Below are 56031 nucleotides of genomic sequence, written 5' to 3'. Positions count from 1 at the left end.
GGCCCATGTAGTGCAAGGCGCGTTGCATGCCCTGACGCAGGATCAGGTCCGGTTGCGCGGCCGGGTCCGGCACATGCCCGCCCACCGGCGCGGCCTGATCGGGGCTGGTGCCCCAGGTGACCATGGGTTCGAGCGCCGCGACATGCAGGGTGACTTCGCGATCGAACACCGCACCTTCGTCGCTGTGCAGGCCGCGCCATGTTGCGACGGCCTGTTCCCAAAGCTGGCCCCGGGGTGCACGGGGCTTGCATTGCAGGTAGGCGAAGACCTTGTCATCCGGGGCCATGAACGCGCCTCGGGCGCCGGCCTCGACGGCCATGTTGCAGATTGTCATGCGCGCTTCGACGCTGAGGTCGCTGATCGCCGGGCCGGCGAACTCGATGGCGTAACCGGTGGCGCCCGAAGCGCCGATTTTCTCGATCAGGGCCATGATGATGTCCTTGGACGTCACGCCAGGCCCGAGCAGGCCATTGACCGTTACGCGCATCGTCTTCAGGCACTTGTAGACCAGGGTTTGCGAGGCCAGCAGGTGTTCGATTTCCGAGGTGCCGATGCCGAAACCGAAGGCACCCAGGGCACCGTAGGTGGTGGTGTGGCTGTCGCCGGCGGCAACGACCATGCCGGGCAGGATAAAGCCCTGCTCGGGGGCCACGACGTGCTCGATGCCCTGGCGCTTGTCCAGCACATCGAACAGTTCGATGCCGAAGTCGCGGCAGTTTTCTTCGAAGTAGGACACCTGGCGGGCACCGCCGGCGTCCGGCATGGCGGCAACGCGTGTCGGCGCCGTGGGATTGACGTGGTCGACCACCGCCAGCGTCGCGCTCGGCCGCCAGGCTTTGCGACCCGCATCGCGCATGCCGCTGAAGGCTTGCGGGCTGGTGTATTCGTTGGCGACCTGGCGGTCGATGTACAGCAGCACGTGGCCCTGATCGTCGAGGGCGCAGACGGTGTGACTGTCGATATGTTTCTGGTAGAGCGTTCTGGGGCTGTGCATGGTGTGGGCTCTTGTTGTCATGCGAGATCACGGAAACGTACCCACAGCATATTCGTCGCCATTCCTGCATCAAGCGCCATTAAGTGAAGGCATTGAACACGTTGTGTGAATGATCGATGGCTGCCCGGCGTAAAGAAATCACCTGGAACACTGGGGAAAATGCCGTAATCGATGGGGTTCTTCTCAATATCCCGCCTGCGGGGGCTGCCTTAGGCTGTGGGCTTTGGCAAATCGATGGGCGGAGTCGCTATGCGTTTTTTTGAATTGATCACTTTCACCGTGCGCGTGCGCACGGTGGCGCAAGCATTGGCGCAGATCGAGGCGGCGCTGGACGACCCGAAAGTCGGCGGCACGTTGGTAGGCTGCTGGGCCTCGGAGATCGGCCCGTTGAACCAGATTGCCGTACTGCGCGGCTATGGAGACGAACACCTCAGGCAAGCGGAGCGCGAGCGTTTCCTGCTGGGGGGCGGGGCGTTTGGAATCAACGAGTTCATCACAGATCTGCGCATCGAAAACTACACGCTGTTTCCCTTCCTCGAACCCTTGAACGCCGGCCCGCACGGTCCGTTCTATGAGTTGCGCGTCTACGACCTGGTCAGCAGCGGGTTGCAGCCGACACTCGACGGCTGGAGCAACGCCATCGAGGCGCGAACCGCCGAGCAGTATTCGCCGGTGTACGCGGCGTTTTACGCCACCGACGGCGCGCTGCCGCGTTACCTGCACATCTGGCCGTGGGCCAGCCTTGAGCAGCGCTTGCAGGTGCGCACCCAGGCGGTCGCCGACGGCGTCTGGCCGCCGGAAAACTCCGGCCCGCAACTGCGCGACATGTGCTCGACGATCTACCTGCCGGCGCCGTTCTCGCCCTTGCAGTGACGGGGGCACGGCTCGACTAGCCAGGGGTGAATTCAAGATGGTTGAATAGCGCTCCCCAAGACGTCGAGACAACATAGTGCTCAGAAACGTGACGGACATGGATTTGCGCCTGCTGCGCATTTTTTCCATCGTCGTGAAATGCGGTGGGTTCACCGCGGCCCAGGCCGAGTTGAACATGAGCCAGTCGAACATCAGCACGCACATTTCCGGGCTGGAAAAGCGCCTGGGCTACCGCATCTGCGAGCGCGGCAAGGGCGGGTTTCGCCTGACCGAAAAGGGCCAGCGCATTCTCAAGGCGTCGTCGGTGATGTTCAGTGCGGTGGACGCCTTTCGCGACGAGGCACAGGACCTGGCGGGGCGGTTGGTCGGCGATCTTCATGTGGGCCTGGCCGACAATATCGCGACCTTGCCGACGGCGCGCATCGATGCCGCCATTGCGCGGTTCTATCAGCGTGAGCATGACATGCACCTGCACATCTTCGTCAACTCGCCGACGGAGTTGGAACTGGCGGTGATTGATGGGCAACTGGACCTGGCCATTTCGTACTTCAGCCGGCCGTTGCCGACCTTGACCTATCAGCCGCTGTACTCGGAAGAAATCGGGGTGTTCTGCGGGCAGGCGCACCCGTTGTTTGACGTGGCGTCGCCGAGCCTGGAACAGCTCCAGGCCAGCGACTGGATTCGCCACGGTTTTCTGCCGGTCGATCAGGTGCTGCCGATTGCACCGGATCGCGCTTCAGCCACCGCCTACCACATGGAGGCGGTGGCCCATGGCGTGCTGGCTGGGACCCATCTGGGGTATCTCCCGGCGCATTACGCCCGGCCGTGGTTACAGAGCGGGCAGATGCGGGCGTTGCACCCTTTGAAGCTGCGTTACGAGGTGCAGCACAGCATGATTACCCATGTCGGCCATCCGCAAAGCGAAGCGGTTCGCGCGTTTATTGCGGACTTGCTGGCCGAGCACGGCGTGTAGCCAATCAGCCCAGGCAGCGGGTGACGTGCTTGACCGACTGATAGGCCGACAAACCCCACGGCCCGAGTTCGCGGCCGATGCCGCTGCCCTTGGTGCCGCCCCACGACGTTTCGACGAACACGGCCTGGATCGAGTTGATCCACACATGACCGACTTCCAGCGTATTGGCGACACGTTCGGCACGTTCCAGGTCGGCGCTGATCACCGTGGCGACCAGGCCAAAACGGCTGTCGTTGGCCAGCGACAAAGCTTGCTCTTCTGAACTGAAGCGATGGCTGCACAGCACCGGGCCAAAGATTTCTTCACTCCACAAACGGCTGTTCAACGGCACGTCGGTGTACAGCGTCGGGCAGACGAACCAGCCCAAATCAGGCAGCACGTCGCCACCGGCCGCACAGTGCAGGCCTTCGGCGCGGGCGATGGCGAAGTACTCGTTGACCTTGTTCCATTGCGCCTGGCTGGTCAGCGGGCCCATGTCAACTTCGCCAGTGAGCGGGTTGCCCACACGCAGTTTTTCCAGGGCTACTTTCAAGCGTTCGGTCAGCGTATCGGCGATGTTGTCCTGCACCAGCAGGCGCGAGGTGGCCGAGCACATCTGGCCGGCGTTCCAGCAGATGCCGGCGACGATCCATTCCACGGCCTGATCGAGGTCGCAATCGTCGAACACCACGATGGCCGACTTGCCGCCCAACTCCAGGGTGACCGGCCGGCAGTGGGCGGCGCTGCTGCGCATCACCTGGCCGCCAACGGCATTGCTACCAGTGAACGAGAGCTTGTTGATGCCGGGGTGATTGCTCAACGCCGCACCGGTTTCAGCCTTGCCACCGACGATGTTGAGTACGCCCGCCGGTAAGCCCAGTGCCTCGGCGATGTGGCCGTAAGTCTGTTCGATCAGCGGGGTGATTTCCGAAGGCTTGAGCACTACGGTGCAACCGGCGGCCAGGGCCGGTGCAAGCTTCCAGGCACTGGTGACCAACGGGAAGTTCCACGGCACGATCAAGCCGACCACACCCACTGGTTCCAGGCGTGTGTGGGAGGTGAAACCGGGCACGGACAGGGCCACTTCACGGCGCTGCTGATCCGCGAGTCCTTCGGCAAGGCCAGCGTAATAGGTGAAGGTAGACACGGCGTCGTCGATGTCGACGACCGCCTCGTGATGCGGTTTGCCGTTGTTCTGCATTTGCAGTGCGATCAGGCTTTCACGGCGCTGTTCGATCTGCTCGGCGAAGCCACGCAGGTAGGCGGCGCGTTCGCTCGCGCTGATGTTGCGCCAGGCAGGCAGCGCCCGGCGCGCGGCGGCGATGGCTTGATCCACTTGTGCCGTGCTGGAGGCCATGAATTCGGCAAAGGGTTGGCCGAGGGACGGGTCGAACACGGTGATCAGCTCGGCACCTTCGCCCGCCACCCAGTGTCCGTCGATGTAATGTGCGTGGGTCATGCGGATACTCCTGGCAGGACGCCCTTGACTGCGTTGCGAAAGATCTGGCTGTAGTCGGCGGCGCTGAGGACGCAGGCGTTGGTGTCGGAAGAAGAAATGTCGGCGAGCGCTTGTTCCCCGACCCAGTCTGCCGCCTTGGCGTCGAGACCGATTTCCTCCAGGCAGTGGGGAATCCCGAGCCGTTGACGCAACTCCAGCACCCAGTCGAGGAAGCCTTGGAAGTCCGCCTGCGGCAGTTCCAGGTAGCGGGCCAGCCGTGCGATGTCCGGGCTGATGGTGTCACGGTTGGCGATTAACACGTAGGGCAACAGGATCGCGTTGAGCAATCCGTGATGCTTGTGATAACGCGCACCCAGCGGATGGGCGAGGGCATGCACGCCGCCCAGGCCTTTCTGGAACGCCACCGCTGCCATGGCCGAGGCCACCAGCATGCCTTCGCGGGCGACCAGGTCCTGGCCATCGGTGTAGGCATTGAGCAGATGCTGCTGGATCAGGCGAACACCTTCGACGGCCACGCCGGAGGACATCGGGTGATACAGCGGCGAGCAGAAGGCTTCGATGTGGTGGGTCAGTGCGTCCATGCCCGTCGCGGCGGTCAGCGCTGCTGGCAGGCCGCGGGTCAGTACGGGATCGAGGATCACCGTGGCCGGGAGCATTTCCGGGTGGCTGATCACACGCTTGATGTTCAGTTCGCTCTGGGTCAGCACGGCTTCGCGACCCAGTTCGGAACCGGTGCCGGCGGTGGTAGGCAGGGCGATCAGGCGTGGCAGGTTCAGGCGTGTGAAATCCGCCAGGCTCGCGTAGTGGGCCATCACTTGCGACCACTCGAAGCGCACCAGGCCTTCAGGGTCGACGGCCGCGAGGCTGATGCCTTTGGCAGCATCCATCGCGCTGCCGCCACCGAGGGTGATCAGCGAATCGTGTTGCCCGGCGTGGTAGGCGGCAACGCCACGGGCCACGTCGTCCATGCTCGGGTTGCTGGCGAGGTCGCTGAACACCGTGAATGGAATCCGTGCCTCGGTCAGTCGGGCCTTCAGCAGCGCCAGTGCTTCCAGTGCGAGCATGCCAGGGTCGGTGACCAGCAGCGGGTTGCGCATGCCCAACAGGTTGCAACGCTCGGCCAGCAGGTCGAGCGCGCCCGGCCCACAGAAAATTTCTGTAGGGTAATTCCAATAATGAACAGACATTTGAAACTCCGGATCGGCGAGGCCCATCAACCGTGGGCCTCACACAACAAGACAGGGGGTGTTATTCGGTGCGCAGTTGTGGGGTGGCGGTGCGCAGATACGGCTTGGCCCAGACCATGTAAAGCAGGCCCAGTACTGCCAGCACCGAGAACACCAGGATTACCGCCCACACCTGGAACCACGGCGCGCCCGGTGGTGCCAGCGATTCCCTGGGCCAGGCAACGTTGATGGCTTCGAACACCAGCCACACGAACGCGACAACGTTCACCAGCAGCCCCCAGCGGCCGAGGCTGAACACGCCAGGCTCGGGTTTCCAGCGACCACTCAGGCGAGCGAGCAGGGCGCAGGACACGACGATCAAAAACACCACGAAGAAGCCGCCGCTGCCGAACGCAATCAGGGTGCCAACGGCGGTCGCGTTCAAGCCCAGCGCCAGGCCGAAACTGGCAAAAAGGGTGCTGAAGACCATGGCTGCGAACGGCACCTTGCGCTTATCGACCTGACGCAACAGCGCCGAGGCCGGCAGGATCGAATCGCGGGCCATGCCGAACACGGCGCGACCGATGTAGGTCTGCACCGACACCACGCAAGCGATGAACGCCACCAGCACGATGCCCACAAATGGACGCTCCGACCACGCACCGAAGGCGTCGACGACGGCTGGGGTGACCGGGTCGATGATCTGCCCCGACACCATGCCGGCAGTGTTGGTGTAGGACAGCGTCACGGCGAACGCGGTTAGCATCACGGTCAGGCCGACCAGGATCATTGAACGCAGAATCGCACGCGGCGTTGAGGTACGGGCGTCGGCGGTTTCTTCCGACACTTGCGAGCAGGCATCAAACCCGAGGAACGCCCAGCCACCGACCGCCATCGCCGTCAGGAAACCGGAGAAATACGAACCGTCAGCGTTGCCGGTGGCCGGCAAGCCTTCAAACAGCAACGACAACGAATGGTTGCGGAAGAACAGCAGCAACAGCACGCCAATGCCAATCGAGGCAATGGCTTCGGCGACGATGCCGGCGTTGACGAAATGCTTGAGCGGGTTGATCCCGAACAGGTTCACGCCCAAACCCACCAACAACAGCACCGCGCCACAGAACACCTGGGCATTGGCCGACGGTGGCTCACCGGTGAAAAACAGCCACAACCAGAAACCGCCGAGGTAGGCCACGGTGGTCAGCGAAGCCAGCGCCGAGGCCAGGTACATGAAGCCGGTGAACCAGGCCCAGCGGTCGCCGGCCAGGCGCTTGACCCACTGGTAGCAACCGCCGGCCAGCGGATATTGCGAGGCCAGTTCGGCATAGACCAGTGCAACGAGCAATTGCAGCGCCAGGCACAACGGCACGATCCACACCCAGGACGGCCCGGCGCTCATGGCGCCCAGGGACATCACCGAATAGATACCCACGACCGGCGACACTGTGGCAAAACCCACCGAAAACGACGACCAGAGGGACAAGCCACGATGCAGTTCCTGGGCATAACCCTGGCTGTGCAGCAGGTTTTCATCGGCATTTTGCCGTGAGGGGGAGGAGGTCATTGATCACCTCCAACACAAGCGCAACGACCGGCACGCAAACGTGCGAACGTAAATGACATGGGAATTCCTTGGGTCGGCAGACACATTGTTTTTAGGATCGCCTTTTAATCAGGCTTACCGACGAAACGGGCTCCTGCGGGGAGGAGTGGGGGCAAGCTTAAATCAGTCAAACATTAGGAGAAATTCATATGTTTGTAGGCTGACTTCTGGATTTTTAAATGTTTGCCGGGGGCAAGCCCCCTCGCCACAGGGCTCGTGTTTAAAGGGCGTCAGGGTTACTTCATGAAAGCTACAAGACCTTGCGCCGTTGCCTGCGGTTACCGATCCGACATCTCCCTAGGAAAGCCCCGATTCAAAAAAAACTCCACGAAGCCGCCGTGGGTCGCGCAATGCCCTGCTTGTGATGAATGACCCCAGGCAAGTCCCCCCTGTTCGCCCACCCTTTACCCTGTCGGCAAGGGGCCCGTGCCGGCTGTCGTTGAACTCAGAATCGATCCAGCCGGTACGGCGCCGTCGCCGGCAGACTGTGGGGCTGGGCGTCGGTCAAGGGTGAGGCCATTTGCGCGATCATCTCCGCCGTGACCGCCGCCTGGGTCAACCCCAGGTGCTGATGGCCGAAGGCGAGCAGGACCTTGCCGTCGCAGACCCGGTCGATGATCGGCAGGGAGTCGGGCAGGGAGGGGCGGAAACCCATCCATGGCGTGGCGGCTTCTGCGCTCAGGTCGCGTTTGAACAGGCCTTTGCTCAGGCGATGCAATTGCCAGGCGCGCTCCATGGTCGGCGGGCACTCCAGGCCGGCGAATTCAACGGTGCCGGCCAGGCGCAGCCCGTCTGCCATCGGCGTCATGATGAACTTGCGTTCCAGTGACGTAACGGCGAACGGCAGGCGCCCGTGTTCGTGGGGCAGCATCAGGTGATAGCCGCGTTCGGTGTCCAGCGGCACCTTCTTGCCGGTCAGCATGGCCGTGAGTTTCGCGGAATGCGCGCCGCAGGCGATCAGCACCTGGTGGCTGGTGAGCCGGCCCTGATCGGTGATCAACGACACGCCGTGTTCACTCAATTGCCCACCCTCGACCCGCAGCTTGAGGAACTGCACGCCGCTGCTTTTGGCCGCGCGGACCAGCTCGCCGACCACCCGGAAGGGATCGAGAAAATGCCCGGTGCGCGGGAAGAACAATCCACCCTGGATCTGCTCGCTCAGTTGCGGCGCCGCATCGCGCACAGCCTTGGCCTGCCAGAAATCCACCGGCACCTGCTGCTGGCGCATGCGCACCTGTAGCGCCTCGATGGCCTGTTGCGAGTCGGCGCGCTCAAACACTAGTAACGAGCCGTCTTCCTTCATCAGTTCGGGACGGTCGATCGCCTGCAGTAAGCGGTGCCAGGCACCCAGGCTGCTTTCATTGAGCGCGCGGATGCCGACCACGGTGCGCTGGAACGGCGCCGGGCGCAGGTTCAGCAGCAGGCGTGCGAACCAGGGCAAGGCCCGAGGCATGTATTTCCAGTCCAGGCGCAGCGGGCCCATCGGGTCCATGAGCATGGCCGGCAGGCGCTTGAGGATGGACAGGTCGGCGATGGGGAACACTTGTTCGGTCGCCAGGTGCCCGGCATTGCCGAACGAGGCGCCACGGCCGGGCTCCTGTTGATCGATGACCACCACCCGCCGGCCCTGGCGCGCCAGGCGCAGGGCGCAAGCGACGCCGATGATGCCGGCGCCGATCACGGCAACGTCCGCCACTGCGTTGGAGCTGTTGAAAAGGGAGTCGTTGGACATGGCCTAGGCTTCTCTCTGGCCGTCGAGCAGGCGACGCAACTGCAACGGGTTGCCGTGCTTGAGGGCGGCCGGCAACAGGGCGTCGGGGAAGTCCTGATAGCAGACCGGGCGCAGGAACCGCAGGATGGCGGCGGTGCCGACCGAGGTGCAGCGCGCATCGGATGTCGCCGGGAACGGGCCGCCATGGACCATGGCGTCGCACACCTCGACCCCGGTCGGCCAGCCATTGACCAACAGGCGCCCGGCCTTGCGTTCCAGGGTCGGCAGCAAGGCGCGGGCGCTCTCCACATCGCCGTCGTCCAGGTGCAGGGTGGCGGTCAGCTGGCCTTCAAGGTGTTCGAGGACCTGGCGGATTTCCTCGACGCTGGCGCATTGCACGATCAACGATGCGGCGCCGAACATTTCTGCCTGCAGCGCCGGGTTGGCGAGAAAGTCACGGGCCTGGGTGACGAACAGGTGGGCCTGGCACTGGTTAGGCGTTTCGCCCCGCAGGCCGGTGGCCACCGATTGCGCCTGGGCATGCTCGAGCAGCGTGCCGACACCGGTCTCGTAGGCGTTGAAAATGCCGGGCGTGAGCATGGTCTGCGCCGGGCTGCGTCGAACCTTATCCGCTGCTGCATGGATGAAGCGCTCAAGTGCCGGGCCTTGGCGGGCAATCACCAGACCTGGGTTGGTGCAGAACTGGCCGGCGCCTTGGGTGAGGGAGGCGACGAAGCCTTGCGCCAGTGTTTCGGCTCGCGATTGCAGGGCCGCCGGGAACAGTAACACCGGGTTGATCGAGCTCATTTCCGCATACACCGGGATCGGCTCTGGACGCGCCTGGGCCGCGCTGCACAAGGCCATGCCACCGCTGCGCGAGCCGGTGAAACCCACGGCCTTGATGCGCGGGTCGGTGACCAGGGCGATGCCCACTTCGCGGCCGGAGCCGAACAGCAGCGAGAACACGCCTTCGTGCAGCCCGCACAGTTTGACGGCGCGGGCCAGCGCCCGGCCCACCAGTTCACTGGTGCCGGGGTGCGCGCCATGGGCCTTGACGATCACCGGGCAACCGGCGGCCAGCGCCGACGCGGTGTCGCCGCCGGCAACCGAGAAGGCCAGGGGAAAGTTGCTGGCGCCGAACACCGCCACCGGGCCGAGCGGCACCTGACGTTGACGCAGGTCCGGGCGGGGCAGGGGCTGGCGCTCCGGCAGCGCGGAGTCGACCCGTACATCCAGCCATTCACCAGCTCGCACGGTGCGGGCAAAGGTGCGCAGCTGCTGGCAGGTGCGGCCGCGTTCACCCTGGATGCGCGGGCGTGGCAGGCCGGTCTCGGCCACGGCGCGGTCGATCAGCTCATCGCCGAGGGCTTCGATTTCGCTGGCGATGGTTTCGAGGAATTCTGCGCGGGCGTCCAGGGGTGTCGCGCGATAGCTGTCCAGGGCACTCCACGCCAGGGCGCAGGCCTGTTCGACGTGTTCGCTGCTGCCACCGTGATAGGCCGGTTCGAGGAGCAGATCAGTGGCCGGATCAATGCCGCGGATCGCTTCGCGGTTGCCGGAGATGGCCTGCTGGCCGATCAGCATGTTGCCTGTCAGAGTCATGGTCGTTCCTGAAAAAAAGAGGGGTGGCGTCTGCGAAGAAAAACGCCGTACCGCCGTGGGCGAAAATAAAAGCGGCGCACCCTGGCACGCCGCTGTACAGGCCGGACGTCAGGCGAAGTCCTGCTCCGCCGACCACTGCTCGTACCACTGGCGGAACAGCGCGTACTGGTTCTCGGCATAACGACGCTGGGCATCGCTGAGCGCATCGGTTTCGTTGAAGTGCAGGCTGTATTCCTTGTCGCCGTTGAGCACCATCAGGTGCTTGTAGTAGAGCACCAGGTCGCAGCCCTCATCGAAGGATGACAGCACGGCGAGTGCGGATTCCAGTTCCCGCGCCTGACGACGGGCCTTGGCATCGCCCTTGGCCGCTTGTTTGCTCAAGGCCACCAGGCGCAACACTTCGCGCGGCAGTGCGTTGCCGATGCCGGTGATGGCGCCGGTGGCGTTGCAGTTGACGAAGCCATGCACCACCTGGGTGTCGACGCCGACCATCAGGGTCACGTCATCGTCCTTGGAGGTGATGTGTTCGGCCGCGTAGCGCAGGTCGGCCGCACCGCCGAATTCCTTGAAACCGATCAGGTTCGGGTACTCGCGGCGCAGTTCGAAGAACAGATCGGCGCGGGTGGCGAAGCCGTAGTAAGGGCTGTTGTAGATCACCGCCGGCAGGCCAGGAGCCGCCTGGAGGATCGCGGCGAAATGGGCTTTTTGCGCGGTGGCCGAAGCACCGCGGGACAGCACGCGAGGAATGACCATCAAGCCATGGGCGCCGACCTTGGCCGCGTGTGCCGCATGGGACACCGCTTCGCGGCTGTTGACGGCACCGGTGCCGACGATGGTCGGCACGCCGGCGGCCACCAGGCGCGCCACGCCTTCCTGACGCTCGGCTTCGGTCAGCAGCGGCCAGTCGCCCATGGAGCCGCAATACACCACGGCGCTCATGCCGATGTCGATCAGCTCGCGACCCTTGGCCACCAGTGCGTCGAAGTCGGGCTTGCGCTCGGCGGTGCACGGGGTCATCAGGGCAGGGATGCAGCCAGTGAAAATGTTATCGCTCATTGTGTTGTCACTCCTTGAAGCGTTCATTCAGATTTAGGGAAGAGATGCGGGGCTCAGATGCCCCACGCAAAGGGATCCTGCTCGTCGATCAGCAAGGTGCTGTCGGCGGTCATGTAGGCGCGGCCGGTGATGAACGGGATGATGCGTTCGCCTTCCCATTCGAAACGGCCGACGAACTGGCTGGCGGTGATGCTGGCCTGGACCCAGCGTTCACCGGCGGCCAGTTTTCCGTCCGCCGCCAGGCACGCCAGTTTTGCGCTGGTGCCGGTGCCGCAGGGCGAGCGGTCGTAGGCCTTGCCGGGGCACATGACGAAGTTGCGGCTGTCGGCGTGGTCGTCCTCGGCGAACAGTTCGATGTGGTCGATCAGCGCGCCGTCTTCACCGTGGATGCCTTGATCCTGGAGGGCCTTGAGCATGGCCCAGGTGTACTCGGTGAGGAACTCGACGTTGTCCATCTGCAACGCCTGACCGTGGTCGGACACCAGGTAAAACCAGTTGCCGCCCCAGGCGATGTCGCCGTAGACGCGGCCATGTCCGGGCACGTCGACCGGCACCTGTTGGCGGTAGCGGTAGGCGGGCACGTTGCGCAGGGTGACGTTGCCATCCTCATGCAGCGTGGCGCTGACCGGGCCGACCGGCGTATCAATCTTGTGCTCGCCGGGCTGGATGTGACCCAGGTGATGCAGCGAGTTGACCAGGCCGATGGTGCCGTGACCGCACATGCCGAGGTAGCCGGCGTTGTTGAAGAAGATCACGCCGCAGGTGGCGTCCGGCGACACCGGTTCGCAATACAGTGCCCCCACCAGCACATCATTGCCACGGGGCTCCAGCAGGCAGGCGCGACGCCATGGGTCATGCTGCTCGCGAAAGGTGTCGCGCTTCTCGGCCATGGTCCGGCCAGCCAGCTGGGGCAAACCCGACATCACCAGGCGAGTCGGCTCGCCGCCGGTGTGTGAGTCAATCACCTGTACTTTTTTCATGAATCTATCCATTCGAAGAAGACGTTGATGGCCTGAATCTCAGCGTGAAGTCTGGTTCGCCACGCCGATCGGGCGTTGGCCGCGGAGCGTGTCGGCGAGTGTGTTGGTATGGCCGGGTTCGGTTTCGCTTTCCGCATCCTCGTCGTCCAGGCGAACCAGATGCGCCGGCACGCCGGTGGCCGCGCCCCAGTAGTAGATGCCCATCGCACAGGCCGCTACAACCAGGGTGTCGAAAGGGTGGGTGAGTACGCCCATGCCGCCGAAGCTGCCGAGCCAGGACAACACGATGGTCACGGCATAGAAGCCGATCAACCATGCCGAAGAGCGCACTTGCTGGGCCAGGCTCAGGTGTTGGGTCGGTACGAAACGACCGCACAGCAGGTACACCACGAACATCAGGATCTGCAGGCCGAGTAGCCAGGAGACGGTGCTCCAGCCGGACCAGTAGACGATCAGCGCGGCGATGATGAATGACAGCGGGCCGAGGACACCCATGCGCTTGACCTTGAACGGCCGCGGCATGTCCGGTGCATTGCGCCGCAGGGCTGCCACCGACACCGGGGCAACGGCGTAGCTCAGGACCAGCGCGGCGGAGACCACGTTGATCAGGGCTTCCCATGAAGGGAAGGGCAGGGTCCAGAACACCGACAGGGCAAAGGTCAGCCACAGCGCCGGACGCGGGATGCCGGACTTTTCGTCAATGCGGGTGAAGACCTTGAAGAAGGTGCCGGTCTGCGCCCAGCCGTAGATCACTCGCGGGGTGGCGTTCATGTAGATGTTGCCGCAGCCGCTGGGGGAGATCACCGCGTCGGCCACCACCAGATAAGCCAGCCAACCCACACCCAGTGCCAGGGCGATGTCGCGGTAGGGCAGGGCCAGTTCCTTGGCGACGCCGGCCCAGCCGTTGGCGAGCATTTCGGTGGGCACGCCGCCGAGGAATGCCACTTGCAACAGCACATAGATCGCGGTGGAGAGCAGCACGGAGAGGATCAGGGCAATCGGGATGGTGCGTTGCGGATTCTTCACTTCGCTGGCCACCGAGATGATCGGTGTCAGCCCCAGGTAGGCGAAGATGATGCCGCCGGCGGACACCGCCATCTCGACACCGGACAGCCCGAACGGCATGAAGCCCTGGGACTGGAAGTTCTGCGGTTTGAAGAAGGTGAACAGCACCCCGATCACCAGCAACGGCACGATGAACTTGAACAGGCTGATCAGGTTGTTGGCCTTGGCGAAGGTTTTCACGCTGTAGTAGTTGAGCATGAAGAACAGGCACAGCAAGCCGAACTGCACCAGCCAGCCAAGCGCCGTTGGATTGCTGGAACCGGCCTGGGTCAATGCGGGAAACCACGCCGCGGCGTACTGGCGCGCGGCGACCACCTCGATGGCCACCAGGCTGGAAAACGCGATCAGCGTGATGAAGCCCATCAGGTAACCCAACAGTGGGCCGTGGGAGTAAACCGGGTAGCGAATCACACCGCCGGCACGGGGCAATGCGGCGCCGAGTTCACAGTAGACGATGCCCAGCAGCAGCACCGCAAAACCGCCCAGCAGCCAGGAAAAAATCCCCGCCGGCCCCGCGATGGCGGACACGTGACTGGCCGCGAACAGCCAACCGGAGCCGAAGATCGCCCCCAGTCCGATAAACGTAAGGTCTATCAACGAAAGTTGTTTTTTGAACTTGCCTTGGCCTGACATGGCATCGCCTTCTTGTGAGTTATTGGATAGGCAGGTGTGCACTTCAAATCGCCCTGATCGGTTTTGCCGGGGAGGGCGGTGGCCATAGAGTGAACTTGGCGGCGTGCTCGCGATTGATGTTTTGCTTGGGTGTCGATGACGAAATCAGCACAATGGCAACTGTCTGATTTTTGCGAGGGGGCGGTTGATGACTCAGGATGCGTTTGCGCTGTTGTGCCAGGGCGACGACTCGAACCGCCCCGAATCCATCGAGCAACTGCTGGCCGGCGTTGCGCTACTGCTGCCCATGCTCGATGTCATTCCGAATGCGGCGATCTTCATCAAGGATGTGCAGGCGCGCTATGTCATGGCCAACCGCACGCTGGTGCAGCGCTGTGGCCTGAAGCAGCTCAAACCCTTGCTGGGGAAAACCAGCGCCGAGGTGTTTCCCGAGCAATTGGGGCCCGGTTACACCGAGCAGGACCGGCGGGTGCTGGAGCAGGGGTTTGTCCTGGAAGACCAGCTGGAACTGCATCTGTACGGCAGCCGCGAGCCGGGCTGGTGCCTGACCCATAAGCGACCCTTGTATAACCGCCGCAATGAAATCATCGGTCTGGCGGGGATCTCGGTCGACCTGCAATCGGCCAGCGACACGCACCCGGCGTACCAACGCCTGGCGGCGGTGGATGAACACATTCGCGCGCATTTCAACCGGCGCGTCACCCTCGGCGAGTTGACGCGCATCGCCGGGATTTCCGTGGCGCAACTGGAGCGCTACTGCAAGCGCGTGTTCCACCTGACGCCACGGCAGATGATCCAGAAGGTTCGCCTGGAGCATGCGCATCGGTTGCTCCACACCGACCTGCCGATCACAGACGTCGCCCTGCAATGCGGCTACACCGACCACAGCGCCTTCACCCGGCAGTTCAAGGCCTTGACCGGCTTCACCCCGCGCCAGTACCGCCAGGCCACCGGTCACGGGCAGGGGAGCGCGGATTAGCGACGCGCCGGGAATGGCCCTGTAAACTGACGGCGCAAAAGGCGCTCGCCTTACCCTTTCAAGCAAGAGAACTTCCAATGGCAAACCACGACCTGACCTTTACGCCTGACCTCGATGCCGATTCGATTTCCTCCGACGTCGTCGGTTTCGGCGGTGTGCTGGTCTCCACCCAGATCCCCACCCGTGCCGACGGCAGCCTGGAACTGGGCGACATCACCCTGCAAAGCGAATGCACCCTGCAAGCGTTGAAGGTCGCGCTGGAACGTGCCGGCAGCTCCATGGACCGCGTGATGCACCTGACCATCTACCTCACCGACATGGCCGACCGCGCCGCGTTCAACGAGGTCTACAAGCGCTACTTCGCCAAGCCGTGGCCGGTGCGCGCTGCTGTTGGGGTTGCCTCGTTGGCGGTTGAAGGCATGCGCGTGGAAGTGACCGCAATGGCGGCCAAGGCCTGACTGCAGCAACACACACACAAAACCCCTTGTGGGAGCGCGCCTGCTCGCGAAAGAGGTGTGTCAGTCGCCATCAATCTTGACTGTCATACCGTCTTCGCGAGCAGGCTCGCTCCCACAGGGGAAGTTGGGCATGGGCTAGATTTTTGGTCAACGCCGATCGAATGTAGGAGCGAGCTTGCTCGCGATGAACATAAGGGCGACGCGTGCATACAGAATGCCCGCGTCATCGTTAACGTCCATCGCGAGCAAGCTTGCTCCTACAGGGATTGAGGCTGGCCAGGCTTGCCCGAAACGCCACCGGGCAGCATACGGGTGCCGGTCGGGCGTTTCACCGCTACAATGCACGCCTCGACCGTGACAAGCCTGACTAAAAAAACTATGTCTTTGCCCAAACATCACCTGGAATTGCTCAGCCCTGCCCGCGATGTCGCCATCGCCCGCGAGGCTATCCTGCATGGTGCCGATGCCGTGTACATCGGCGGCCCGAGCTTCGGCGCCCGCCACAACGCCTGCAACGAGGTGAGCGAGATTGCCGAACTGGTGGAATTCGCCCGTCGTTATCACGCGCGGATCTTCACCACCATCAACACGATCCTGCACGACAACGAACTGGAGCCGGCCCGCCAGCTGATCCACCAGTTGTACGACGCCGGCGTCGATGCGCTGATTGTCCAGGACCTGGGTGTGATGGAGCTGGACATCCCGCCGATCGAACTGCACGCCAGTACCCAGACGGACATCCGCACCCTGGAGCGGGCGAAGTTCCTCGATCAGGCCGGTTTCTCGCAACTGGTGCTGGCCCGCGAGCTGAACCTCAAGGAAATCCGCGCCATCGCCGACGAAACCGACGCGGCCATCGAGTTCTTTATCCATGGCGCGTTGTGCGTGGCGTTTTCCGGCCAGTGCAACATTTCCCACGCGCAGACCGGGCGCAGCGCCAACCGTGGCGACTGCTCCCAGGCTTGCCGCCTGCCGTACACCCTCAAGGACGAAAAGGGTGGCGTGATCGCTTACGAAAAGCACCTGCTGTCGATGAAGGACAACAACCAGAGCGCCAACATCCGCGCGCTGGTCGAGGCGGGCGTGCGCTCGTTCAAGATCGAGGGCCGCTACAAGGACATGGGCTATGTGAAGAACATCACCGCCTACTACCGCCAGCGTCTCGACGACGTCCTCGAAGACCGCCCGGACCTGGCCCGTGCTTCCAGCGGCCGTACCGCGCACTTCTTCCTGCCCGACCCGGAAAAGACCTTCCACCGTGGCAGCACCGATTACTTCGTCACTGACCGCAAGATCGATATCGGCGCCTTTGACTCGCCGACCTTCACCGGTCTGCCGGTGGGTGTGGTCGAGAAGGTCGCCAAGCGTGACATGCAGGTCGTGACGCACGAGCCGCTGTCCAACGGTGACGGCCTCAACGTGCTGGTCAAGCGTGAAGTGGTGGGTTTCCGCGCCAACATCGCCGAACCCAAAGGCGAATTCGAGGAAGACGGCGAGAAGCGTTATCGCTATCGCGTCGAGCCCAACGAGATGCCGGAGGGGATGTACAAGCTGCGCCCCAACCATCCGCTGAATCGCAATCTCGATCACAACTGGCAGCAGGCGCTGCAACGGACCTCTGCCGAGCGTCGCATCGCCCTGAGCTGGGTCGCTCGCCTGCGTGAAGAACAGCTGGAGCTGACCGCGACCAGCGAGGAGGGCATCAGCGCCAGCGTCACGCTGGCCGGCCCGTTCGGCGCGGCCAACAAGCCGGAGCAGGCGCTGGAGCAATTGCAGGATCTGCTCGGCCAGCTGGGTACCACCCAGTACCACGCCATCGACATCAAGCTGGATGCGCCGCAGGCGTTCTTCATCCCGAACTCGCAGCTCAAGGCCTTGCGCCGCGAAGTGATCGAGGCCTTGACCCAGGCGCGGGTCGCCGCCCACCCGCGCGGCAGCCGTAAAGCCGAAACCACGCCGCCGCCGGTGTACCCGGATTCGCACCTGACGTTCCTGGCCAACGTCTACAACCAGAAGGCTCGCGACTTCTATCACCGCCACGGGGTCAAGCTGATCGACGCAGCCTACGAGGCCCACGAGGAAGCCGGCGAAGTGCCGGTGATGATCACCAAGCACTGCCTGCGTTTCTCCTTCAACCTGTGCCCGAAACAGGCCAAGGGCGTGACCGGCGTGCGCACCAAGGTCGCGCCGATGCAGCTGATTCACGGCGATGAAGTGCTGACGCTGAAGTTCGATTGCAAGCCATGCGAAATGCACATCATCGGCAAGATGAAGGGCCACATCCTCAACCTGCCGCAACCGGGCAGCGTGGTCGGTCACATCAGCCCCGAAGACCTGCTCAAGACCATCCCGCGCGCACCGCACTGAGTGACAGGCGAGCGCGCCGCAACGGCGCGCTCGCCGGTTGCTCAATACCCCGTGTAATTGAAGTAAACGACTGCCACGGCAACCGCGAGGCCAAAGGCTGCCAGGGCTTTTGCCTGTGCGCTTGCCTGAAATTCACTCGACGCCTGCTCAAGGGGTTGCGAGTACGCGGTGGGGTCCTGGCGGCGCTGCCGCATGGCCCGATAGCTGTAGCGCAAGCCGATCAGCAGGGACATGGCGATCAGGCCGAGGATCAGCCTGCGTATCGCCGGTCTTCCAGTGGCGGCCAGGCTGCCCTCGTGTTCACAGGCCGGACTTGCGAACTCCACCACGGAAATCGGTTGGTAGACCGCCGGGGACTGCTTTGCATCTTGCATCGCCGCCATCTGCTCCAGATCCAGTGCCTGATACTTCCACAGTGTCGACGATCCTTCCCGGCAGAAAGTGAACGCAACAGGGTTCGAGGCGCCGATGATGCACGCGTCGTTGATGCCGATTTTTTTCAGGGTTTGCGTCGCAGACCGGGTGAAGTCCAGTTCGAGGACAGGAATGACGCCGTTGGCAGACACCGCGACCGACACCAGCAGGCCCGCCATGGCGCAGAGCGTTGATATTTTCAAAGTATGGGCGTCCTCGTTTGTAGTTTTTTTTGTTTTAAACGCGGAGTCTGGTTGCAGCCTGTTCTTGCTGGAGTCTAGACGCTGGCGACAAATCCGGAGCGGCAGTCGACGCTATCCACAGGTCTCGAGGACGGCTTTTTCAGCTCGTTTGAATTCCTGTTTGATGTCGGTGGGGATGCGTTGCTTTTTGAGTTCCTGGCCGAGGAAGGGTTGATCGCTCCGGGAGTGGACCTCGGCGTCTTCGGCCGTTATCTGTGCTTCGATGGCGGCGGCGTGTTTGTCGATGACGGCATTGACCTCGGCTTCGTTCCTGGCCGTATCAAGTGCCAGGACCAACTGGCCGGCCTCGGCTTTTTCGGCCTCGGCATAGGCTTCGACCGTCAACCCGGAGGCCAGGGCCCGCGCCTGGGTTTCCAGACCGTTGAGATGCTCCCGGGCGGCCCGGCAGACCGTTTCCTGTCTCTGGCTCTCAATGTGCTCCCAGGTGTTCAGTCCATAAATCGCGGCCCCGACCACCAGGATGGTTGCAAAGGTGCCCATCAATTTGCCTTTCACATTTTGCGCCCTCTAATGGCAAAGGAGGGGTGTTGAGCAAACGATTTCCGATTCCGTCCCCTAAGGGAAAAGCGTAGCAGACGTGATCGGGCCAAATGTGCGCCGACCACTTCCCCGGGACTTGGCTGAACACTAAGCGTCTGTTTTAAAAAACAAATTGTTTTATTGGGGCTTCCCATACGAGTCAAAAGTTGGTAAATTGCCGCCCACTCTTGCACAGGCCCTCAGGGAGCCTGTCACGCAAGCAGGCAACAGCGCTTGTTGCCACTCAAGAAAGCGAGTGCCTGGCACTCATCGCAACAGATACAGGGGCGTCGCCAAGCGGTAAGGCAGCAGGTTTTGATCCTGCCATGCGTTGGTTCGAATCCAGCCGCCCCTGCCATTTTTTCTTCCTGCTCAATCAGAAAACACTCGGCCGGCGGTTGTTATTCGTCGATTCGCCGGTTTTTTGCGTTCGTTGTTCATGTCCCGGATGCTCCCTTGCGAACCAGCGTGCAGCCAAGGCTCGCGGGCGTTCTTTGTGCGCGTGCCTCTAGCGAAAGCGCTCCGGGATGGCCTCGGCAAACGGATACCAGGCAAACCAAGGCCTTGCCTCGTCGATCACTCGCTTGACCGAGGGCCTTTCGGTCAACCTGTCGAAATAAGCGCTCAAGTGACGATGATCGTCGGCAAAGGGGACGAGGGTGCTTGCGTAGAACAGCGCCGGGGCGGCGGCGCAATCGGCCATGCTGAATGCCGGACTGGCCACCCAGGTCTTTGCCGCCAGTTGCCGTTCAAGCAGGCCGTACGCCGTTGTCAGTGCGGCGCGCTCGCGGGTCAGCTCGCTGTTTGCGGCATTGATTCGGTCAGCGACGATTTTCTGCATCGGCACCTGGACGTGGAGGTCGAAAAAGCGATCCCACAGCCGCACTTCCAGGGCGGCTTCCCAATCGTGGGGAATCAGGTGTGCCGGGCCTGCATGAAGCCGGTCCAGATATTCAATGATCACACTCGACTCCGGCACATCCTTTTGCCGGGTGTGATCGCGAAGCACCGGAAACTTGCCGATCGGCCACAGCGCTTGAAGTTCGGCCCGGTCGGCGTCGTTGCCCAGGTCGATGACCCTTTTTTCAAACTCGATGTCCAGTTCATAGAGGGCGATCAGTGCTTTGTGGCAGAACGACGAGAGCGGGTGGAAATAAAGAGTCAGTGACATCCTTCCATTCCTCGGTGAGATGCAAACCGCTTCATTATCCGTCGCCATCGGCCGATGCGCGAGGCGCTCCATCAAGATGTGCGGTGCTGGCTGTTCGGGTTAGAGTGCAGATCCTGGCCTGAATATCAGGCATGCCACGTTCAGGGACATACCGCCATGCACCAGATCGGACTCATTGTTTATCCCGGTTTTCAGGTTCTGGGCCTGGCCATGTGTGCCGCCTTCGAATTGGCCAACAGTGCCGGTGACGAGCCGTTGTACCGCATTGCCTTATTGTCCGAGCCGGGTGGCTTGGTGCAAACCTCCGCCGGTTTTGCTGTGCAGACCGAAGCGTTCGACCAGCGCGCGTTCGATACGCTGCTGGTCCTGGGCGACAACCTGATCCGCCCGACCACTGCGGGCATGTTGGCGTTTTTGCGCCGCGCCAGTCACGGCACCCGACGCCTGGGCTCGATTTGCACAGGGGCGATTGCTTTGGCGGAGGCCGGTTTGCTTGATGGTCGGCGGGCGACCACCCACTGGGCGCATGTGCCGGCCTTTCGCAAGGCGTACCCGAGCGTGAAGGTCGAGCAAGACCGGATCTTCGTCAATGATGGTCATCTGTGGACGGCGGCGGGCATGAGCGCGTGCGTGGACCTGGCGTTGGCGCTGGTGGAGCAGGATCTGGGCGCCGACCTTGCACGCAAGGTGGCGCGGCAGTTGGTGGTGTACCACCGACGTTCCGGCGGACAGTCGCAGTTTTCAGTGATGCTGGAACTGGCCCCCAAGACCGATCGGATTCAGGCCGCGCTGAACTACGCCCGGCAGAATCTCAAGTCCGCGCTGTCGGTCGAGGAGCTGGCCAGCGCGGCCAATCTCAGCCCCCGGCAATTCAGTCGGGTGTTTCATGCCGAAACCGGCCAGTCTCCGGCCAAGGCCATCGAACGCCTGCGGGTCGAGTCGGCCCGGTTGATGATGGAAACCGGACGTCATTCCATCGATGTGGTGGCGACGGACACGGGGTTTGGTGACCGGGAGCGGATGCGTCGTGCTTTCATTCGTGCCTTCGGGCAGCCGCCGCAGGTGATTCAGCGCGCCAGTCGGGATTGATTTGTTGATGTCCTGAAAAGTGGTGTATACGACATTCAAGACTTTATATTATAGGCGTAATCTTGATCTCGTTGAAACCATTCCCTCAGTGAGATCACCGCCATGACCATTGTCAAAGCCGCCGCCGTACAAATCAGTCCCGTTCTTTACAGCCGTGAAGGCACCGTCGACAAAGTGGTGCAGAAGATTCTCGAACTCGGTGAACAGGGCGTGCAATTTGCCGTGTTCCCGGAAACCGTCGTGCCGTACTACCCGTACTTTTCCTTCGTACAGTCGCCGTTCGAAATGGCCGCCGAACACCTCAAGCTGCTGGACCAGGCTGTCACCGTGCCTTCGCCCGCCACCGATGCCATCGGCGCTGCGGCCAGGCAAGTCGGCATGGTCGTGTCCATCGGCGTCAACGAGCGTGATGGCGGCACGCTGTACAACACGCAGTTGCTGTTCGATGCCGACGGCTCGCTGATCCAGCGTCGCCGCAAGATCTCCCCGACCTACCATGAACGCATGATCTGGGGCATGGGCGACGGCTCCGGCCTGCGGGCCGTCGACAGCGCGGCAGGGCGCATCGGGCAACTGGCCTGCTGGGAGCATTTCAACCCGCTGGCCCGTTATGCCTTGATGGCCGATGGCGAACAGATCCATGCGGCGATGTACCCGGGGTCGTTTGCAGGTCCCCTGTTCGCCTCGCAAATGGAAGTCAGCATCCGCCAGCATGCCCTGGAGGGCGCGTGCTTTGTGGTCAACTCCACGGCATGGCTGTACCCCGAGCAACAGGCGCAGATCATGGCGGATACCGGCTGCGCCATCGGCCCGATCTCCGGCGGCTGCTTTACCGCGATCATCAGCCCGGATGGCACGGTGCTGGGTTCGTTGCAGGAAGGTGAGGGCGAGGTGATCGCCGACCTCGACATGGGCCTGATCGACAAGCGCAAACGCATGATGGATTCCCGCGGTCACTACAGTCGCCCGGAACTGCTGAGCCTGCTGATTGACCGTACACCGCACGCCCATGTGCATGAACGCAGTGCGCATCCGACGCTGGCCGAACAGATGGGGATGGAGGAATTGATTGGGTAGGCTGTTCACGTATTTGCGGGGAACACCGATATCTGTAGGAGCGAGCTTGCTCGCGATGGAGGTCAACGATGATGCGGGGAGCCTGACACCCCGCGGTGCTCTCAGGTTTTTCGCGAGCAGGCTCGCTCCTACAGATATTTCGTAATCTGTGTGTCCCGGTGAAGCCCCCTTTTTTCAGCGACGCCAGAAGTAACGCGCCAGCAGTGCGTCGAGGCTGAGCTTGCCGGCACCGGACAGCAACAGCGGAGTGAGGGCCACAAGGTAGATCAAGGGCAGTTTGAAGTTGCCGTAACCCTTGTTGCTGATGGCGTAACCTTGGGCAAGTTCACTCAGGGTGTGCCAGTCGGCGGGCCAATGCACGGCGGCGGTGGCGACGACGGTCACCACCATCAGGCTCAACGCCGAGAAGCGTGTGCCAAGGCCCACCAGCAAGGTCATGGCGAAGATCAGTTCGGCCCACATCGACAGTTCCCAGTTCAGCGTCGCCGAAAGGTGGTCGAACGGAAACGGGAAGCGCTCCTGGATATCGGCGAACCAGTTCTGGCCGTTGAATTTTTCCAGGCCCGACTCGAGGAATTCCCAGGCAAGGAACACTCGCAGCGCCAGGGGCGCAACCCAGTTGCCGGCGCGGTCTAGGTTCAGGTTCAGGCCTTTGACGGCCGAGGAAAGGGTGGTGTTCATGGACGATGATCTCCTTCAGGTCGGGGAGGCGCGGCAAGGGCATGCCCCGTGAGTTGAGCGCTTTGATCGGCGTGGCCAATCGACAGGCGTATTTCATCAACGGGGTGTATCTGCGGTGTGTCGTTGGGGTGGGGTTTTGCGTGCGGGGTGTGTCCGGGGCGGGGCTGTATACATTGAGATACGTAAGTGCACAACCCGTGTGGGAGCGGGCTTGCTCGCGAAGGCGGTGTGTCAGTCGACATCAATTCTGACTGTCCTGCCGCTATCGCGAGCAAGCTCGCTCCCACAGTGGATGTTGGTCGTGGGCTGGATTTGGTCGACGCCAAACAAATGTGGGAGCGAGCTTGCTCGCGATAGCGGAGTGTCAGGCGCTATTGATGTTGGATGGAATGGCCTCTTCGCGAGCAGGCTCGCTCCCACAGGGAAATTGCTATACATTTTCCGGCCGCCCCCTGCATGGTGAAACCGCTTCATGTCTCTCGCGCTCGAACGTCTAGTCGCTGGTACGCCCATCCCTTTCGCCGGCAATCGTGTCACTGTCGTCAGCCCCGAACTGGCGCAACGCTTCCAGCCCGGTGATCACCTGCTGGTGGAGCAGGTCAGCGGCGAGTTGTTGTTGATCCCCGTGGCGGACCAGCAAGCGGCCAATGTCGCGATCGAGCGCGCCCAGGCGGCGTTTACCGCGCTGTCGGCGGTGTCCGATCAAGCGATCAGCGCCTTCTTCGACCTGTTTGCCCAGCGCCTGGAAACCCCGGAATGCTGGACCTTGATCGAGGCCGCCAACCTGGCCGACATTGAACGGGCCAAGGCGCGCGGTCGCTCGACCACCCGGTTGCTGGCCGATGAGCGCATGCGTCGCGACATGATCGCCGGCCTGCGCGCGTGGCGTGATGCAGCGGCCAGTCGTGGCAAGGTGATCAGCTGCGTCGAACACGATGGCTGGAAAGTCGAGCAAGTGGTCTCGCCGTTGGGCATTGTCGCGTTCGTCTTCGAAGGCCGGCCGAATGTGTTTGCCGATGCGGCCGGTGTGTTGCGCACTGGCAACACCGCCGTACTGCGCATCGGCAGCGATGCGTTGGGCACGGCCCAGGCGATCGTTACCCATGCACTGAACCCTGCACTGAGCGACGCCGGCTTGCCGGCCGGTGCGGTGTCGCTGGTGGAAAGCGTCAACCACGCCGCCGGTTGGGCGATGTTCGCTGACCGGCGCCTGTCATTGGCGGTAGCCCGTGGTTCGGGTCGCGCCGTCAGCCAGTTGGGCAGCATCGCGCAGCAGGCCGGCACGGCGGTCAGCCTGCACGGCACCGGTGGCGCCTGGCTGATCGCCAACGCCGATGCCGACGCCCAGCGCTTTGCCGCCGTGGTGCGCAACTCCCTGGACCGCAAAGTCTGCAACACCCTGAACGTCTGCCTGATCCACCGCGACCGCGCCGCTGAACTGGTGCCGCTGTTCCTCGATGCACTCAAGCAGGCCGGTACTGCGCGGGGGCAGGGCTGCAAGCTGCACATCGTTGAAGGCAGCGAGTCGAACCTGGCGCAAGACTGGTTGACCGCAACGGTGGAGGTGTACCGCGCTGAAGGCTATCAGACCGAAGCCCAGGCCGAGCCGTTGCCGGAAGATCAATTGGGCCGCGAATGGGAGTGGGAAGAAACCCCGGAAGTCAGCCTGAAAATCGTCGACGACCTGGACAGTGCCATTGCCTTGTTCAATCGCTACAGCCCGCAGTTCACCGTGTCCTTGATCAGTGAAAGTGCCGAGGCCCAGGAGCGTTTCTACAACGCGGTCAACGCGCCTTTTGTCGGCAATGGCATCACCCGTTGGGTCGACGGCCAGTACGCGTTGAACAAGCCGGAACTGGGCCTTTCGAACTGGGAGAGCGGGCGCCTGTTTGCGCGCAGCGCGATTCTCTCGGGTGATGGCGTGTTCACCATTCGTAGCCGCATGACCCAGATCGATCTGGGCGTCAAACGCTGAGGCAGCGGAACCAGTGACCGCTGCAAGGGCGGTCACTTTTTTCAACAACCGGTGGTTCCGGTCAAGCGGCTTTGATCGCCTTGGCCGATACCGCACAAGTGCCCGGATGCTCGACCAGCGACACAAAGCTGCGACTGTCGGCATCCAGCGCGTCGATCGAGCCGGTCTCGATGTCGTACACCCAGCCATGCAGGTTCAACAGGCCTTTTTCCTGGGCCAGTCGCACGCTCGGGTGCGTCTGGATGTTGGCCAGTTGGGCGATGACGTTCTCCCGCACCATCGAACTGACCTTGGCCGCTTCACTGGCGTGTGGCCGGGCTTCGTTGATCACTTTCGCCGACTCGGCGTGTTGCAGCCAGCCGCTGACGGCGGGCAGGTGATCCATGCAGGTGCACTTGGCCACCGCGGTCATGGCGCCGCAGTCCGAATGGCCGCAGATCACGATGTCGGTGACGCCGAGCACCGCGACGGCGTATTCGACCGTGGCTGATACGCCACCCGGATGCGGGCTGTAGGACGGCACGATGTTGCCGGCGTTGCGGATCACGAACAGTTCACCGGGCTCTTGCTGGGTCAACAGTTCCGGCACGACACGACTGTCGGAGCAGGTGATGAACAGCGTGCCCGGATGCTGGGTGGTGGCCAGGTGCTTGAACAGGTCGGTGCGTTGCGGAAAGGCTTCTTTCTGGAACTTCAGGAAACCGTCGATGAGCGCTTTCATGATCGAGTCCTCATGGGTGAGCAGGTTTCGGCCCGCACGGGGCGTGCGGGCCGGTAGCAACTTAGAAAGGACGCAGCGGCAGGAACTTGCCGTCGAGGGTGATGACGGCGCGGGAGCCGCCTTCCGGATCTTCGACTTTCTTCATGTCGAGCTTGAAGTTGATCGCGCTGATGATGCCGTCGCCGAACTGCTCATGAACCAGGGCTTTGAGGGTGGTGCCATAGATCTGGATCATTTCGTAGAAGCGGTAGATGGTCGGGTCGGTCGGCACACCCGAGAGGCTGCCGCGCAGCGGGATGATCTGCAACCGGGTCACGGCATCGGCGTCCAGTTCGAGTTTGTCGCCGACCACTTTGGCGGCGCTTTCCGGCAGCGGGTGTTGACCGAGCAGGGCGGCGGTGACGTAGGCCAGGCTCAAGCCGGTGCCATCGGCGAGGTCCTGCCACGACAGGTTCTTGCGCGCCTTGGCATCAAGGACAGAAGTGGTCAGGGCCAGGCTTGGGTCGTTGTGGGCGTGGGACTGTTGCATGGTGATTCTCCTATCGGGAGTGGCGTTGCTTGGGTGTGGGGCCATCTTCTGCCGATCCATCCATAGCGTCCAAGACCGATATACAATGCAAAGCATAAGCGCTGCCTATAGATGGAGAGACCGATGTTGCTTCGCCATTTGCGTTACCTGCTGGCGGTAGCCGACCAGGGTGGTTTCACGCGCGCCGCCGAAGTGCTGCATGTGTCCCAGCCGACCTTGTCGCAGCAGATCCGCCAACTGGAAGAATCACTGGGGGTGAGCCTGTTCGACCGCACCTCGCGCACGGTCAGGCCCACCGATGCCGGCCAGGCTTACATTGAATGCGCGCGGCGGGTACTGGTGGAACTGGAGGCGGGCAAGCGTGCGTTGCATGATGTGAAGGATTTGTCCCGCGGCACCTTGCGCCTGGCCATGACGCCAACTTTCATGGCTTATCTGGTAGGGCCGCTGGTGCGCGACTACGTGGCGCGCTACCCGAACATCCACCTGGAGATTTTCGAGTTGTCGATGGACGGGATCGAAGCCGGGCTGGCGGATGATTCGTTGGATATCGCGATTGCGTTTGATCAGGTGCGCAGCGCCGACATCGAATCGATCCCGGCGTTTACCGAGACCTTGGGGTTGATGGTCGGGCGCGATCATCCGCTTTACGAGCATCAGGACGCGTTGTCCGCGCAAGAGGTGGCTCAACTTGAGTTTGCGCTGCTGACCCCGGATTACATCACTCGCACATGCATCGATGAGTTTTTCGCTGAGGCGCAGATCACGCCCAAAGTGGTGATTGAAGTGAACTCGGTCAACACGCTGCTGGAAGTCATCCGGCACTCCACCATCGCCACCATCCTGCCGGAACCCATCGCCACTCAGGATCGGGCACTGCGCAAGCTTTCCATGCAGGGGGAGGCGCCTGAACGCGGGGCCGCGTTGCTGCGGCGCAAGAACAACTACCACAGTGCGGCGTCGGTGGCGTTTGTGGATCTGGTGTTGGGGTCTGATCTTTTCTGATCACCGCGAACCCTTGTGGGAGCGAGCAGGCTCGCTCCCACAGTTGATCTTCGTTCAGGCATAAAAAAAGGCCTGCTCCTTATTGGGAGCAGGCCCTGTTTTTCAATCAGTCAGTGACGACTCATTCAATTAGTAGAACCGGTCAATCACCCGAACTTCGTTCTGATTCTGCATCGAGGCCCAGGCCTGTTTCAGGGTTTGCAGAACATTACCGATGAAGTCCTTGTCGGCCGCTGCCTTCTTGCCGACATAGCCCTGGCCGCGACGGTACATCTTCAGTCGGGCGAGCAGGTTCTGGTTGTTCTGGTCGAACTCTGCTTCGTGGGCGTGCGGCGACAGGCAGTCGATATGAACCTGGCCACACTTGCTGATCCAGAGAATATGGCTGTCGTGGCTGTCTTTCTTTGCAGCGAACATACGAGCCAGTTCATCGATAGTTGGTTGATTGTTCAGATTCATCATAAAGCCCCTTGACCAATTGGTGATCTTTCAAAGTTGATTCGCTAATACAGGTAGCCCATCGGTTAGTTGATCCCTGGCACCGAAACCAGGACGTCAGCGTTCGACCGCCTTATCGGGCGGGGTCCTGCGTCTGTTGCATGTAGTCGTGTTGAATAACTGCTACGCAAAAGCGTCACAACGAAGAGAAGCGGCGAAAACCTTAAGGCCACTGCCGACATTTTCAGGGTCGGCCACAAGCATCATGAGGATTGCTCGCCAAGACTTCTCGCCCTTGTACTGGACGTTCAGGCCAGGTCAGCTTCTTCAATCTGCCTTGTGGGCAGCGTGTATCCGGGAAAAACAGCTCGGCGGTCAGACGAGCTTGCTCAAACGTGTTGCCTGTACTCCCGATCGGGGAGACGTCTGCATCATGCAAGGGCAAAACGGAGGCGTCAACGGTTTTGTAGTGATTATTTTCAGTCACTACATATTGTCGGACAAAGCTGTTCGGAATTAGCGAGGGGAGACGAGGGCGTGTCGATCAGGACGACAAAGGCGGACACGCAAAGCGGTAAAAAGTGCAGGGATGACCGTCTACCACCTGCTGATGCAAGGTGAACGCGCCAACGCCGAGCCCCGGCATCACGGTGGCCCAGAACAGTCGTGCCGGCTGATTCGCCTCGAGATGGAAAATCTGCCATTGACCGGGTAATTGGCTCAAGAGGGTGGAAACGACAAATCGCGCGACACCCCGGCCACGGAAGCGTCGACTGACAAACAGATAGCCGATGTTGTAGTCGGCGCCGGGGAGATGAATCCGGTTATCGACGGTCACGAACCCGGCCAGTTCCCCGTCGACCTTGATCAGGAAAGGTCGGGTGGCCGGGTGTCGCCAGTACTCCGGCATGGGCAGGATGTTGAAGAATCCGGATTCACCCAGCTTTAGCGGCAGCCATTCGCTGAAGTCGTAGGTGTAGAACTGCATCAGGTTTTCGATGGTTTCCAGTTCGTCGCGTTGGGCGGCGTGCAGTTCTATTGAAGACATACGGGGGGTGGCTCCTGATCGGTCAAGGGACACCATAGATTATGGTCGGCGTCGCACGATCCGTGGCGAGGGAGCTTGCTCCCGCTGGACCGGTCCGCGTTCGGGCGCAGCAGGCCCATTCATTTTGTTAGGGAGTGGGGCCGCTCTGCGGCCCAACGGGAGCAAGCTCCCTCGCCACAAAGGCTCAGTGTCAGGTCTACGTTTTGCTTGCCGGTTTTGCCCTGCGCTTGGTGCCGCTCGCTGGCTTGCGCGGAGCGCTCTTGCGCTTTTTCTTCCAGGGGGCTGCGGCGGATCCGCTGGGCGGCGGACCGCTGATGGTCAGGCTCAGTCCGGCGCAACGGCTGACCTGCTTGCTCATCCACGCCGCCTGTTTGGTGACGAACTCCTCAAGGCTCATTTCCCCGCTTTGCACCATATCCAGGGCCTGTTCCCAGATCGCTGTAGTCCCCGGGTCGGCGATGGCCCGTGGTACGGCGTCGATCAGGCTGAACGCGGCCGGCGTGGCGGCCAGGGCTTTGCCGTTCTTGACCAGATAACCACGGTCGAGCAGGCCCTGGATGATCGACGCACGGGTCGCTTCGGTGCCGATGCCGGTGGTGTCCTTGAGTTTTTGCTTGAGCAGCGGGTCTTCCACCAGTTTGGCGACGTTCTTCATGGCCTTGATCAGATCGCCTTCGGTGAACGGCTTTGGCGGTTGCGTCCAGAGGTCCTTGAGTTGCACGCCGGCCACTGCGCAATCGATGCCTTCGGCCAGGTTGGGCAGTGTCTGTGGCGCTGGAGCTTCGCGTCCCCTGGTCGCAGCCAATGCCTCGGGCAGGGCGCGTTTCCAGCCCGGTTCGATGATCTGCTTGCCGACAGCGCGCAAGGCTTCGCCTGCGCAATCGAAGTCGGCCTGGGTGCGGTCGTATTCGTGATTGGGCAGGAACTGCGCCAGATACCGCGCGCGGATCAGCGTGTAGACCGCGCGCTGCTTGCCTGCCAGCTTGTCGAGGTTCTTCGCCGCAGCGGTGGGGATGATGCCGTGGTGAGCGCTGACCTTGGCATCGTTCCAGGCCCGTGAGCGCCGTTGCGGATCAAGGTGATCGTGCAAGGCGTTCAACGCCGGGTCGGCCTGGCGCAGCGCCGCCAGAATGGCCGGTGCCTCGCTGTGCTGGCTGAGGGGCAAGTAGCCGCAATCACTGCGCGGATAGGTGATGACCTTGTAGGTTTCGTACAGCGCTTGGGCGATGTCCAGGGTTTCCTGGGCGCCGAGGCCGAGTTTCTTTGAGCAGACCTCCTGCAGGGTGCCCAGATCGAACGGCAGCGGGGCCACTTCGCGCATCCGTTCGGTGCGCAACTTGATCACCCGCGCACTGGCCGCGCCGCGCATGGCGTCTGCCGCTTGTCGTGCCAGCGCCTGATTCAGGCAGCGGTCCTGATCGTCGCAAACCTCGGATGCCGCGCGCCATTGCGCGGTGAACGGGGTGCCGTTGTGCAGCAGTTGCACATCGATGGCCCAATAGGGGACGGGCACAAAGTCGGCGATGTTGCGATCGCGATCCACCACCAGGCGCAAGGTCGGCGTTTGCACCCGGCCCACCGGCAGCACGCCTTGATAGCCGGACTGGCGCCCCAGCAAGGTGAACAGCCGGCTCATGTTCATGCCGATCAACCAGTCGGCCCGGGAACGCCCGAGGGCCGAGTGATAGAGGCTGAACGTCTCGTTGCCCGGTTTGAGTGCCGCGAGGGCCTTGCGGATGGACGCATCATCCAGGGCCGACAACCAGAGGCGGCGGATCGGCCCGCGATAGCGGCAATGCTCCACCAGTTCCCGGGCGATCATCTCGCCCTCACGGTCGGCGTCCGTGGCAATGATCAGTTCGGATGCTTCACCGAGCAGGCGCTTGACTGCCTTGTATTGGCTGGCGGTGCGTGGCTTGACGGTCATTTTCCACTTTTCGGGAATGATCGGCAGGTCGGCCAGTACCCAGCGCTTGTAGCGCGCGTCATAGGCATCCGGCGGTGCGGTTTCCAGCAGGTGGCCGATGCACCAGGTCACCGTGACGTCTGTTCCCAACCAACAGCCATCGCCCCGGCGCCGGGCGCCGAGGACGGCCGCAATGTCTTTGGCCTGGGAAGGTTTTTCACAGAGGTACAGCCGCATAACCACCATCGTCGATCTATGTGTCAGGGGTGCACAGAATGGCGCTTGATGGACGATGGAGCAATCTTTATCTGTATGGATGTACAGCTTTGTGTGTCGCTCCCGTTCGGCTGCGAAGCGGTCGCGAGGGTAAAACTTGGGTTATACCTGATAAATCGTGGTTTCAGGTTTTGGGGCGGCTGCGCAGCCCATCGCGGGCAAGCCACGCTCCCACATCATCGAGTTGCAGGTCCATTACCGTCATGAGGAAGGTTTTCCATGAAAAGCTCCGGTCCTAGCCCTGTCATCACCATCGCCGAGCAGCCTGGCTGTCTGCTGGTAAAGTTTCACGGCATACAAGTGGCCGCTTCGGCGCGGGCCCTGGTCTTGCTGGAGGCCAACTACCCACCGGTGTACTACGTGCCGCGAGAGGATATTGACGAGAAATATTTCGCCCGCACCGACCACACCAGCTATTGCCCGTACAAGGGCGATGCGAGTTATTTCAGTTTGCAGGTGCCGGGGCATGAGAGTGCCAATGCCGTGTGGAGTTATGAGAACCCCAAGATATCGGTGCAGCAGATACGCGAATACGTGGCGTTCTACCCGGATCAGGTGAAGTTCGAGTTGCTTGACTCCGAGGTCTGATCGGGGGGGGGATCGCCGCGACGAGGGAGCCAGCTCCCTCGTCGGCAGGCATAACCTCAGTTCTTGTCGAGGTCCACGTTACGCGTCTCACGCAGGCATATCATCCCCACCACCAGGCTCACCCCGGTGATCACCACTGGATACCACAGCCCGTAGAAGATATCCCCGGTGTACACCACCAGCGCGAACGACACCGTCGGCAGGAAACCGCCGAACCAGCCGTTGCCGATGTGGTAGGGCAGGGACATCGAGGTATAGCGGATGCGGGTCGGGAACAGTTCGACCATCAACGCCGCCAACGGGCCGTAGCACATCGCCGAGATGATGATCAGCGCGACAATCAGCGCCACGATCATCGGTTTGTTGATCTGTTGCATGTCCGCCTGTTGCGGGTAACCGGCGAGGGTCACGGCACCGCGCAGGGCGGCTTCGTCGAAACCATCGATCTTCACGTCACCGACGCTCACCTGCACGCCACTGCCGGCCGGGGCCGCTGCGCTCTGGTACGGCAGGCCCTGCTTGACCAGGAAGGTCTTGACCTTGTCGCAGGGGCTGTCGAATTTCGCTTTGCCCACCGGGTCGAACTGGAAGGTGCAGGTGGCCGGGTCGGCCATCACTGTGATCGGTGCCTGGCGGCTGGCCTGGTCAATGGCCGGGTTGGCGTAGTGGGCCAGGGTCTTGAAGATCGGGAAGTACAGCGCGGTGGCCAGCAGCAGGCCGATCATCAGCACCGGTTTGCGCCCGACCTTGTCCGACAGCCAGCCAAAGAAAATGAAGAAGGGGGCGCCAATGGTCACGCTGACGATCAGCAAGCCGTTGGCCACCGCCGGGTCCATTTTCAGGAACTGGGTGAGGAAGAACAGCACATAGAATTGCGCGGCGTAGAAGGTCACCGCTTGCCCGGCATTGATGCTGAACAGCGCGATCAACACCACCTTGAGGTTTTCCCACTTGCCGAAGGAGTCGCGAATCGGCTGTTTGCACAGCTTGCCTTCCTCTTTCATTTTCACGAAGGCCGGCGACTCGTGCAGGCTCAGGCGAATCCAGGTTGAGATGCCCAGCAGCACGATGGAAAACAGGAACGGAATGCGCCAGCCCCAGACCTCGAACTGGTCGCCGGTGAAGTAGCGGCAGCCCAGCACCACCAGCAGCGACAGCAGCAGGCCCAGGGTCGCGGTGGATTGAATCCAGCTGGTGTGGAAGCCGCGCTTGCCCATGGGCGCGTGCTCGGCGACATAGGTCGCGGCGCCGCCGTATTCACCGCCCAGGGCCAGGCCCTGGAGCATGCGCAGCACCACCAGGATGATCGGCGCGGCGATTCCGATGCTGGCGTAGGTCGGCAGCAGCCCGACACAGAACGTCGCCAGGCCCATGAGGATGATGGTGGCGAGGAAGGTGTACTTGCGCCCGATCATGTCCCCCAACCGACCGAACACCAACGCGCCGAACGGCCGGACGATGAAGCCGGCGGCGAAGGCCATCAGCGCAAAGATGAACGCCGTAGTGTCGTTGACCCCGGCGAAAAACTGTTTGCTGATGACCGCCGCGAGGGCGCCATAGAGGAAAAAGTCGTACCACTCGAAGACGGTCCCGAGGGACGACGCGAAGATGACTTTCTGGGTTTCCTGGCTGGTGCCCGCGCTGCGCACGGCTTCCAGGGGCTGAACGTGTTCTGACATACCGGTATCCCTCACAGTGATTGTTTTTGTTGTTCCACTGGTGTTGCGTGTTCCATTTCAGGGGTAATGCTCAGTGTCCGTGAATCTAATGTGATCCTTGTGGGAGCGAGCCTGCTCGCGAAGGCGTCGTGTCATTCAACGTCAATGTGAATGATCCACCGCTTTCGCGAGCAGGCTCGCTCCCACAGAAAGCGGTTCTGGCGTGGCCAGGATCATCTGCGCAGCTTTCTCTGCAATCATCAGCGTCGGCGAGCAGGTGTTGCCCGAGGTGATGCGCGGCATGATCGAGGCATCGGCGATGCGCAGGCCGGGGATGCCATGGACCTTGAGTTGCGCATCGACCACGGCGTCGGCGTCATTGCCCATGCGGCAGGTGCCCACGGGGTGGAAAATCGTGGTGCCGATGCGCGCGGCGGCTTCGTGCAGTTGTTCCTCGCTTTGCAGGCTGGCGCCGGGCAGGTATTCCACCGGATTGAAGGCGTGCAGGGCCGGCGCGGCGACGATGCGCCGGGTCAGGCGAATGGCGTCGGCGGCGACCCGCAGGTCTTCCGGGTGGCTCAGATAATTGGGTTGGATCAGTGGTGCTTGTTGCGGATCAGCCGAGCGGATATCGACCCGGCCACGGCTTTGCGGGCGTAGATCGCAGACCGATGCGGTGAACGCCGGGAAGGTATGCAGCGGTTCGCCAAAGCGCTCCAGCGACAGCGGTTGCACGTGGTATTCAAGGTTGGCTGACGTCTGTTCCGGCCCCGAGCGGGCAAAGGCGCCCAACTGGCTCGGCGCCATGGACAGCGGGCCGCTGCGGTCATACAGGTAGCGCAGGCCCATGCCCAGCTTGCCCCACAGACTGCCGGCAATCTGGTTCAGGGTGCGGGCATTTTCCAGCTTGTAGATCAGCCGCAGTTGCAGGTGATCCTGCAGATTGCCGCCGACACCGGGCAGTTCATGGGCGACGCCAATGCCCAGCCGTTCCAGCAGTGGACGCGGGCCGATGCCGGAGCGTTGCAGGATGCCTGGCGACCCGACCGAGCCGGCACAGAGGACGATTTCCTTGCGCGCCTTGAAGGTCTTCACCGCGCCTTGCCAGCGGGCGCTGACGGCAGAGGCGCGGCCATTGTCCAGCAGCACGCGGTCGACTTCGACACCGGTCAGCACAGTGAGATTGGAGCGTTGGCGAATCGGCTTGAGAAACGCCTTGGCCGCGTTCCAGCGGATGCCGGCTTTCTGATTGACCTGGAAATAGCCGCAACCTTCGTTGTCACCCTGGTTGAAGTCATCGATGCTGGCGATGCCGCTTTGTTCGGCGGCACTGCGGAAGGCGTCGAGAATCGGCCACGACAGGCGCTGGCGTTCGACTCGCCATTCACCCGCGTCGCCGTGAAATTCGGCGGCGCCGGCGAAGTGGTTTTCACTTTGCTTGAACAGCGGCAACACGTCTTGCCAGCTCCAGCCGGGGTTGCCGTCGGCGGCCCAGCGGTCGTAGTCACCGGCCTGGCCGCGCATGTAGATCATGCCGTTGATGGATGAGCAGCCGCCCAGTACCTTGCCGCGCGGATAGGTCAGGGCGCGACCTTGCAGGCCGGGTTGCGCTTCGGTCTTGAAGCACCAGTCGGTGCGCGGGTTGCCGATGCAGTACAGGTAACCCACGGGGATGTGAATCCACGCATAGTTGTCGCGGCCGCCGGCCTCGAGCAGCAACACGCGATGTCGAGGGTTGGCCGACAGTCGATTGGCCAGCAGACACCCGGCCGGCCCGGCTCCGACCACGATGTAATCGTATTCATCAAGGGAAGCCTGCATCCCTGACCTCGTTTTGTTGTTCTTGTTGTCCGTCATCCTAGTTGTTAGCTTTCGTCAAAAGAATGTTAGTTTTTGCGCAGCCGCTGTGCGTTTTTAAACAGCATCCCGAACGGCAACGAACAAGGACGCTTCATGTTCGACTGGAATGACCTGCGGTTTTTTCTCGAATTGCAGCGCAGCGGGCGTTTGCTCACGGCTGCCCGGCGCTTGAACACCACCCATGCCACCGTGGCGCGGCACATCGAGGCCATTGAAAAGAGCCTCGGTACGGCATTGTTCGTCCAGCATGCCCAGGGTTACGAGATGACCCCGGCGGGCGAGGCGTTGCTTAAACACGCCGAGGCGATGGAGAACGTGGCGTTGCTGGCCCAGGAGGAAATCACCCAATCCACCGCGCCGCTGGGCAAGATTCGCGTCGGGGTGACCGAAGGCCTGGGCATCATGTTCCTCGCCAGCCGCATGAACGGCTTGTTCGAACGCTATCCGGGGCTGGAAGTGGAACTGGTGGCGGTGCCACGGTTTGTCAGCATCCTCAACCGCGAGGCAGAAATCAGCATCCACCTCGAACGTCCGGCCGCCGACATGCTGGTCACCCGCAAACTCACCGACTATCGCCTGGCGCTCTACGCCAGCCAGGAGTACCTCGATCGTTCACCGCCGTTGCGCAGTCGCGAGGACCTGGGGCGTCACGCCTGGATCGGCTATGTCGACGACCTGCTGTTCAGCCAGGAATTGATGTTCCTCAACAGCTTCTGCCGCAACCCGCAGGTGGTGTTTCACAGCACCAGCGTGATCGCCCAGCAACAGGCTGCGCGCTCGGGCCTGGGGATCGCGGTGCTGCCGTGTTACATGGCCAGTGCCGATCCGGGGTTGGTGCCGCTATTGCCGGACGAAAGCATCCAGCGCAGTTACTGGATCAGCACTCGCCGGGAGTTGCACAAGTCGGTGCGGTTGCGGGTGCTTTGGGATTATGTGGTGGAGTTGTGTGAGCGGGAGCAGGGGTTGTTGTTAGGCGGTGCCTGAACTGCCGCCTTCGCGAGCAGGCTCGCTCCCACACTGGTTTAGCGTCGTTCGCAAAACATGTGGCAACACTGCCCCCTGTGGGAGCGAGCCTGCTCGCGAAGGTGGCACATACGATATCCATCTTGAGGCTTAAGCAACAATCTCGAACGCCGTGCTGGCCAGCCTTTCGCCATTGACCATGACATGCACCGCATGGCGCCCCGCATAATGCCGGCGGGTGGTGAGTTCCTTGATCTGCTGCCCACGGCTGACGGCTTCGCTGGCGTTGCCGGGCAGCGTCAGCGCCTTGAGCTTGAAGACTTTCGCCGAGGTGCTGCCGTTGGCCTTGACGTAATCGATGGCGTAGTCGATCACCAGGCGCTGGCTGCTTTCAACGGTGGATCTGATGGCAAACGACAGGGTGATCTTTTCTCCCAGGCCAATCACCGGCGGTTCGACTTTCACATCGACGATCTCGACTTCAGGCTTGCCGCCCGCGCCGATGATTGCCAGTGCCCGCTGGTTGCCCTGTTTGATCAGGCTGCGCAGGGCGTGCCTGGCGATCCATGCGGTGTGCCTGTTGTCCAGCGACCAGCCTTCGATCAGGTCCAGCACCCAGCCGGGGTGGTCCTTGGTGATGTCGTTGAGGTGGTTGGCCACGGATTTGCGCACGTACAGGCTGGTGTCGGCCTTGAGGTTGTCGAGGATTTTCGCGGCGAGTGTCGGGTCGGCCTGGACGGGTTCCAGGCGGAATGACCAGGGCAGGCGTGGTCGGCAACCTTCACTGGCCAAGCGTCGTACGTGCTCGTTGTCATCCAGTGACCAGCCGTGCATCAGCTCGAGCGAACGCTCGAGGTCGCTGCGCAGAAAGTGGCGGATCGCGAATTCCGAAGAGCCGAAAGCGGTGAAGTACTTCAGCGCGTCCATCGACTGCTCGAATGCATGGGCGCCGTAGCGGGCGACGTACTGCGGCAGGCACATGCTGACGAAACCGCTGTTCAGGCGCGGGGCGAGGGCGCGCAGCACCTGCAGCGATGCTTCATAGTCAAGCGGCAGTACCGCGTGCAGGCATTCGCTGACCCGGGCCATGCGCTGCATGACGCTGAGGTCTGCCAGGCCGGATTGGGCCAGCTTCAGGAATTTCTGGCCGTCAAAATCGGGATACACCGCCGTCATCTCTGTGGCGATGTGCTTGAGGCGCTCGGCGTTGAAGATTTCCTTGAGGGCGGGGGCAGGTTGGTCAGCCATGGTGGTTCCTTGGTAGTTGTTGATCCGTCACACCGCGTTATCGTTCTTCGCGAGCAGGCTCGCTCCCACAGAAGAGCGTATGAGCGACATAGATCCAATGTGGGAGCGAGCCTGCTCGCGATGAGGCCCGAATAATCACCTCATTTCTTGCCCGCCTGCTCCTGCAATTGATCCGACTCGAACAACCTGGCCAGTTCCACCCGCGCTTCCTGCGCTGTCTGCATCACTTTCACCGCGTCGTCATACACCGCGTGCTGGGCTTCCAGCACCTCTTCGTCGTGCTGCTTGAAACGCTTGATCCGTGCATCGGCCTGGGCCTGGGTCAATCCCAAGCCGATCAAGGTTTGCCGGCTCATTTCCAGGCTCGAAAAAAAGGTCTCGCGCACGGCGTGAGCACCGACGTCCATCAGCCGGTGCACATGCTGACGGTTACGCGCGCGGGCGATGATTTTCATATGCGGATAGAGCTTGCGCACCAGCTCGGCGGTCTTGATGTTGGTGTCCGGGTCGTCTGTGGCGATCACAAAAAACTCGGCTTCGCCGACCTTGGCCGCGCTGAGGATTTCCGGGCGCATCGGGTCGCCGTAGAACACCGGCACGCCACCGAAGCTGCGGGACAGTTCGATGGTTTCCACCGAGGTGTCGAGGGCCACGAACTTGATGTTCTGCGCGCGCAGAATCCGCGCAACGATCTGGCCCATGCGGCCCATGCCGGCGATCACCACCCGCGGCGCGTCGGCGTCGATTTCGCGGAACTTCTCCGGCACTTCCACAGGTTGCACCTTCGGGCTGACCAGGCGTGCGCAAACCAGCAGCAATAGCGGCGTCACGGCCATGGACAGGGTGATGGTCAACACCAGCAAGTCATACAGCCCGGCGGCGAACAGCCCATGGTCGCGACCGATCTTGAACACCACAAAGGCAAATTCACCACCGGCCGCCAACACGATACCCAGGCGGATCGCACTGACGTTCTTCAACCCTCCGGCCAGGCGACCGACAATAAACAGTAGCGGCAGTTTGATCGCGATCAGCAGCAGGGTCAGGCCCAGCACCGCGACCGGCGTGCTCAGCAACAGGCTCAGGTTCGCGCCCATGCCGACGCTGATGAAAAACAGCCCCAGCAACAGGCCCTTGAACGGTTCGATCTGAGCTTCCAGTTCATGGCGATACTCGGAGTCTGCCAGCAGCAGGCCGGCGAGGAAGGCGCCAAGGGCCATGGAAATACCGACCAGCTCCATCAACCAGGCCGTGCCGATCACCACCAGCAACGCCGTGGCGGTGGAGACCTCCGGCAATGCGGTCTTGGCCACCACGCGGAACACCGGCCGCAGCAGGTAACGCCCGCCGATCACCACCACGGCGATGCTGGCCAGCACTTGCAGGCCGTGGTTCAGGTTTTCGCTGGCGCTGGTGCTGTGATCGCCACCGGCCAGCAACGGCACCATGGCAATCAAGGGTATTGCAGCGATGTCCTGGAACAACAGGATTGCGAACGCCAATCGCCCGTGGGGGCTGGTCAGCTCCTTGCGTTCAGCCAGGCTTTGCAGGCCGAACGCCGTGGACGACAGCGCCAGGCCCAGGCCGAGGACGATCGCGGTGTTCAACGGCTGGCCAAACAACCACAAAGCCACCACGCCAATCACCGTGCCGGTCAACAGCACTTGCGCCAGGCCCACGCCGAACACTGATTTGCGCATCACCCACAAGCGTCGCGGCGACAGCTCCAGACCGATGATGAACAGCAGCAACACCACGCCAAGTTCGGAAATGTTCGCGACGCTTTGCGGGTTGTCGATCAGGCCCAGCACCGACGGGCCGATGATCACCCCGGCGAACAGATAACCCAGGACCGCCCCCAGTTGCAGGCGCTTGGCCAATGGAACGATGAGCACGGCCGCCATCAGAAACACGACAGCGGCTTGTAGCAGGTTGCCTTCATGGGGCATTGGAAAACTCCAGGACTCGGTACAGCGGGGGTGACAAGAATAAAGGCTGAGCCCTTCGGCGTCAGCAACGCGCTCGGCCACAGATGTTACAATTTGCATTAGTTAGTTACATTTATAGGATTAGCTGATCAATCAGCGTCGCTTGCGAGTAACCCCATGGCGATCAACTTCGACCTCAATGACCTGCAGGCCTTCCGTGCGGTGGTCGAGCAGGGCAGCTTTCGCAAGGCCGCCGATACGGTGCGCATTTCCCAGCCCGCGTTGAGCCGGCGGATCGAAAAACTCGAAGATGCCCTTGGCGTGCGCCTGTTCGAGCGCACCACGCGCAAGGTCAGCCTGACCCAGGCCGGACGGGGTTTCATGCCCAGCGTCGAGCGCCTGCTGGACGATCTGGACGTCGCATTGCTGGGCATCAGCGAAGTCGCTTCGACCCGGCTCGGCCATGTCACGGTCGCCTGTGTACCCTCGGCGGCTTACTACTTCATGCCGCGGGTGATCGCGCACTATCACCGGCAGTTTCCGCGGATCAAGGTCAAGGTGCTGGACTCCAGCGCCCACGACGTCTTGAGCGCGGTGGTCAATGGCGAAGCGGATTTCGGCCTGAGCTTCATGGGTACGCTGGAGGCCGAAGTGGATTTCGAGCCCCTGGTGCAGGAAGGGTATGTCGTAGCGTGCCGGCGCGATCATCCGCTGGCGGGGCGAAGCAGTGTCACCTGGGACGAGTTCTATCGGCAGGATTACATCTCGCTGGATAAAACCTCGGGCAACCGTTTTCTGCTGGATCAGGCGTTGACCGGCGTGGTGCCGCAGCGGTCGAGTATTTGTGAAACCCGTCATGTGACCACCATGATCGGTCTGGTGGAGGCCGGGTTGGGCGTGGCGGCGGTGCCGTTGATGGCGATGCCGGCGGCGGATCATCCGATCCTGACGCGGGTGCCGCTGACCGATCCGCAAGTGATGCGCAGCGTCGGTCTGATCAAGCGCCGGGGTCGAACCCTGACCCCGGCCGCATTGGAACTGGAACGGCTGGTGGTGGAGATGAAAGTCCTGCAGCCGTCGGTCAGCGACTGACCGAGTCCAGTCCGGTCGCTTTCACATCCGGTTGAGCCTGGGTCGAGGCCAGGTATTCCAGCAAGGCCTTGGCTTCGGCCGGGTGCTGTGCCCCTACCGGGATGCCGGCGGCAAACCGGGTCACCGATTGTACGGACTCCGGAATCTTCGCCACGAAACTGACCCCCGGCACCGGCAACAATTCGCTGACCTGCTGAAAGCCCAATTGATAGTCGCCGGTGGCAACCACGGAGCCCACGGGGATTTTCGGCACCATCGTCGATTTGCGCTTGAGCTGGTCTTCGATCCCCAGGCGCTTGAACAGCTGCTGCTCGATGTACACGCCGCTGGCACTGTCGGAGTAGGCCACCGATTTCGCCTCGAGCAATGTCTTTTTCAGGCCCTCGACATTGCTGATGTCCGGCTTCGGTGCACCTTCGCGCACCACCAGGCCAATGCGCGAATCCGCCAGTTCGACCCGTGAAGCAGGGTCGACCTTGCCTTGTTTGATCAGGTCGTCCAGTGCGTAGCCGACCATGATCACCACGTCGGCTTGCTCACCCCGGGCCAGGCGATTGGGAATCGCTTCCGGGGCCTTGCCCATGGAGGGACCGAGCGCGGTGTCGAGGGTGTTGCCGGTGGCGGCGGCGAACTTCGGGCCGAGGATCTTGTAGGCCGCCGTGAAGCCGCCTGAGGTTATCACACGGATCTCTTCAGCCTGGGCAATGCCGCTCAATCCAAGGCTTGCCACCAACGCGATGGCGGCAAAACCGAACTGTTTTTTCATGATTGTGTTCTCGATCAAGGGCAGGTTCACGACGCCACCGGTTGCAGATGATTCGAGGCGCGGCGATAGAGCATGAGCGTCGCGCACAGCGCGCACAGTGCTGCAAAGCTCATCCAGTAGCCTGGCGCCGCCTTGTCGCCGGTGTACTGGATCAGCAAGGTCGACATCGCTGGAGTGAACCCGCCGAACACGGCCGTGGCCAGGCTATAGGCGAGGGAGAAACCGGCCACCCGGACTTCCACGGGCATGATCTCCGTCAGCGCCGGGATCATCGCGCCGTTGTACAGGCCGTAGATGAACGACAGCCACAACAGCACCAGCAGCATGTGGATGAAGCTGGGCGCGTTCACCAGGTAGGTCAGCACCGGGTAAGTGGTGGCGATGGCCAGCAAGGCCATGGTGATCAACACCGGGCGTCGACCGATACGGTCCGAAAGTGCACCGCCAATCGGTAGCCAGATGAAGTTCGAAACACCCACCAGCAATGTCACCAGCAGCGCATCGGACGTGCTCAGGTGCAGGACGGTTTTACCGAAGGTCGGTGCGTACACCGTGATCAGGTAGAAAGCGGTGGTGGTCAGGGCGACCATCATCATGCCGGCGAACACGATCAGCCAGTTTTGTCCCAGGGTGCGGAACACCTCACCCATGCTCGGGCGGTGTTTACGGGTGGCGAACTCTTCGGTTTCTTCCAGGTTGCGGCGTAGCAGGAAGATGAAGGGCACGATCATGCAGCCGACGAAGAACGGAATCCGCCAGCCCCAGTCGGTAATCACACTCGGCGCCATCCACTGGTTCAAGGCGTAACCCAGTGCGGCGGCGACGATGATCGCCACTTGCTGGCTGCCCGACTGCCAACTGGTGAAAAAGCCCTTGTGGCCGGGTGTGGCGATTTCCGCGAGATACACCGACACGCCACCCAGTTCCGCACCGGCGGAAAAGCCCTGCAACAGCCGCCCGATCAGCACCAGGGCCGGGGCGAACAAACCGATGGTTTCGTAACCGGGCACCAGCACAATCAGCACCGTACCGCTGGCCATGATCGACAGGGTCACGATCAACCCTTTGCGTCGACCCACGTCATCGATATAGGCACCCAGCACCACGGCGCCCAACGGACGCATCAGAAAGCCTGCGCCGAACACGGCAAAGGTCATCATCAGCGAGGCGAATTCGCTGCTGGCCGGAAAGAACACGGCAGCGATCTGCGTGGCATAGAAACCAAAAAGGAAGAAGTCGAACTGTTCGAGGAAGTTGCCCGAGGTAACCCGGAAGATTGCACTGGCCCGGGAGCGACCGGCAGTCGCGGGCCGTTGGATTGATGCTGTCATTGATCTGTACTCCACCGCTTTTATGACGTGCGCCGGCTGGACGCGGCACACGGTTCTTATTAGGGCGGATAGTGGAGCAGGGGCATCGATATGTTAATTGCATTGTTGGCATGCATTGATGTGCAAAGCGGATCAATGCATGCCAGGAGGAAACGCTATTCGCTGTGCGCCCGCACCACGCTCTCGGTGCCCAGCCGATACTGATTGTTCCCGCTGCGCTTGGCCTCGTACATCGCCAGGTCGGCAATGTGCAGCAAGCGGTCGATGCTCGGCGCATGATCGGGGAACATGGCGACGCCCAGGCTGGTGCCGATGTGGCGCTGGTCGTTGCCGATGGTGATGGGCGGGGAGAGTTCGACGAAGATTGTCTGGCAGATGCTGCGCGCTTCGTCTTGCAGGTTTTCGCCTTGGGGCAAGCCCTGGAGGATGACCACGAATTCGTCGCCACCGATCCGCGCGACGGTGTCGGTGCCGCGCAGGATGCGCTTGAGCCGTGTGGCGGTAGTGACCAACACGTGGTCACCGGCCGCATGGCCATAGCGGTCATTGATGGCCTTGAATCCATTGAGATCGACAAACACCAGCGCTACCCGCGTTGCGCTGGCGCGCGCCTGCTCCAGTGCTTCGGACAGGCGCTCTTCGAGCACCAGGCGATTGGGCAGGCCGGTCAGCGGGTCGTAGTGGGCCAGGTGCTTGAGGTAGTTGGCCGAGGCCTTTTCTTCGGTGATGTCGCGTACCACGCCCATCATCTTGATGGTTTCGTCGTGGTCATTCTTGACCACGTTGCCGGTTTCCCGCAGCCAGCGGATCGTGCCGTCGGGCCAGACCACGCGGTATTCCTCATCATGGTTTTCGCCGGTTTCCAGGCAACGCAGTTCACCGGCCCGGACCCTCAGCCGGTCGTCAGGATGCACGCAGGAGCAGAACAGGGCGTAGGAGGGCGTCACTTCGCCGATCTTGAACCCGAACATGCCGAAAATCGCGTCGGACCAGTACAGGCGGTCGGTGTCGACATCCCAATCCCAGGTGCCGATGCGAGCGAAGTACTGGCTGCGCTTGAAGCGCTCGACGTCGCCATCCTGGTGGATGTTCCGGCCTTCGGACAGGCTGTTGATGATCGCGCGGTACTGCGCCAGTTGCTTGTGCAGCGAGTGTTCGCGCCAGACCAGCGCGACGATCAGGGTAAGCGTCATTGAACCAAGGATGACGCTGGTCCAGAGCAGGATCATTCGGGCATGGCCATCAGGGCGTTGAACCGTACGGGTAATAGTTGATTATTTTAGTTCAGCCAACAGCTTTGAACGCCGCGCGCGGAGACGGCAATGGTTGCCAATCGCGGGCAATTCTGGGAAAACGGCGCCCATCAGGCCCTTGAGGGCGAGTGAGCATACGAGTGAATTCAATGAATGACGAGCTTCAGGTAATCGATCTGCAGTTGGGTGACGGAAAAGCCGCGGTAAAAGGCGCGCTGATCACCACCCAGTACCGTGGCTGGCTGGAGGACGGGACCGAATTCGATTCTTCCTACAGCCGGGGCAAACCCTTCCAGTGCGTGATCGGCACCGGGCGGGTCATCAAGGGCTGGGACCAGGGCATCATGGGCATGCAGGTCGGTGGCAAGCGCAAGTTGCTGGTGCCGGCGCACCTGGCCTATGGCGAACGCACCATGGGCAAGATCACGCCGAATTCGAACCTGATCTTCGAAATTGAATTGCTGGAAGTGCTGACGCGGGATGATTGACCGTCAGACCTGAAAGGTTTCCCGGTAGGCATACAGGCCGGGTGTTCCACCGGTCATGACGAACAGTACATTGTCCCCGGGGCCAAAACGCCCCTGCTGCAGGTCGGCCAGTACTCCCGCAAAGGCCTTGCCGGAGTACACCGGGTCGACCAGCAGGCCTTCGGCACGCGCCATCAAGCGTACCGCGTCCTGCATGGCGGCGGTTGGCAGGCCATAGCCCGCACCCAACTGGCTGCCGTCGATCACCATCCCGGCCGTCTGCACCTCGGCGTCACTGCCCAATAGCGCCAATGTCTCGCGGGTCAGTTGCAGGGTTCTCGCTGCTGACGAGTCCTGGTCGGACAACACCGAGAACGATTTGACCACGGATGTACCCCGGCCCAGCAACTGGAAGCCCGCCGCGAGCCCGGCATGCGTCCCGGCGCTGCCATTGGGGACCACCACTTGATTGAACGTGAGTTGCAGTTCGGCCTCTTGCCGGGCGATTTCCGCTGCGCAGCGGGCATAACCCAGGCTACCCAGGGGCGTTGAACCACCGGTCGGCAGCACCATCACCTTGCGTCCGCAATCCCGAAGCTGCGCCGCCCTGGCCTCGGCTTTGGCCAGTGAGTCGGTACCGCCGGCAAACACCTGCATCTGCGCGCCGAACAACTGGTCGAGCAGCACGTTGCCATTGAGTTCGTAATCCACCTCGGCTTTGGCCACGGCCCGGGTCAGGAACAGTTCGCAGGCGATACCCAGCCGAGCGCACACCGCGGCGGTCAAACGAGCATGATTGGACTGGATGCCGCCCACGGTAATGATCGTATCGATCCCGGCTTGCTGCGCCGCGCCGATGTGGAATTCAAGCTTGCGCAGCTTGTTGCCGCCCGCGCCGATCAACATGTGGTCATCGCGTTTGAGAAACAGGCCGATCCCCTGTTTGTCCAGGCCCAGCCGTTGTTCGAGTCGCGCAGCCCGCTGAATGGGCGTGGGACCTTGCAGCAGGTCGGCCCGCGCAAAAACACTCAGTGACTTGTCCAGTGGGGTCTGCATCAATCGAGCCTCGTTGTTCACCATGATCCAGGTGACTTTATGGAGAAAGGCCTGCGGGATAAACGCACTTCCCGTCATGACTGTTTTAACCCGGTGTAACCAATCAACCGGGCAGCAGGACTTTTCAGGCGGCTTTGGATAGGCTGGGCCGGGTTTGAAACCAGGATCTGAAGAGGAGAGGGCGGGTTGCCAATCAACGAATACGCCATGGCGATCGAACTGCTGGACGAGTCTTATCGGCACTGGACCGGCGAACACCTGCCAGCGCCGCAGTCCCTGGCAGGATGGGAGCGCCTGCACTGGCTGCACGCCCACGCGCCCTACAGTTTGCTGGCTCACGGTACTGAAGACGACCCACTTTTCTTCTACGCCAATGAACAGGCGCTGGCGTGCTTCAAGTACCCGCGCCCGGAGTTTCTGGGCATGCCCTCACGCTTCAGCGCCTCGCCGCTGGACCGGGACATGCGCCAGAGGCTTCTGGAGCAAGTCACGGCCCATGGCATTGCTCATGGCTACAGTGGCTATCGGGTGGATCGCCAGGGCAATGCCTTCATGATTCATGAAGGCAAGGTGTGGACGCTGGTTGATCAGCAGGGTGTGCGTTTGGGGCAGGCGGCGTTGTTCTGGCCGGATGCTGCCCGGGTTGGGCAGTTGGACTGAGCGTCGATCAAGCGACCGGCCGATCCCTGAACAACGGAACTCGTCCATTGGCGGACGGGCGGTAATCCCAGGTCAGGCGGTCCAGTCCCGGCTTCATCGCCAGAATGTGCCGGACGGTAGCGCCAGCGATGCTCAACGCCAGTGTCTGCCCCGGACATTGATGGCGTCCCGCACCAAAGGTGAAGCTGCGCCGGTTCGGGCGGTCGAGCAGGAGTGCGTCGGGGTTGTCGTTGAGCTGTGGGTCGCGATTGGCCGAGGCCAGCAGCACCAGGATCACGTCCCCGGCATTCAGCCTTGTGCCGTCAATCTCGCAGGGGGCGGCGACGAAGCGGCGGGTGTTCTGTACCGGCGGGTCCAGGCGCTGCACTTCGGCCAGCAGATCGTCGACATGGGGTGATTCGCTGAGTAACGACGGGTGTTGTTTCAATGCCAGCACAGTGTTGCCGATCAGCCCGGCCGTGGCGTCGAACGTCTGGGAAAACAGGCCGATCAGGTTGGCGATCAGCATTTGCGGTGCGCCGCAGGTGAAGCGTTGGCGGATGCCTTCAAGCAGACGGCTGTGGTTGTCCGGGTCGGCCAACAGCTCGACACAGTAACCGCTCAGTTGTTCAGCGGCGGCATGGGCGGCGGACAGCTGTGCCGAGGTGCTCAAGGGCGACAGGCAAGCCGCGAAGTCCGCCGTCAGTTCGCTGATGATTCGGCCCTGAGCCGGGGTGAATCCCAGCAACGCTGCCACCACGCACACCGGCCCACGGAACATGGCGTTGTACAGGCCGACGGCGTCGGCGCTGATCAACCGGGCGCTGACCAGGCTCTCGACTTCCCGCATATCGATCAACTCCAGCCCCGGCGCAATCGCCGACCGAGGGCATTGCTGGCGCTCACCTTCATTCATGCGCATCAACTGGCCGAACACCCGGCCGGCCAGGCCATCGGCAATCGCCCTGGGGACTGGCTCCTGCGCGGGGCGAACATGGCAATCGGCATGCGCGAGCACGGCGGCCACCGCCCGGGCGCTGCTGGCCACCCACATGTTCAGCTCCGGATGAAAAGCCAGCCCGCCCTCGGCACGCAGTTGTGCGTAGTAGGGATAAGGATCGGCATGGGTCGCAGCGATGATCGGGTCCATGGGTCACAGCCTTTTGTTGTTGGAAAGTGTTGCTACTATCTCCAGTCCGAAAGGGCGTTGATTCGTCCGGGAGCGAAATATGAGTGCAGAACAACACGACATGGGCGTCTCGCAGGTGGCAGCGGCCATCGCCGAGCCGGCGCGGACGAAAATCCTCTGTTCGCTGATGGACGGCCATGCCCGCACCAGCACCGAGCTGGCGGCGGTGGCCGAAGTCAGCGCGTCGACCGCCAGTGCCCACCTGGCCAGGCTCAAGGAGCTGGCGCTGGTGCGGCTGCACGTCCAGGGACGTCACCGCTATTACAGCCTGGCGGACAAACGTGTCGCCCAGGCCCTGGAAGCGTTGATGGTGATCGGCCAGAACCCGGCGCCGCGCTTCCAGCCGCGGACCCCGGATCGCCTGCAGTTCGCCCGCACCTGCTACGACCACATGGCGGGTACCCTCGCGGTACTGTTGCATGACCGGATGCTCGAAGCGGGCTGGCTGGAGGAAACCGACGAACAGGCCTATCGCTTGAGTGACAGTGGTTCGGCAATGTTTCAGGGGCTCGGGATCGAGGTACAGGACTTGAGCACCTTGCGCCGCCGTTTTGCGTGCCCGTGCCTGGACTGGAGCATGCGCCGGCCGCATCTGGGCGGGTCGCTGGGCGCGGCGTTGCTGCAAACGGCGCTCAAGCGCCAGTGGGTGACCCAGGATCTGGACAGTCGGGCGTTGGCGTTGACGGCGTTGGGGCGCAGGGAGATGGGCGTCCGTTTTGGTGTCGAGTTGCCCACGGAAACTGAAGGCAGCCGATCGCAGTCTGCGGCGGCCCGGGGGGCATTGCTCAACCCGAACCAGTAGGAGCCTGCTTGCCAGCGATTGGGCCTTCAAGCATGGCGGTGTATGTGAGGACGCCATCGCCGGCAAGCCGGCTCCTACAGGGGCGGGTGGTAGTTTTTGAATTCGGTGCCATGAAAAAGCCCCCCGTCGGTCACTCGATGGGGGGCTTTTGTGTCTCAGGCGTCAGGTCAGACCTTGACGATCCAGCCCGCTGGCGCTTCGATGTCGCCGGTTTGCACGCCGGTCAGCTCTTTGTAGAGCTTCTGGGTGACCGGGCCGACTTCGGTTTCGCTGTGGAACACGTGCAGGTGGTCGTTGTAGTCGATGCCGCCAATCGGCGTGATCACCGCCGCAGTACCGCAAGCACCGGCTTCCTTGAAGTCGGAGAGCTTGTCGATGAACACGTCGCCTTCAACCACTTCCAGGCCCAGACGGGTCCTGGCCAGCTCGATCAGCGACAGACGGGTGATGCCCGGCAGTACCGATGGCGAGTTCGGGGTCACGAACTTGTTGTCGTGGGTGATCCCGAAGAAGTTGGCCGAACCGACTTCCTCGATCTTGGTGTGGGTCATCGGATCGAGGTAGATGGCGTCGGCAAAGTGGGCTTTCTTGGCCTTGGAGCCCGGCATCAGGCTGGCGGCGTAGTTGCCACCGACCTTGGCCGCACCGGTACCTTGTGGCGCAGCGCGGTCGTAGCTGGAGATCTGGAAGTTGTGCGGGGTCAGGCCACCCTTGAAGTAGGCGCCAACCGGGATGCAGAAAATCGAGAAGATGAACTCGGGGGCGGTACGCACGCCGATGTTGTCACCCACGCCGATCACGAACGGGCGCAGGTACAGCGCGCCGCCGGTGCCGTACGGCGGAATGAAACGCTCGTTGGCGCGGACCACGGCCTTGCAGGCTTCGATGAATTGCTCGGTGTCGACTTGCGGCATCAGCAGACGGGCGCAGCTGCGCTGCATGCGCAGGGCGTTCTGGTCCGGGCGGAACAGGTTGATCGAGCCGTCCTTGCAACGATAGGCCTTCATGCCTTCGAAGCATTGCTGGCCATAGTGAAGGGCTGTGGAGCCTTCGCTGATGTGCAGCACGTTATCTTCGGTCAGGGTGCCCTTGTCCCATTCGCCATTGCGAAAGTACGACAGATAGCGCTTGTCGGTCTTGATGTAGTCAAAACCCAGCTTGTCCCAATTGATGCTTTCGTTACCCATGACACCCTCTATCACTTAACAACCGCCGAAACGGTTCAAGGCTTCTGACGTTTTTTGGATGGGGACAACAATACTTCATTCCGGGCCAATTTCGCAGCCCGCAATGTATTCCTTTGATCGTTCCCGCTTTGCCTCGTAACGATTACATCCCTGTAGGAGCCGGCTTGCCGGCGATGGCGGCGAACCTGATCCACCGCGTTGCATTGATCGCCAGCAAGCCGGCTCCTACAGGATGTGCGTAGAGTGTTTACAGATGCAACGCGTGGCCCAGAGCCCGCAACGCCGCTTCCTGCACCGCCTCGCCGAGTGTCGGATGCGCATGGATGGTGCCGCCGATGTCTTCCAGCCGCGCGCCCATCTCCAGGCTTTGCGCAAACGCCGTGGACAATTCGGACACGCCGACGCCCACCGCCTGCCAACCGACAATCACATGATTGTCCCGACGGGCGACCACGCGCACGAAGCCGCTTTTCGATTCCAGCGTCATCGCCCGGCCATTGGCGGCGAACGGGAAGCTCGACACGATGCAGTCCAGGCCTGCTGTCCTGGCCTCGTCCGGGGTCTTGCCGACCACCACCAGTTCCGGGTCGGTGAAGCACACGGCGGCGATGGCGGTCGGGTTGAACTCGCGGGATTTACCGCTGATCAGCTCGGCGACCATCTCGCCCTGGGCCATGGCCCGGTGCGCAAGCATCGGTTCGCCGCTCAGGTCGCCGATGGCATAGACGTTGCGCATGCTGGTCTGGCAACGGTTGTCGATCTTGATCGACGAACCGTTCATGTCCAGGTTCAGCGCTTCGAGGTTCCAGCCCTGGGTGTTCGGCTTGCGACCGACGGCCACCAGCACCTGGTCGGTTTCCAGGTTCAGGATCGCGCCGTTCGGGGCCAATACCTGCAATGTATTTTCTTTTGAATCAAAGCCTTGCACGCTATGTTTCAAGTAAAGCTTCACGCCGAGTTTTCTCAGTTCGTCGTGCACAGGCTGGGTCAGTTCGGCGTCGTAGGCCGGCAGGATGCGCTCCTGCGCTTCCACCACGCTGACTTCGACACCGAGCTTGCGATAGGCAATGCCCAGTTCCAGACCGATGTAGCCCCCGCCGACCACAATCAAGCGCTTGGGCACGGATGTCGGCGCCAGGGCTTCAGTGGACGAGATGATCGGCCCGCCAATCGGCAACATCGGCAAGTTCACGCTTTTCGAACCGGTGGCCAGCACCAGGTGCTCGCACTGGATGCGTGTGTCGCCGACCTCGACGGTTTTACCGTCAACCACTTTGGCCCAGCCTTGAACGACCTGGACCTTGTTCTTTTTCAGCAGCGCGGCAACGCCGGTGGTCAGGCGATCGACGATGCCGTCTTTCCATTCGACGCTCTTGGTGATGTCCAGGGTCGGCGCCGAAACGCTGATGCCCAGGGCCGACAGCTGGTGGTGCTGCTGCGTCTGGTGAAACTGCTCAGCGACGTGAATCAGTGCCTTGGACGGAATGCAGCCGATGTTCAGGCAGGTGCCGCCCAGGGATTGGCCTTCCACCAGGATTGTCGGGATGCCCAGCTGGCCGGCACGGATCGCCGTCACATAACCGCCGGGACCGCCGCCGATGATCAGCAGCGTGGTGTTCAGTGTCTGCATGACTTTCTCCACAAATGCTTAATCGACAAAGAGCGTGGCGGGTTGTTCGAGCAGGCCACGAATGGCCTGGATGAAGAGCGCCGCGTCCATGCCGTCGACCACGCGGTGATCGAAGGAGCTGGAGAGGTTCATCATCTTGCGGACCACGATCTGGCCTTTGATCACCATCGGCCGTTCGACGATCTTGTTCACGCCGACAATCGCCACTTCCGGCAGGTTCAGCACCGGCGTGCTGACGATGCCGCCCAGGGCGCCGAGGCTGGTCAGGGTGATGCTTGAGCCGGACAGCTCATCGCGGCTGGCCTTGCCGTTGCGAGCGGCAGTGGCCAAACGCGAGATTTCCGCTGCGCTGTCCCACAGGCTGCGGGCTTCGGCGTGACGTACCACTGGTACCATCAGGCCAATATCGGCTTGTGTGGCAATACCGACATGCACGGCGCCGAGGCGGGTGATGACCTGGGCCTCATCGTCATAACGGGCGTTGATCTGCGGGAAGTCGCGCAGGGCGACGACCATGGCGCGGACCAGGAACGGCAGCAAGGTCAGCTTGCCGCGAGTCGCACCGTGTTTTTCGTTGAGGTGCGCGCGCAGCTCTTCCACGGCGGTGACGTCGATTTCCTCGACGTAGCTGAAGTGGGCGGCGCGCTGGGTGGCGTCCTGCATGCGCTGGGCGATCTTGCGGCGCATGCCGATCACCGGGATCTGCTGTTCATCGGTGCGCTGGATGTAAGCGCTGCTGACCGTCGATGCATTCGACTGACCCTGAGCCAGGTAGGCGTCCAGGTCTTCATGCAGCACGCGGCCGGCCGGGCCGCTGCCACGCACCAGGCGCAGCTGAATGCCGAGGTCCAGCGCATGCTTGCGCACGGCCGGGGAGGCCAGCGGACGTTCATCGGCCGCGCGAGCAACCATCGGGCCCTGGCAGACAGCAACTTTCGGCGCTGGGGCAGCGACCGGTTTGCTTTCAACCACGGCTTCGACTTTCGGTACTGCGACTGGCGCTTCTTTCAAAGGAGCCGGTTGCGCCGACTCCTTAACGTTGCCCGCGCCTTCGACTTCAATGCTGATCAGCACACTGCCAACCGCCATGACTTCGCCCGGCTGGCCACCGAGGGCAATCACCTTGCCATGCACCGGCGACGGGATATCGACCATCGCCTTGTCGGTCATGACATCGGCCAGCACCTGATCTTCGACGACCATGTCGCCGACCTTGACGTGCCAGACCGACAATTCAACTTCTGCAATGCCTTCACCAATGTCCGGCATTTTAATGACGTGCGTGCCCATTCAGACCTCCATGACCCGTTTCAACGCCGCGCCCACTCGGGACGGCCCTGGGAAATACGCCCACTCTTGCGCGTGCGGGTAAGGGGTGTCCCAACCGGTGACGCGTTCGATCGGCGCTTCCAGGTGGTGGAAGCAATGCTCTTGCACCAGCGACACCAGTTCGGCACCGAAACCGCAGGTACGGGTCGCTTCGTGCACGACCACGCAACGGCCGGTCTTTTTCACCGATTTGACGATGGTTTCCAGGTCCAGCGGCCACAGGCTGCGCAGGTCGATGACTTCGGCGTCAACGCCGCTTTCTTCAGCAGCGACTTGCGAGACGTACACGGTGGTGCCGTAGGTCAGCACGGTGACGTCCTTGCCCGGACGGGTGATCGCAGCGACGTCCAGCGGCACGGTGTAGTAACCGTCCGGCACTTGCGCGGCAGGGTGTTTCGACCACGGGGTTACCGGGCGGTCGTGGTGACCGTCGAACGGGCCGTTGTACAGGCGTTTGGGCTCGAGGAAGATCACCGGGTCATCGTTTTCGATGGAGGCAATCAACAGGCCCTTGGCGTCGTACGGGTTGGACGGCATCACCGTGCGCAAACCGCAGACCTGGGTGAACATCGCTTCGATGCTCTGGCTGTGGGTCTGGCCGCCGTAGATGCCACCGCCGCACGGCATGCGCAGGGTCATCGGTGCGGTGAACTCGCCTGCCGAGCGATAACGCAGGCGGGCGGCTTCGGAAATGATCTGGTCGGAGGCCGGGTAGACATAGTCGGCGAACTGGATCTCGGCCACCGGGCGCAGACCGTAGGCGCCCATGCCCACGGCGACACCGACGATGCCGCTTTCGGAGATCGGCGCGTCGAACACCCGGGAGGTGCCGTATTTGTTCTGCAGGCCTTCGGTGCAGCGGAACACGCCGCCGAAGTAGCCCACGTCCTGGCCGAAGACCACGACGTTGTCGTCACGTTCAAGCATCACATCCATGGCCGAGCGCAGGGCCTGGATCATGGTCATGGTGGTCGTGGTCATGGCGGTTTCCAGCTCGATATTGTTGTTGTGATCGTTCATGTCAGATCCCCAACTCTTGACGCTGGCGCTTCAGGTGCTCCGGCATCTCTTTGTAGACATCTTCGAACATGGTCGCAGCGCTTGGAATCTGGCCGCCGGCGAGGGTGCCGTACTGTTCGGCTTCTTTCTGTGCGGCGATCACTTGGGCTTCGAGCTCGGCGCTGACCGCGGCGTGTTCCTCTTCGGACCACTGGCCGACCTTGATCAGGTGCTGCTTGAGGCGCGCAATTGGATCGCCGAGCGGGAAGTGGCTCCAGTCATCGGCAGGGCGGTATTTCGACGGATCATCGGAGGTCGAGTGCGGGCCGGCGCGGTAGGTGACCCATTCGATCATGGTCGGGCCGAGGCCGCGGCGCGCACGTTCGGCGGCCCAGGCGGAGGCGGCGTACACGGCGTAGAAATCGTTGCCGTCGACCCGCAGGGAGGCAATGCCGCAACCGACGCCGCGACCGGCGAAGGTGGTGGCTTCACCACCGGCGATCGCCTGGAAGGTGGAGATCGCCCACTGGTTGTTGACCACGTTGAGGATCACCGGCGCGCGGTACACGTGGGCGAAGGTCAGGGCGGTGTGGAAGTCCGACTCGGCGGTGGCGCCGTCGCCGATCCAGGCCGAAGCGATTTTGGTGTCGCCCTTGATCGCCGAGGCCATGCCCCAGCCCACGCCCTGGATGAACTGGGTGGCGAGGTTGCCGGAGATGGTGAAGAAACCGGACTCCTTGACCGAGTACATGATCGGCAATTGCCGGCCCTTGAGCGGATCGCGCTCGTTGGACAGCAGCTGGCAGATCAGGTCGACCAGCGGTACGTCGCGGGCCATCAGGATGCTTTGCTGGCGGTAGGTCGGGAAGCACATGTCGTCGATGTTCAGGGCCAGGGCCTGGGCGCTGCCGATGGCTTCCTCGCCGAGGCTCTGCATGTAGAACGACATCTTTTTCTGACGCTGGGCGACCACCATGCGGTTGTCGTAGATGCGGGTCTTGAGCATGGCGCGCATGCCCTTGCGCAGGATCTCCACCGGCACGTTTTCGGCCCACGGCCCAAGGGCATTGCCCTGGTCGTCGAGCACGCGGATCAGGCCACGGGCCAGGTCAGCCGTGTCAGCCGGTTCAACGTCGATTGGGGGTTTGCGCACCGTGCCGGCATCGGTCAGATGCAGGTAGGAGAAGTCGGTTTTACAGCCGGGACGGCCCGAGGGTTCGGGGACGTGCAGGCGCAGCGGTTCATACGCTTGGGTCATGGCTTCTACGCTCGATCTTGTGAATTTCTTGTAGTGAGCTGACAGATTTCGTTCGGTAGAAGAAATCTTGTCCTACAACAATCATAGGCCCGCCCAAGAAGAATATTTCTCTCTGTTTCATTGCGCTAAAGATCATTTGCAGATAAAAAACCTGCATAAACATAAAAAACAGGTGGTTTTGTCTCATGCGCAAACTGGACCGTACCGACATCGGCATTCTCAACAGCCTTCAGGAGAATGCGCGCATCACCAACGCCGACCTCGCACGCTCGGTGAACCTCTCGCCGACCCCGTGTTTCAACCGGGTCAAGGCCATGGAAGAACTGGGGGTAATCCGCGAGCAAGTGACACTGCTCGATGCCGACCTGCTGGGGTTGCATGTGAACGTGTTCATTCACGTCAGCCTGGAGAAGCAGGTGGAGGAGGCGTTGCAGCATTTCGAAGAGGCGATTTCCGACCGCCCCGAGGTGATGGAGTGCTACCTGATGGCCGGCGACCCGGATTACCTGATCCGGGTGCTGGTGCCGACCATCCAGTCGCTGGAGCGTTTCATGATGGATTTTCTGACCAAGGTGCCCGGGGTGGCGAACATACGTTCGAGCTTTGCGCTCAAGCAGGTGCGGTACAAAACCGCGCTGCCGTTGCCGGCCAATGGCCTGACGTTGGGCAACTGAAATCAAGGATCGCGTTCTGTAGGAGCTGCCGAAGGCTGCGATCTTTTGATCTTCAGGGAGCCATCGGTCGCCAGAATCAAAAGATCGCAGAGGGGTCAGAGCTGATTGACGGGGATTTTCAGGTAGGTCACGCCATTGCCCTCGGCCGGCGGCAAATTCCCTGCCCGCACGTTTACCTGGATCGCCGGCAGCAACAGCGTCGGCATGCCCAGCCCCGCGTCACGCCGTGTACGCATCTCGACGAATGCGGCCTCATCGATCCCGTCATGCACATGAATGTTGTTCTTGCGTTGTTCGCCGACCGTGGTCTGGCAGTGGGCCGACCGGTCGGCCGGCGGGTAGTCGTGACAGACGTAGAGCTTCACGCTGGCAGGGAAGGCCAGCAATTTTCGAATTGAGGCAAACAACTGGTGAGCATTGCCACCGGGGAAATCGCAGCGGGCAGAGCCGACATCGGGCATGAACATCGTATCGCCCACCAGAATCACATCACCGTCGATCAGGTAGGCCATGTCCGCCGGCGTATGGCCGGGCACGTGCAGGGCGGTCGCCTTGAGATTGCCGATCATGAACGACTCGTCGGGGGCGAAGAGGTGATCGAACTGCGAACCGTCGACGCGAAATGATGGCTCCAGATTGAACAGCGCCTTGAACACGTCCTGGACCTTTCTGATCGACTCGCCGATGGCGATTTTGCCGCCCAGTTGTCCGCGCAGATAGGGCGCGGCGGACAGGTGATCGGCGTGGGCGTGGGTTTCCAGCAGCCATTGCACTTGCAGTGTGTGGGCACGGACGAAGGCGATGATTTTGTCAGCCTGGGTAGTCGCGGTACGCCCGGCCGCACCGTCGTAGTCGAGCACGGGGTCGACAATCGCACAGTGCCCGCCATCAGCCTCGTAGACCACGTAGCTGTAGGTCGAGGAGGCGGGGTCGAGGAAAGCTTCAATCAGTGCGGGCATGGACACGAACCTGTGCAGGAGTGGAAAAGTCAGTTGCAACACTTTATGTAAAAACATAATGTTCGCAGCTTAAGTGACGTTGAAGGCATCCTGCAAATGCAATCCAGTCTGACCGAATGTGAAGTCGCCCAACTGCGCGCCTCGG

The 56031-nt window shown here is 62.1% G+C and carries 50 protein-coding genes and 1 tRNA gene (2 of these 51 running past the window's edge); 18 read left to right on the top strand and 33 right to left on the bottom strand.

Annotation, left to right across the window (positions count from 1 at the left end; all coding sequences use genetic code 11):
• A protein-coding gene (gene leuC / locus CD175_RS02080) for a 3-isopropylmalate dehydratase large subunit (protein ID WP_104447460.1) crosses the window boundary here: on the bottom strand, positions 1-994 show its 5' portion. 428 nt of this gene lie to the left of the window's left edge; only the first 994 of its 1422 coding nucleotides appear in the window; its start codon is at positions 992-994; its stop codon lies off the left edge, out of view.
• 249 nt (positions 995-1243) lie between these two features.
• Between leuC and CD175_RS02075 the strand changes: the two genes are divergently transcribed.
• Positions 1244-1867 (top strand): NIPSNAP family protein, encoded by a 624-nt coding sequence (locus CD175_RS02075; protein ID WP_104447459.1) that lies wholly within the window; start codon positions 1244-1246, stop codon positions 1865-1867.
• 76 nt (positions 1868-1943) lie between these two features.
• Entirely contained in the window at positions 1944-2840 is an 897-nt protein-coding gene (locus CD175_RS02070) for a LysR family transcriptional regulator (RefSeq protein WP_007980556.1), read from the top strand.
• A 4-nt stretch (positions 2841-2844) separates the two neighbouring features.
• On the opposite strand, the gene CD175_RS02065 is transcribed toward CD175_RS02070, so the two are convergent.
• The 8 genes from CD175_RS02065 to CD175_RS02030 form a co-directional block, all read right to left on the bottom strand.
• Complete coding sequence (locus CD175_RS02065; protein ID WP_104447458.1) at positions 2845-4278, bottom strand: aldehyde dehydrogenase family protein; 1434 nt, start codon at positions 4276-4278, stop codon at positions 2845-2847.
• Entirely contained in the window at positions 4275-5465 is a 1191-nt protein-coding gene (locus tag CD175_RS02060; protein WP_167399492.1) for an iron-containing alcohol dehydrogenase, read from the bottom strand. The genes CD175_RS02065 and CD175_RS02060 overlap by 4 nt, the downstream gene beginning before the upstream one ends.
• Positions 5466-5526: 61 nt before the next feature.
• The gene (locus CD175_RS02055; RefSeq protein ID WP_104447456.1) at positions 5527-7008 is read right to left on the bottom strand and encodes an APC family permease; all 1482 of its coding nucleotides are present in this window, start codon (positions 7006-7008) and stop codon (positions 5527-5529) included.
• Between the two features lie 484 nt (positions 7009-7492).
• Positions 7493-8779, bottom strand: coding sequence for an FAD-dependent oxidoreductase (locus CD175_RS02050; RefSeq protein WP_104447455.1), 1287 nt, complete (start codon positions 8777-8779; stop codon positions 7493-7495).
• Between the two features lie 3 nt (positions 8780-8782).
• Complete coding sequence (locus tag CD175_RS02045; protein WP_104447454.1) at positions 8783-10360, bottom strand: aldehyde dehydrogenase (NADP(+)); 1578 nt, start codon at positions 10358-10360, stop codon at positions 8783-8785.
• 108 nt (positions 10361-10468) lie between these two features.
• Positions 10469-11416 (bottom strand): dihydrodipicolinate synthase family protein, encoded by a 948-nt coding sequence (locus CD175_RS02040; RefSeq protein WP_104447453.1) that lies wholly within the window; start codon positions 11414-11416, stop codon positions 10469-10471.
• 53 nt (positions 11417-11469) lie between these two features.
• Entirely contained in the window at positions 11470-12396 is a 927-nt protein-coding gene (locus CD175_RS02035; RefSeq protein WP_104447452.1) for a 4-hydroxyproline epimerase, read from the bottom strand.
• Between the two features lie 39 nt (positions 12397-12435).
• Positions 12436-14094, bottom strand: a complete 1659-nt coding sequence (locus CD175_RS02030; RefSeq protein WP_104447451.1) for an APC family permease — start codon at positions 14092-14094, stop codon at positions 12436-12438.
• Positions 14095-14281: 187 nt separating this feature from the next.
• Here CD175_RS02030 and CD175_RS02025 point away from each other — a divergent pair, with 187 nt between their 5' ends.
• The 3 genes from CD175_RS02025 to CD175_RS02015 all read left to right on the top strand — a co-directional run bounded on the left by CD175_RS02025 (position 14282) and on the right by CD175_RS02015 (position 17898).
• Complete coding sequence (locus CD175_RS02025) at positions 14282-15073, top strand: AraC family transcriptional regulator (RefSeq protein ID WP_104447450.1); 792 nt, start codon at positions 14282-14284, stop codon at positions 15071-15073.
• A 77-nt stretch (positions 15074-15150) separates the two neighbouring features.
• Positions 15151-15531 carry a RidA family protein gene (locus CD175_RS02020; RefSeq protein WP_007980523.1) on the top strand — a complete coding sequence of 127 codons (381 nt, stop codon included), beginning with the start codon at positions 15151-15153 and terminating at the stop codon, positions 15529-15531.
• 378 nt (positions 15532-15909) lie between these two features.
• Positions 15910-17898, top strand: a complete 1989-nt coding sequence (locus tag CD175_RS02015) for a peptidase U32 family protein (protein ID WP_095967258.1) — start codon at positions 15910-15912, stop codon at positions 17896-17898.
• Between the two features lie 41 nt (positions 17899-17939).
• Here the strand turns inward: CD175_RS02015 and CD175_RS02010 are convergent, their stop codons facing one another.
• Together CD175_RS02010 and CD175_RS02005 are read right to left on the bottom strand one after the other, a co-directional pair.
• Positions 17940-18491, bottom strand: a complete 552-nt coding sequence (locus CD175_RS02010) for a hypothetical protein (RefSeq protein ID WP_167399491.1) — start codon at positions 18489-18491, stop codon at positions 17940-17942.
• A 135-nt stretch (positions 18492-18626) separates the two neighbouring features.
• Positions 18627-19055 (bottom strand): hypothetical protein, encoded by a 429-nt coding sequence (locus CD175_RS02005; protein WP_104447448.1) that lies wholly within the window; start codon positions 19053-19055, stop codon positions 18627-18629.
• A gap of 322 nt (positions 19056-19377) precedes the next feature.
• On the opposite strand from CD175_RS02005, the gene CD175_RS02000 reads away from it, so the two are divergent.
• A tRNA-Gln gene (locus CD175_RS02000) sits at positions 19378-19452 on the top strand.
• A gap of 150 nt (positions 19453-19602) precedes the next feature.
• Here CD175_RS02000 and CD175_RS01995 read toward each other — a convergent pair.
• Entirely contained in the window at positions 19603-20265 is a 663-nt protein-coding gene (locus tag CD175_RS01995) for a glutathione S-transferase family protein (RefSeq protein WP_104447447.1), read from the bottom strand.
• A gap of 156 nt (positions 20266-20421) precedes the next feature.
• Here CD175_RS01995 and CD175_RS01990 point away from each other — a divergent pair, with 156 nt between their 5' ends.
• Positions 20422-21354, top strand: a complete 933-nt coding sequence (locus CD175_RS01990; RefSeq protein WP_104447446.1) for a GlxA family transcriptional regulator — start codon at positions 20422-20424, stop codon at positions 21352-21354.
• 102 nt (positions 21355-21456) lie between these two features.
• Positions 21457-22431, top strand: a complete 975-nt coding sequence (locus CD175_RS01985) for a nitrilase-related carbon-nitrogen hydrolase (protein ID WP_104447445.1) — start codon at positions 21457-21459, stop codon at positions 22429-22431.
• 174 nt (positions 22432-22605) lie between these two features.
• Here the strand turns inward: CD175_RS01985 and CD175_RS01980 are convergent, their stop codons facing one another.
• Positions 22606-23112: an HvfX family Cu-binding RiPP maturation protein gene (locus CD175_RS01980; protein ID WP_104447444.1), complete on the bottom strand. Its 507-nt coding sequence runs from the start codon at positions 23110-23112 to the stop codon at positions 22606-22608.
• Between the two features lie 472 nt (positions 23113-23584).
• On the opposite strand from CD175_RS01980, the gene CD175_RS01965 reads away from it, so the two are divergent.
• Positions 23585-25087 (top strand): aldehyde dehydrogenase family protein, encoded by a 1503-nt coding sequence (locus tag CD175_RS01965; RefSeq protein WP_104447443.1) that lies wholly within the window; start codon positions 23585-23587, stop codon positions 25085-25087.
• Positions 25088-25148: 61 nt separating this feature from the next.
• Here CD175_RS01965 and CD175_RS01960 read toward each other — a convergent pair whose 3' ends face one another.
• Both CD175_RS01960 and cynS read right to left on the bottom strand, forming a co-directional pair.
• Positions 25149-25808 carry a carbonic anhydrase gene (locus tag CD175_RS01960; protein ID WP_095967594.1) on the bottom strand — a complete coding sequence of 220 codons (660 nt, stop codon included), beginning with the start codon at positions 25806-25808 and terminating at the stop codon, positions 25149-25151.
• A gap of 61 nt (positions 25809-25869) precedes the next feature.
• Positions 25870-26337: a cyanase gene (gene cynS / locus CD175_RS01955; RefSeq protein ID WP_104447442.1), complete on the bottom strand. Its 468-nt coding sequence runs from the start codon at positions 26335-26337 to the stop codon at positions 25870-25872.
• A gap of 123 nt (positions 26338-26460) precedes the next feature.
• On the opposite strand from cynS, the gene cynR reads away from it, so the two are divergent.
• The gene (gene cynR / locus CD175_RS01950; RefSeq protein ID WP_104447441.1) at positions 26461-27342 is read left to right on the top strand and encodes a transcriptional regulator CynR; all 882 of its coding nucleotides are present in this window, start codon (positions 26461-26463) and stop codon (positions 27340-27342) included.
• A 129-nt stretch (positions 27343-27471) separates the two neighbouring features.
• On the opposite strand, the gene CD175_RS01945 is transcribed toward cynR, so the two are convergent.
• The 3 genes from CD175_RS01945 to CD175_RS01930 form a co-directional block, all read right to left on the bottom strand.
• A complete protein-coding gene (locus CD175_RS01945; RefSeq protein ID WP_043302583.1) occupies positions 27472-27801 on the bottom strand; it encodes a hypothetical protein in 330 nt (109 codons plus the stop codon).
• Between the two features lie 523 nt (positions 27802-28324).
• Entirely contained in the window at positions 28325-28828 is a 504-nt protein-coding gene (locus CD175_RS01935) for a GNAT family N-acetyltransferase (protein ID WP_104447440.1), read from the bottom strand.
• Positions 28829-29024: 196 nt separating this feature from the next.
• Positions 29025-30971: a DNA topoisomerase III gene (locus tag CD175_RS01930; RefSeq protein WP_240628878.1), complete on the bottom strand. Its 1947-nt coding sequence runs from the start codon at positions 30969-30971 to the stop codon at positions 29025-29027.
• 258 nt (positions 30972-31229) lie between these two features.
• Between CD175_RS01930 and CD175_RS01925 the strand changes: the two genes are divergently transcribed.
• On the top strand, positions 31230-31598 hold the full coding sequence (locus CD175_RS01925; RefSeq protein WP_104447438.1) for a DUF427 domain-containing protein: 369 nt from the start codon (positions 31230-31232) through the stop codon (positions 31596-31598).
• 56 nt (positions 31599-31654) lie between these two features.
• Here CD175_RS01925 and CD175_RS01920 read toward each other — a convergent pair whose 3' ends face one another.
• Positions 31655-33277 (bottom strand): MFS transporter, encoded by a 1623-nt coding sequence (locus CD175_RS01920; protein WP_104447437.1) that lies wholly within the window; start codon positions 33275-33277, stop codon positions 31655-31657.
• 141 nt (positions 33278-33418) lie between these two features.
• Entirely contained in the window at positions 33419-35077 is a 1659-nt protein-coding gene (locus CD175_RS01915; protein ID WP_104447436.1) for a GMC family oxidoreductase, read from the bottom strand.
• Positions 35078-35209: 132 nt separating this feature from the next.
• Here CD175_RS01915 and CD175_RS01910 point away from each other — a divergent pair, with 132 nt between their 5' ends.
• Positions 35210-36100 (top strand): LysR family transcriptional regulator, encoded by an 891-nt coding sequence (locus CD175_RS01910; protein WP_104448062.1) that lies wholly within the window; start codon positions 35210-35212, stop codon positions 36098-36100.
• A 129-nt stretch (positions 36101-36229) separates the two neighbouring features.
• On the opposite strand, the gene CD175_RS01905 is transcribed toward CD175_RS01910, so the two are convergent.
• Positions 36230-37327: a DNA alkylation repair protein gene (locus tag CD175_RS01905; RefSeq protein ID WP_104447435.1), complete on the bottom strand. Its 1098-nt coding sequence runs from the start codon at positions 37325-37327 to the stop codon at positions 36230-36232.
• A gap of 140 nt (positions 37328-37467) precedes the next feature.
• The gene (locus tag CD175_RS01900) at positions 37468-39276 is read right to left on the bottom strand and encodes a monovalent cation:proton antiporter-2 (CPA2) family protein (protein WP_104447434.1); all 1809 of its coding nucleotides are present in this window, start codon (positions 39274-39276) and stop codon (positions 37468-37470) included.
• Between the two features lie 156 nt (positions 39277-39432).
• On the opposite strand from CD175_RS01900, the gene CD175_RS01895 reads away from it, so the two are divergent.
• Complete coding sequence (locus tag CD175_RS01895) at positions 39433-40347, top strand: LysR family transcriptional regulator (protein WP_102701806.1); 915 nt, start codon at positions 39433-39435, stop codon at positions 40345-40347.
• On the opposite strand, the gene CD175_RS01890 is transcribed toward CD175_RS01895, so the two are convergent.
• From CD175_RS01890 to CD175_RS01880, 3 genes are all read right to left on the bottom strand, one after another.
• On the bottom strand, positions 40337-41113 hold the full coding sequence (locus tag CD175_RS01890) for a substrate-binding domain-containing protein (RefSeq protein ID WP_104448061.1): 777 nt from the start codon (positions 41111-41113) through the stop codon (positions 40337-40339). The genes CD175_RS01895 and CD175_RS01890 overlap by 11 nt on opposite strands.
• A gap of 26 nt (positions 41114-41139) precedes the next feature.
• Entirely contained in the window at positions 41140-42444 is a 1305-nt protein-coding gene (gene tcuC, locus CD175_RS01885; protein ID WP_104447433.1) for an MFS transporter, read from the bottom strand.
• 155 nt (positions 42445-42599) lie between these two features.
• Entirely contained in the window at positions 42600-43673 is a 1074-nt protein-coding gene (locus CD175_RS01880) for a sensor domain-containing diguanylate cyclase (RefSeq protein WP_104447432.1), read from the bottom strand.
• Between the two features lie 173 nt (positions 43674-43846).
• On the opposite strand from CD175_RS01880, the gene CD175_RS01875 reads away from it, so the two are divergent.
• Positions 43847-44185 carry an FKBP-type peptidyl-prolyl cis-trans isomerase gene (locus CD175_RS01875; protein WP_007981061.1) on the top strand — a complete coding sequence of 113 codons (339 nt, stop codon included), beginning with the start codon at positions 43847-43849 and terminating at the stop codon, positions 44183-44185.
• Positions 44186-44188: 3 nt separating this feature from the next.
• Here the strand turns inward: CD175_RS01875 and CD175_RS01870 are convergent, their stop codons facing one another.
• Positions 44189-45220, bottom strand: a complete 1032-nt coding sequence (locus tag CD175_RS01870; protein ID WP_104448060.1) for a D-cysteine desulfhydrase family protein — start codon at positions 45218-45220, stop codon at positions 44189-44191.
• 186 nt (positions 45221-45406) lie between these two features.
• Between CD175_RS01870 and CD175_RS01865 the strand changes: the two genes are divergently transcribed.
• Positions 45407-45880 (top strand): MEKHLA domain-containing protein, encoded by a 474-nt coding sequence (locus CD175_RS01865; RefSeq protein WP_104447431.1) that lies wholly within the window; start codon positions 45407-45409, stop codon positions 45878-45880.
• A 7-nt stretch (positions 45881-45887) separates the two neighbouring features.
• On the opposite strand, the gene CD175_RS01860 is transcribed toward CD175_RS01865, so the two are convergent.
• Entirely contained in the window at positions 45888-47009 is a 1122-nt protein-coding gene (locus CD175_RS01860) for a cytochrome P450 (RefSeq protein ID WP_104447430.1), read from the bottom strand.
• A 79-nt stretch (positions 47010-47088) separates the two neighbouring features.
• On the opposite strand from CD175_RS01860, the gene CD175_RS01855 reads away from it, so the two are divergent.
• Positions 47089-47850, top strand: a complete 762-nt coding sequence (locus tag CD175_RS01855; RefSeq protein WP_104447429.1) for an ArsR/SmtB family transcription factor — start codon at positions 47089-47091, stop codon at positions 47848-47850.
• A 167-nt stretch (positions 47851-48017) separates the two neighbouring features.
• Here the strand turns inward: CD175_RS01855 and CD175_RS01850 are convergent, their stop codons facing one another.
• From CD175_RS01850 to CD175_RS01830, 5 genes are all read right to left on the bottom strand, one after another.
• On the bottom strand, positions 48018-49037 hold the full coding sequence (locus tag CD175_RS01850; protein ID WP_102701816.1) for a branched-chain amino acid aminotransferase: 1020 nt from the start codon (positions 49035-49037) through the stop codon (positions 48018-48020).
• Positions 49038-49284: 247 nt separating this feature from the next.
• On the bottom strand, positions 49285-50667 hold the full coding sequence (gene lpdA, locus CD175_RS01845) for a dihydrolipoyl dehydrogenase (RefSeq protein ID WP_104447428.1): 1383 nt from the start codon (positions 50665-50667) through the stop codon (positions 49285-49287).
• An 18-nt stretch (positions 50668-50685) separates the two neighbouring features.
• On the bottom strand, positions 50686-51957 hold the full coding sequence (locus CD175_RS01840; protein WP_104447427.1) for a dihydrolipoamide acetyltransferase family protein: 1272 nt from the start codon (positions 51955-51957) through the stop codon (positions 50686-50688).
• Positions 51958-53016, bottom strand: a complete 1059-nt coding sequence (locus CD175_RS01835) for an alpha-ketoacid dehydrogenase subunit beta (protein ID WP_015095444.1) — start codon at positions 53014-53016, stop codon at positions 51958-51960.
• Position 53017: 1 nt separating this feature from the next.
• Positions 53018-54253 carry a 3-methyl-2-oxobutanoate dehydrogenase (2-methylpropanoyl-transferring) subunit alpha gene (locus tag CD175_RS01830; protein WP_007976592.1) on the bottom strand — a complete coding sequence of 412 codons (1236 nt, stop codon included), beginning with the start codon at positions 54251-54253 and terminating at the stop codon, positions 53018-53020.
• 185 nt (positions 54254-54438) lie between these two features.
• On the opposite strand from CD175_RS01830, the gene bkdR reads away from it, so the two are divergent.
• Positions 54439-54927, top strand: a complete 489-nt coding sequence (bkdR, locus tag CD175_RS01820) for a Bkd operon transcriptional regulator BkdR (RefSeq protein WP_007976593.1) — start codon at positions 54439-54441, stop codon at positions 54925-54927.
• Between the two features lie 95 nt (positions 54928-55022).
• Here bkdR and CD175_RS01815 read toward each other — a convergent pair whose 3' ends face one another.
• Positions 55023-55886, bottom strand: a complete 864-nt coding sequence (locus tag CD175_RS01815; RefSeq protein ID WP_104448059.1) for an MBL fold metallo-hydrolase — start codon at positions 55884-55886, stop codon at positions 55023-55025.
• 96 nt (positions 55887-55982) lie between these two features.
• On the opposite strand from CD175_RS01815, the gene CD175_RS01810 reads away from it, so the two are divergent.
• Positions 55983-56031: the 5' end (the start) of an ArsR/SmtB family transcription factor gene (locus CD175_RS01810; RefSeq protein ID WP_104447425.1), read on the top strand. Its footprint extends 293 nt past the window's final position; only the first 49 of its 342 coding nucleotides appear in the window; it begins with the start codon at positions 55983-55985; its stop codon lies off the right edge, out of view.

The sequence above is a fragment of the Pseudomonas laurylsulfatiphila genome (genome assembly GCF_002934665.1).
In the GTDB taxonomy this organism is placed as follows: domain Bacteria; phylum Pseudomonadota; class Gammaproteobacteria; order Pseudomonadales; family Pseudomonadaceae; genus Aquipseudomonas; species Aquipseudomonas laurylsulfatiphila.
Note: the sequence above shows the minus strand (reverse complement) of the source record. Positions and strands in the feature narration are given on the sequence as shown.

What these genes read in the sequence shown, in the direction of transcription:
- CD175_RS02075 (WP_104447459.1), top strand. Translation starts at nt 1,244, where the DNA reads ATGCGTTTTTTTGAATTGATCACTTTCACCGTGCGCGTGCGCACGGTG.
- CD175_RS02065 (WP_104447458.1), bottom strand. Translation starts at nt 4,278, where the DNA reads ATGACCCACGCACATTACATCGACGGACACTGGGTGGCGGGCGAAGGT.
- CD175_RS02060 (WP_167399492.1), bottom strand. Translation starts at nt 5,465, where the DNA reads ATGTCTGTTCATTATTGGAATTACCCTACAGAAATTTTCTGTGGGCCG.
- CD175_RS02055 (WP_104447456.1), bottom strand. Translation starts at nt 7,008, where the DNA reads ATGACCTCCTCCCCCTCACGGCAAAATGCCGATGAAAACCTGCTGCAC.
- CD175_RS02050 (WP_104447455.1), bottom strand. Translation starts at nt 8,779, where the DNA reads ATGTCCAACGACTCCCTTTTCAACAGCTCCAACGCAGTGGCGGACGTT.
- CD175_RS02045 (WP_104447454.1), bottom strand. Translation starts at nt 10,360, where the DNA reads ATGACTCTGACAGGCAACATGCTGATCGGCCAGCAGGCCATCTCCGGC.
- CD175_RS02040 (WP_104447453.1), bottom strand. Translation starts at nt 11,416, where the DNA reads ATGAGCGATAACATTTTCACTGGCTGCATCCCTGCCCTGATGACCCCG.
- CD175_RS02035 (WP_104447452.1), bottom strand. Translation starts at nt 12,396, where the DNA reads ATGAAAAAAGTACAGGTGATTGACTCACACACCGGCGGCGAGCCGACT.
- CD175_RS02030 (WP_104447451.1), bottom strand. Translation starts at nt 14,094, where the DNA reads ATGTCAGGCCAAGGCAAGTTCAAAAAACAACTTTCGTTGATAGACCTT.
- CD175_RS02025 (WP_104447450.1), top strand. Translation starts at nt 14,282, where the DNA reads ATGACTCAGGATGCGTTTGCGCTGTTGTGCCAGGGCGACGACTCGAAC.
- CD175_RS02020 (WP_007980523.1), top strand. Translation starts at nt 15,151, where the DNA reads ATGGCAAACCACGACCTGACCTTTACGCCTGACCTCGATGCCGATTCG.
- CD175_RS02015 (WP_095967258.1), top strand. Translation starts at nt 15,910, where the DNA reads ATGTCTTTGCCCAAACATCACCTGGAATTGCTCAGCCCTGCCCGCGAT.
- CD175_RS02010 (WP_167399491.1), bottom strand. Translation starts at nt 18,491, where the DNA reads ATGGCGGGCCTGCTGGTGTCGGTCGCGGTGTCTGCCAACGGCGTCATT.
- CD175_RS02005 (WP_104447448.1), bottom strand. Translation starts at nt 19,055, where the DNA reads ATGGGCACCTTTGCAACCATCCTGGTGGTCGGGGCCGCGATTTATGGA.
- CD175_RS01995 (WP_104447447.1), bottom strand. Translation starts at nt 20,265, where the DNA reads ATGTCACTGACTCTTTATTTCCACCCGCTCTCGTCGTTCTGCCACAAA.
- CD175_RS01990 (WP_104447446.1), top strand. Translation starts at nt 20,422, where the DNA reads ATGCACCAGATCGGACTCATTGTTTATCCCGGTTTTCAGGTTCTGGGC.
- CD175_RS01985 (WP_104447445.1), top strand. Translation starts at nt 21,457, where the DNA reads ATGACCATTGTCAAAGCCGCCGCCGTACAAATCAGTCCCGTTCTTTAC.
- CD175_RS01980 (WP_104447444.1), bottom strand. Translation starts at nt 23,112, where the DNA reads ATGAACACCACCCTTTCCTCGGCCGTCAAAGGCCTGAACCTGAACCTA.
- CD175_RS01965 (WP_104447443.1), top strand. Translation starts at nt 23,585, where the DNA reads ATGTCTCTCGCGCTCGAACGTCTAGTCGCTGGTACGCCCATCCCTTTC.
- CD175_RS01960 (WP_095967594.1), bottom strand. Translation starts at nt 25,808, where the DNA reads ATGAAAGCGCTCATCGACGGTTTCCTGAAGTTCCAGAAAGAAGCCTTT.
- cynS (WP_104447442.1), bottom strand. Translation starts at nt 26,337, where the DNA reads ATGCAACAGTCCCACGCCCACAACGACCCAAGCCTGGCCCTGACCACT.
- cynR (WP_104447441.1), top strand. Translation starts at nt 26,461, where the DNA reads ATGTTGCTTCGCCATTTGCGTTACCTGCTGGCGGTAGCCGACCAGGGT.
- CD175_RS01945 (WP_043302583.1), bottom strand. Translation starts at nt 27,801, where the DNA reads ATGAATCTGAACAATCAACCAACTATCGATGAACTGGCTCGTATGTTC.
- CD175_RS01935 (WP_104447440.1), bottom strand. Translation starts at nt 28,828, where the DNA reads ATGTCTTCAATAGAACTGCACGCCGCCCAACGCGACGAACTGGAAACC.
- CD175_RS01930 (WP_240628878.1), bottom strand. Translation starts at nt 30,971, where the DNA reads ATGCGGCTGTACCTCTGTGAAAAACCTTCCCAGGCCAAAGACATTGCG.
- CD175_RS01925 (WP_104447438.1), top strand. Translation starts at nt 31,230, where the DNA reads ATGAAAAGCTCCGGTCCTAGCCCTGTCATCACCATCGCCGAGCAGCCT.
- CD175_RS01920 (WP_104447437.1), bottom strand. Translation starts at nt 33,277, where the DNA reads ATGTCAGAACACGTTCAGCCCCTGGAAGCCGTGCGCAGCGCGGGCACC.
- CD175_RS01915 (WP_104447436.1), bottom strand. Translation starts at nt 35,077, where the DNA reads ATGCAGGCTTCCCTTGATGAATACGATTACATCGTGGTCGGAGCCGGG.
- CD175_RS01910 (WP_104448062.1), top strand. Translation starts at nt 35,210, where the DNA reads ATGTTCGACTGGAATGACCTGCGGTTTTTTCTCGAATTGCAGCGCAGC.
- CD175_RS01905 (WP_104447435.1), bottom strand. Translation starts at nt 37,327, where the DNA reads ATGGCTGACCAACCTGCCCCCGCCCTCAAGGAAATCTTCAACGCCGAG.
- CD175_RS01900 (WP_104447434.1), bottom strand. Translation starts at nt 39,276, where the DNA reads ATGCCCCATGAAGGCAACCTGCTACAAGCCGCTGTCGTGTTTCTGATG.
- CD175_RS01895 (WP_102701806.1), top strand. Translation starts at nt 39,433, where the DNA reads ATGGCGATCAACTTCGACCTCAATGACCTGCAGGCCTTCCGTGCGGTG.
- CD175_RS01890 (WP_104448061.1), bottom strand. Translation starts at nt 41,113, where the DNA reads ATGAAAAAACAGTTCGGTTTTGCCGCCATCGCGTTGGTGGCAAGCCTT.
- tcuC (WP_104447433.1), bottom strand. Translation starts at nt 42,444, where the DNA reads ATGACAGCATCAATCCAACGGCCCGCGACTGCCGGTCGCTCCCGGGCC.
- CD175_RS01880 (WP_104447432.1), bottom strand. Translation starts at nt 43,673, where the DNA reads ATGATCCTGCTCTGGACCAGCGTCATCCTTGGTTCAATGACGCTTACC.
- CD175_RS01875 (WP_007981061.1), top strand. Translation starts at nt 43,847, where the DNA reads ATGAATGACGAGCTTCAGGTAATCGATCTGCAGTTGGGTGACGGAAAA.
- CD175_RS01870 (WP_104448060.1), bottom strand. Translation starts at nt 45,220, where the DNA reads ATGCAGACCCCACTGGACAAGTCACTGAGTGTTTTTGCGCGGGCCGAC.
- CD175_RS01860 (WP_104447430.1), bottom strand. Translation starts at nt 47,009, where the DNA reads ATGGACCCGATCATCGCTGCGACCCATGCCGATCCTTATCCCTACTAC.
- CD175_RS01855 (WP_104447429.1), top strand. Translation starts at nt 47,089, where the DNA reads ATGAGTGCAGAACAACACGACATGGGCGTCTCGCAGGTGGCAGCGGCC.
- CD175_RS01850 (WP_102701816.1), bottom strand. Translation starts at nt 49,037, where the DNA reads ATGGGTAACGAAAGCATCAATTGGGACAAGCTGGGTTTTGACTACATC.
- lpdA (WP_104447428.1), bottom strand. Translation starts at nt 50,667, where the DNA reads ATGCAGACACTGAACACCACGCTGCTGATCATCGGCGGCGGTCCCGGC.
- CD175_RS01840 (WP_104447427.1), bottom strand. Translation starts at nt 51,957, where the DNA reads ATGGGCACGCACGTCATTAAAATGCCGGACATTGGTGAAGGCATTGCA.
- CD175_RS01835 (WP_015095444.1), bottom strand. Translation starts at nt 53,016, where the DNA reads ATGAACGATCACAACAACAATATCGAGCTGGAAACCGCCATGACCACG.
- CD175_RS01830 (WP_007976592.1), bottom strand. Translation starts at nt 54,253, where the DNA reads ATGACCCAAGCGTATGAACCGCTGCGCCTGCACGTCCCCGAACCCTCG.
- bkdR (WP_007976593.1), top strand. Translation starts at nt 54,439, where the DNA reads ATGCGCAAACTGGACCGTACCGACATCGGCATTCTCAACAGCCTTCAG.
- CD175_RS01815 (WP_104448059.1), bottom strand. Translation starts at nt 55,886, where the DNA reads ATGCCCGCACTGATTGAAGCTTTCCTCGACCCCGCCTCCTCGACCTAC.